General features: G+C 73.7%; 36 protein-coding genes (2 of these 36 running past the window's edge). 13 read left to right on the top strand and 23 right to left on the bottom strand.

What is annotated here, in order from left to right; translation table 11 throughout:
- Positions 1 to 1148 carry the 3' portion of a condensation domain-containing protein gene (locus ACLQ20_RS13650; protein ID WP_425855768.1) on the top strand. The gene continues 1135 nt to the left of window position 1, outside the view, so 1148 of the gene's 2283 nt are visible here — the last part of the coding sequence; its start codon lies beyond the left edge, outside the window; its stop codon occupies positions 1146 to 1148.
- Positions 1149 to 1206: 58 nt separating this feature from the next.
- Here the strand turns inward: ACLQ20_RS13650 and ACLQ20_RS13645 are convergent, their stop codons facing one another.
- The 9 genes from ACLQ20_RS13645 to ACLQ20_RS13605 form a co-directional block, all read right to left on the bottom strand.
- Positions 1207 to 2517: a condensation domain-containing protein gene (locus tag ACLQ20_RS13645; protein WP_425855767.1), complete on the bottom strand. Its 1311-nt coding sequence runs from the start codon at positions 2515 to 2517 to the stop codon at positions 1207 to 1209.
- A 446-nt stretch (positions 2518 to 2963) separates the two neighbouring features.
- Positions 2964 to 3176, bottom strand: coding sequence for an MbtH family protein (locus tag ACLQ20_RS13640; protein ID WP_370519008.1), 213 nt, complete (start codon positions 3174 to 3176; stop codon positions 2964 to 2966).
- A gap of 16 nt (positions 3177 to 3192) precedes the next feature.
- Positions 3193 to 4494, bottom strand: coding sequence for an aspartate aminotransferase family protein (locus tag ACLQ20_RS13635; RefSeq protein ID WP_151457308.1), 1302 nt, complete (start codon positions 4492 to 4494; stop codon positions 3193 to 3195).
- Complete coding sequence (locus ACLQ20_RS13630) at positions 4491 to 8081, bottom strand: CocE/NonD family hydrolase (protein WP_425855766.1); 3591 nt, start codon at positions 8079 to 8081, stop codon at positions 4491 to 4493. Before ACLQ20_RS13630 ends, ACLQ20_RS13635 begins: the two co-directional genes overlap by 4 nt.
- Positions 8078 to 9673 (bottom strand): MBL fold metallo-hydrolase, encoded by a 1596-nt coding sequence (locus ACLQ20_RS13625; RefSeq protein ID WP_132239868.1) that lies wholly within the window; start codon positions 9671 to 9673, stop codon positions 8078 to 8080. The genes ACLQ20_RS13630 and ACLQ20_RS13625 overlap by 4 nt, the downstream gene beginning before the upstream one ends.
- On the bottom strand, positions 9670 to 10689 hold the full coding sequence (locus ACLQ20_RS13620; RefSeq protein WP_425855763.1) for an LLM class flavin-dependent oxidoreductase: 1020 nt from the start codon (positions 10687 to 10689) through the stop codon (positions 9670 to 9672). Before ACLQ20_RS13620 ends, ACLQ20_RS13625 begins: the two co-directional genes overlap by 4 nt.
- Before the next feature lie 4 nt (positions 10690 to 10693).
- Positions 10694 to 13159, bottom strand: coding sequence for a beta-ketoacyl synthase N-terminal-like domain-containing protein (locus ACLQ20_RS13615; protein ID WP_425855762.1), 2466 nt, complete (start codon positions 13157 to 13159; stop codon positions 10694 to 10696).
- On the bottom strand, positions 13156 to 19695 hold the full coding sequence (locus tag ACLQ20_RS13610; RefSeq protein ID WP_425855760.1) for an amino acid adenylation domain-containing protein: 6540 nt from the start codon (positions 19693 to 19695) through the stop codon (positions 13156 to 13158). Before ACLQ20_RS13610 ends, ACLQ20_RS13615 begins: the two co-directional genes overlap by 4 nt.
- 38 nt (positions 19696 to 19733) lie before the next feature.
- A complete protein-coding gene (locus tag ACLQ20_RS13605) occupies positions 19734 to 23021 on the bottom strand; it encodes a non-ribosomal peptide synthetase (RefSeq protein WP_425855758.1) in 3288 nt (1095 codons plus the stop codon).
- A gap of 284 nt (positions 23022 to 23305) precedes the next feature.
- Between ACLQ20_RS13605 and ACLQ20_RS13600 the strand changes: the two genes are divergently transcribed.
- From ACLQ20_RS13600 to ACLQ20_RS13580, 5 genes are all read left to right on the top strand, one after another.
- Complete coding sequence (locus ACLQ20_RS13600) at positions 23306 to 24538, top strand: MFS transporter (protein ID WP_327028483.1); 1233 nt, start codon at positions 23306 to 23308, stop codon at positions 24536 to 24538.
- 71 nt (positions 24539 to 24609) lie between these two features.
- The gene (locus ACLQ20_RS13595) at positions 24610 to 25791 is read left to right on the top strand and encodes an aminotransferase class I/II-fold pyridoxal phosphate-dependent enzyme (protein ID WP_192581361.1); all 1182 of its coding nucleotides are present in this window, start codon (positions 24610 to 24612) and stop codon (positions 25789 to 25791) included.
- Positions 25778 to 27289: an aldehyde dehydrogenase family protein gene (locus ACLQ20_RS13590; protein WP_425855756.1), complete on the top strand. Its 1512-nt coding sequence runs from the start codon at positions 25778 to 25780 to the stop codon at positions 27287 to 27289. Before ACLQ20_RS13595 ends, ACLQ20_RS13590 begins: the two co-directional genes overlap by 14 nt.
- Positions 27290 to 27303: 14 nt before the next feature.
- Positions 27304 to 28206 carry a phytanoyl-CoA dioxygenase family protein gene (locus ACLQ20_RS13585; RefSeq protein WP_151454066.1) on the top strand — a complete coding sequence of 301 codons (903 nt, stop codon included), beginning with the start codon at positions 27304 to 27306 and terminating at the stop codon, positions 28204 to 28206.
- Complete coding sequence (locus ACLQ20_RS13580; RefSeq protein ID WP_358120078.1) at positions 28207 to 29451, top strand: acyl-CoA dehydrogenase family protein; 1245 nt, start codon at positions 28207 to 28209, stop codon at positions 29449 to 29451.
- Between the two features lie 80 nt (positions 29452 to 29531).
- Here ACLQ20_RS13580 and ACLQ20_RS13575 read toward each other — a convergent pair whose 3' ends face one another.
- Together ACLQ20_RS13575 and ACLQ20_RS13570 are read right to left on the bottom strand one after the other, a co-directional pair.
- The gene (locus tag ACLQ20_RS13575; RefSeq protein ID WP_425855753.1) at positions 29532 to 31112 is read right to left on the bottom strand and encodes an amino acid adenylation domain-containing protein; all 1581 of its coding nucleotides are present in this window, start codon (positions 31110 to 31112) and stop codon (positions 29532 to 29534) included.
- Between the two features lie 183 nt (positions 31113 to 31295).
- Positions 31296 to 32660, bottom strand: coding sequence for a hypothetical protein (locus ACLQ20_RS13570; RefSeq protein ID WP_327028487.1), 1365 nt, complete (start codon positions 32658 to 32660; stop codon positions 31296 to 31298).
- A 149-nt stretch (positions 32661 to 32809) separates the two neighbouring features.
- Between ACLQ20_RS13570 and ACLQ20_RS13565 the strand changes: the two genes are divergently transcribed.
- On the top strand, positions 32810 to 33304 hold the full coding sequence (locus ACLQ20_RS13565; protein WP_151454062.1) for a MaoC family dehydratase: 495 nt from the start codon (positions 32810 to 32812) through the stop codon (positions 33302 to 33304).
- A gap of 1 nt (position 33305) precedes the next feature.
- Here the strand turns inward: ACLQ20_RS13565 and ACLQ20_RS13560 are convergent, their stop codons facing one another.
- The 6 genes from ACLQ20_RS13560 to ACLQ20_RS13535 all read right to left on the bottom strand — a co-directional run bounded on the left by ACLQ20_RS13560 (position 33306) and on the right by ACLQ20_RS13535 (position 39234).
- The gene (locus tag ACLQ20_RS13560) at positions 33306 to 34268 is read right to left on the bottom strand and encodes an ornithine cyclodeaminase family protein (RefSeq protein WP_358120085.1); all 963 of its coding nucleotides are present in this window, start codon (positions 34266 to 34268) and stop codon (positions 33306 to 33308) included.
- Positions 34265 to 35134, bottom strand: a complete 870-nt coding sequence (locus ACLQ20_RS13555; RefSeq protein WP_151454060.1) for an HpcH/HpaI aldolase/citrate lyase family protein — start codon at positions 35132 to 35134, stop codon at positions 34265 to 34267. The genes ACLQ20_RS13560 and ACLQ20_RS13555 overlap by 4 nt, the downstream gene beginning before the upstream one ends.
- Positions 35131 to 36384 (bottom strand): aminotransferase class I/II-fold pyridoxal phosphate-dependent enzyme, encoded by a 1254-nt coding sequence (locus ACLQ20_RS13550; RefSeq protein ID WP_151454059.1) that lies wholly within the window; start codon positions 36382 to 36384, stop codon positions 35131 to 35133. The genes ACLQ20_RS13555 and ACLQ20_RS13550 overlap by 4 nt, the downstream gene beginning before the upstream one ends.
- Entirely contained in the window at positions 36384 to 37190 is an 807-nt protein-coding gene (locus ACLQ20_RS13545) for a cupin-like domain-containing protein (RefSeq protein WP_151454074.1), read from the bottom strand. Before ACLQ20_RS13545 ends, ACLQ20_RS13550 begins: the two co-directional genes overlap by 1 nt.
- A 101-nt stretch (positions 37191 to 37291) precedes the next feature.
- Positions 37292 to 38302 carry a 4-hydroxy-2-oxovalerate aldolase gene (gene dmpG, locus ACLQ20_RS13540; RefSeq protein WP_132239853.1) on the bottom strand — a complete coding sequence of 337 codons (1011 nt, stop codon included), beginning with the start codon at positions 38300 to 38302 and terminating at the stop codon, positions 37292 to 37294.
- Complete coding sequence (locus ACLQ20_RS13535) at positions 38299 to 39234, bottom strand: acetaldehyde dehydrogenase (acetylating) (protein WP_425855748.1); 936 nt, start codon at positions 39232 to 39234, stop codon at positions 38299 to 38301. The genes dmpG and ACLQ20_RS13535 overlap by 4 nt, the downstream gene beginning before the upstream one ends.
- A gap of 984 nt (positions 39235 to 40218) precedes the next feature.
- Here ACLQ20_RS13535 and ACLQ20_RS13530 point away from each other — a divergent pair.
- A complete protein-coding gene (locus tag ACLQ20_RS13530) occupies positions 40219 to 41601 on the top strand; it encodes a hypothetical protein (protein WP_425855746.1) in 1383 nt (460 codons plus the stop codon).
- Between the two features lie 160 nt (positions 41602 to 41761).
- Here the strand turns inward: ACLQ20_RS13530 and ACLQ20_RS13525 are convergent, their stop codons facing one another.
- The gene (locus ACLQ20_RS13525) at positions 41762 to 43267 is read right to left on the bottom strand and encodes an aminopeptidase P family protein (protein WP_151457514.1); all 1506 of its coding nucleotides are present in this window, start codon (positions 43265 to 43267) and stop codon (positions 41762 to 41764) included.
- Between the two features lie 352 nt (positions 43268 to 43619).
- Between ACLQ20_RS13525 and ACLQ20_RS13520 the strand changes: the two genes are divergently transcribed.
- On the top strand, positions 43620 to 44645 hold the full coding sequence (locus tag ACLQ20_RS13520) for an alpha/beta fold hydrolase (RefSeq protein ID WP_327028492.1): 1026 nt from the start codon (positions 43620 to 43622) through the stop codon (positions 44643 to 44645).
- A 208-nt stretch (positions 44646 to 44853) separates the two neighbouring features.
- On the opposite strand, the gene ACLQ20_RS13515 is transcribed toward ACLQ20_RS13520, so the two are convergent.
- The 3 genes from ACLQ20_RS13515 to ACLQ20_RS13505 all read right to left on the bottom strand — a co-directional run bounded on the left by ACLQ20_RS13515 (position 44854) and on the right by ACLQ20_RS13505 (position 46835).
- Positions 44854 to 45282 (bottom strand): hypothetical protein, encoded by a 429-nt coding sequence (locus ACLQ20_RS13515; protein WP_358120099.1) that lies wholly within the window; start codon positions 45280 to 45282, stop codon positions 44854 to 44856.
- A gap of 265 nt (positions 45283 to 45547) precedes the next feature.
- Positions 45548 to 46267 (bottom strand): hypothetical protein, encoded by a 720-nt coding sequence (locus ACLQ20_RS13510; RefSeq protein WP_151457373.1) that lies wholly within the window; start codon positions 46265 to 46267, stop codon positions 45548 to 45550.
- Complete coding sequence (locus tag ACLQ20_RS13505) at positions 46260 to 46835, bottom strand: RNA polymerase sigma factor (protein WP_225852509.1); 576 nt, start codon at positions 46833 to 46835, stop codon at positions 46260 to 46262. Before ACLQ20_RS13505 ends, ACLQ20_RS13510 begins: the two co-directional genes overlap by 8 nt.
- A gap of 176 nt (positions 46836 to 47011) precedes the next feature.
- Between ACLQ20_RS13505 and ACLQ20_RS13500 the strand changes: the two genes are divergently transcribed.
- From ACLQ20_RS13500 to ACLQ20_RS13490, 3 genes are all read left to right on the top strand, one after another.
- Positions 47012 to 48832: a glycoside hydrolase family 3 protein gene (locus ACLQ20_RS13500; protein WP_425855744.1), complete on the top strand. Its 1821-nt coding sequence runs from the start codon at positions 47012 to 47014 to the stop codon at positions 48830 to 48832.
- A gap of 13 nt (positions 48833 to 48845) precedes the next feature.
- The gene (locus ACLQ20_RS13495; RefSeq protein ID WP_151457370.1) at positions 48846 to 50651 is read left to right on the top strand and encodes a serine hydrolase domain-containing protein; all 1806 of its coding nucleotides are present in this window, start codon (positions 48846 to 48848) and stop codon (positions 50649 to 50651) included.
- A 399-nt stretch (positions 50652 to 51050) separates the two neighbouring features.
- Positions 51051 to 51719 (top strand): winged helix-turn-helix domain-containing protein, encoded by a 669-nt coding sequence (locus ACLQ20_RS13490; RefSeq protein WP_425855743.1) that lies wholly within the window; start codon positions 51051 to 51053, stop codon positions 51717 to 51719.
- An 88-nt stretch (positions 51720 to 51807) separates the two neighbouring features.
- On the opposite strand, the gene ACLQ20_RS13485 is transcribed toward ACLQ20_RS13490, so the two are convergent.
- Positions 51808 to 56190: a S8 family serine peptidase gene (locus ACLQ20_RS13485; RefSeq protein ID WP_425855742.1), complete on the bottom strand. Its 4383-nt coding sequence runs from the start codon at positions 56188 to 56190 to the stop codon at positions 51808 to 51810.
- 357 nt (positions 56191 to 56547) lie between these two features.
- Between ACLQ20_RS13485 and ACLQ20_RS13480 the strand changes: the two genes are divergently transcribed.
- On the top strand, positions 56548 to 57027 hold the full coding sequence (locus ACLQ20_RS13480; RefSeq protein WP_358120114.1) for a winged helix-turn-helix domain-containing protein: 480 nt from the start codon (positions 56548 to 56550) through the stop codon (positions 57025 to 57027).
- Here the strand turns inward: ACLQ20_RS13480 and ACLQ20_RS13475 are convergent.
- Positions 57019 to 57671, bottom strand: partial view of a YqjF family protein gene (locus tag ACLQ20_RS13475; RefSeq protein WP_358120117.1) — the 3' portion only. 115 nt of this gene lie beyond the right edge of the window; 653 of the gene's 768 nt are visible here — the last part of the coding sequence; its start codon lies beyond the right edge, outside the window; the stop codon is at positions 57019 to 57021. The genes ACLQ20_RS13480 and ACLQ20_RS13475 overlap by 9 nt on opposite strands.

Raw genomic sequence — 57671 nt, 5'->3', positions numbered from 1 at the left:
GCCGGATGCCGTTCTCACAGTTCGCGTTCAGCGTGGAGGGCCGGCCCGCGCCCCCGCCCCGGCTCGCCGGCCTGAGCACCGCCTGGGTCGACGTCGACACCGGCACGGCAAAGTTCGACGTGCAGTTGGACGTCCTGACCGACGCCTCGGGCGGGCTCGTGGCGGCCTGGACCTGGCGCGACGGGCTGTTCGACCCGGCGGACATGGCCGCCGTCGCCGACGACTTCGTGGCGCTGCTGGACACGGTCGTCGCCGACCCGCACGCCACCGTCGACGCGCTGCCGGTGCGCCGGCCCGTGCCGGGCGTCCGGGCGGCGACCCCGTCGCCCGCGGCGCGTACCCGGCCGGGCGGGACGGGGTCCGGCACGCTGGTGCACCTCGGCGGGCCGACCGACCGACCGCCGCTGATCCTGCCGCACCCCGTCAGCGGCACGGTCGGCGCGTACGCCGAACTCGCCCGGCTGCTGCCCGCGTACCACCTGGTCGGCATCGAGTCGGCCGCCGACGCCACCGGCGACTCCATCGACGCGCTCGCCGAGGCGTACCTGGACGACGTCGTCGCCCGCTGGCCGGCCGGCCCGTACCGGTTGTGCGGCTGGTCGATGGGCGGCCTGCTCGCGTACGAGATGTCCCGCCGGCTGGTGCGGGCCGGACGCGCCGTCGACCTGCTGGTGGTGCTGGACACCGCGCCCGGGCAGGCACGCCCGGCCGGCGAGGGGACCGACGACGCCGCGACGGCGGCCCGGTTCGCCGCGGACCTCGCCGCGTCCCTCGGCCGGGACCACCCGGCGCCGACGGCGGCGACGCTCGCCGCGCTGCCGGTCGAGGAACAGACGATGCTGCTGCGCCGCTGGCTGGTGGACGCCGGGGTGACCCCGGTGGCGCTGCCGGTGCGCGAGGTGCGCCGCCGGGTGGAGACCTTCGCCCGGCACGTCACCGCCGTGGCCGGGTACCGGCCGGAGGGCGCGGAGCTGCCGCTGACCGTCGTGCAGGCCGCCGCGTCGCCGCGCTGGCAGCCGCGCTGGGAGCGCTACGTCGGCGCCCGGACCACCGTCCACGAGTACGAGGGCGACCACTACTCGCTGCTGCGCCGGCCCACGGTGCAACGGATCGCCGGTTGGCTGGCCCGGGCGCTGGACGACCGGTGAGCGACGGCGCCCGGCCCTCGGGGGGAATTCCGGGCGGCCCTGCGGAGGGTGGGCGCCGTCAGGCGGTGGGGGTGCCGGCCGCGAGGGGCTGGTCCGGCGACGCCAGCCCGATCTCCAGGCACCGGCGGGTCTCCGCGAGCAGTTCGTCGGTGCGTCGGGCACTGTAGGAGGAGGCAGCGGCGTACAGCTTGATGCGTAGCTGCTCCTGGCCGTCGAGCTGGTCGAAGTAGCCGCCCAGACCGGCGGTGTCGTCCAGCGCCGAGGTGCTGTCCAGCTCGATCGCCTCGGCGGTGGCGCCGGGCCAGTCGATCGCCCGCAGCAGGGAGTAGTTGACCGAGACCGGGGCCAGCAGGTGCACCGGCACCCCACGCCGCTTCAGCTCCACGACGACCCGCTCGAAGGGGACGGCCTGGTGGCCGAGCGACTCGGCGGCCTGGTGGGCGACCCGGCGGCTGAGGTCGGCGAAGCCGATCCCCGGCGGTACGTCGACCCGCAGGACCGCGGCCTGGCTCAGCTGGCCGACGACGCGTTCGCAGTCGAGGAACGACCGCATGTCCACGACGAAGGCCACCCGGAACGACCGGGTGGCGGCGGGCCCGCCCAGCGCGCCCAGCAGGGCCGCGGTGTACGCGGCGAACGGGGAGACCCGCAGGCGGCGCACGGCCGGCACGATCCCGCCGGAGGGGACGTGCGCCTGGGCGAGGTGGCCACCGGGAGCCGGGGGTGGCCCGTCCGGTGCCGCGTCGAACGGGTCGGTCAGGTCGGCCCCGGTCTCCACCGGGCCGAGCCGGCCGAACGTGTCGAGCCACCAGTCGAGGTCCTCCTCCGCCTGTTCCTCGCCCAGCTCGAAGAGCCGGTCGAGGACGTCGTCGATCGGCTCGGCGGCGGGTGGCTGGCCCGTGCCGGCGCCCAGCTCGGCCCCGTAGAGGACGGCCAGGTCGTCGACCAGCAGGTCGAGGGAGTGGTGGTCGAGAAGCGCCATGTGCGCGCGCAGCAGCAGGTAGGAACTCCCCGTGCCGGTCCGGGCCAGCGACACCGTCCAGCACGGTCCGGCCCACAGGTCCACCGGCCGCCGCAGGGCGGCCTGGCACCAGTCGAGGGCGGCCCGGTCGTCGGGCACCTCGACGACCTCCAGGTCGGCCCGATCGCGGCCGTCGCGCAGGACCACGTAGCCGTCGTGCTCGGCGAACGCCCGGCGCAGCAACGGATGCGCCTCGGCCAGCCGCCCGACGGCGCGACGCAACGCCTCGACGTCGACGTCGCCGTCCAGGCGGTGGCACACCTGGGTCATCAGGGTCGCGGGACCGACCCGGCCGTCGAGACGGCACAGGTATTCCTGGTGTTCGCTCGTCTCGAAATGGTCCCGCACCCTGAATCCCCCGAAATAATAGATGGCCCCGGCGGACCAAATATCAACTGATCTGCGAACTGACGAGATCGCCTACCGACGTTCCGGAAGACGCATTTCAGAGGGTCGTACCAGAATTGCCTCGGAGACCGCGGTCTCCTGTTTTCCAGCTGTCAGGCGAGCCGGCTCTTGCGGGGCCGAACCACGAGGTCGATGTCCACCAGAGTCGTTGCCGTGTAGCAGTGAGCACGCATCTTGACTCCCATCCGGAACCGCCGGGGTCCACTGTGGATAGACGTTAATATCTCTGTCCCGGCTCCGCAACCCGAAGTTCTTCCTGCGATAAGCAGGACCCACGCACACAATTACCGCCCGCCGCTTTCCGCTCGCGGGAAGTAATCGTGGTACGGACGGGAGGCGGGCCCGACCGGACGACGCGCGCCGCGCGGCCGGGACCCTGACGTCTCCTACCCTGCCTCGCCCGCCATCGCCCGGCGCAGGCTCAGCGGGCGCATGTCCGTCCACACCGAGTCGATGTGCTCCAGGCACCGGGCGCGCGGCCCGACGAAGCCCTCCTCCCGCCAGCCCGCCGGGATCTCCCGCCCGTCCGGCCAGATCGAGTACTGCTCCTCGTCGTTGACCACGACCCGGCAGATGTCGGCCGTCTCCGTCTGCTCCACCGTCATCTTCTTCTCCTCACAGCTCGGACACCTCGGTCAGGGCCCGGTCGATCCCGGCGATCCCGGCGGTCAACTCCTCCGCCGTGATGGTCAACGGAGGGAACAGGTGCAGCCGGTTGCCCGCCGCCAGCGGCCAGACGCCGTGGCGCTTGCACGCCGCCAGGACGGCGGCCATCTCGGGCGCCAGCGTCCCCGGGGCCGCGTACGGCGCCAGCGGCTCGCGGGTCGCGCGGTCCCGGACCAGCTCGACGGCCCAGGCCAGGCCGACGCCGCGGACGTCGCCGACGATCGGGTGGCGCTCGGCCAGCTCGGCCAGCGCCGGGCCCACCACGTCGCGGCCGAGTGCGGCCGCCCGGTCGACCAGGTTCTCCTCCCGCAGCACCCGCAGCGCCGCCACGATGGAGGCGCAGGCCAGCGGGTGCCCGGAGTAGGTGAGCCCGCCGGGGTAGCGGCGGTGCGCGAAGTGGGCCGCCACCGCGCGGGACAGCAGCACCCCGCCCACCGGCACGTAGCCGGAGTTGACCCCCTTGGCGAAGGTCATCAGGTCGGGCACCACGTCCCAGAGGTCGCCGGCGAACCACCTGCCGCACCGGCCGAAGCCGGTCATCACCTCGTCGGCGATCAGCAGGATGCCGTGCTCGTCGCAGAGCCGGCGGACGCCGGCCAGGTAGCCGTCCGGCGGCACCAGCACGCCGTTGCTGCCGACCACCGGCTCGACGAGGATCGCGGCGATCGTGTCCGGGCCCTCGTACCCGACGAGCCGGCGCAGGTGCTCCAGCGCCCGTTCGCCCTCCTGCGCGGCGTTCTCGGCGTGGAACTCGCTGCGGTACGGGTACGGGCCCGTGAAGTGCACGGCGCCGCCGCTGGCCGTGTCCACCGGCCAGCGCCGGGGGTCACCGGTCAACGCCAGCGCCCCCGCCGTCGCCCCGTGGTAGGACCGGTAGGCGGCGAGCACCTTCGGCCGCCCCGTCACCACCCGCGCCATCCGCACCGCGTGCTCCACGGCCTCCGCGCCGCCGGTGGTGAACAGGACCGTCTCCAGGTCCCCCGGTGCCACCTCGACGATCGCCCGGGCCGCCTCGTCGCGGACGTCGACGGCGAACGACGGCGCGATCGTGCACATCCGTCCGGCCTGCTCGCGCAGCGCCGCCACCAGGGCCGGGTGCTGGTGGCCCAGGTGCAGGTTGCCCATCTGGGCGTGCAGGTCGAGCCACCGGTTGCCCTGCTCGTCCCAGAACCAGCTGCCCGCGCCGCCGGCCACGCGGACCGGATCGATCTCCTCCTGCGCGGACCAGGGGTAGAAGACCGGCCCGGTCACGACGCCTGCCGTTCGCGGACCAGGTCGACCTGCTCGGCCAGCGTCGGCGCCGCGAACACGTCCTGCAGGGAGAGCCGGACCTGGTACGCCTTGCGGATCCGGCTGATCAGGCGGATCGCGAAGAGCGAGTCGCCGCCCAGGTCGAAGAAGTCGTCCCCGGGCTCGACGCCGTCGACCTTGAGCAGGGCGGCCCAGATCTGCCCGAGCTGGTCCAGCACCTCGGAGCGGCCGTCGTCGGTCGCCGGGCCGGACGGCGCGGCGGTCGGCTGCGCCGGGTCCGGGGCGGCCTCCGGCGGGGCGGTCGGCCGCCCGGGGGCGGCGGGCACCAGTTCCAACCGTCCAGCCGTGGTCCACCGCACGGTGGCCCCGGTGTCCCGCATCCGCGCGCCCGGCGTGCCGGCGTACGGGTCGTCGACCTCGCCGGCGCCGCTGACCCACAGCCGCCCCGGGGTGTTCACCGGCACGGGCCGCGCGCGGTCGTCGAGGACGTAGCAGCGGGCCACGGCCGGCAGGTCGTCCTGGCCGACCAGCGCGTCCGGCAGCCGCGCCGGGTTCCAGCCGTCGAGCACGGCCCGCAGCTCCCGGCGGGGCATGGCGGACAGCTCCCCCACAGGCCGCTCCTGGTCGGCGACGAGCTGGTCGAGCACGGTCAGCATCGAGTCCAGGATCCGCTGGACGGTGGCCCGGTCGAACAGGGCGAGCCGGAAGTCGAGGCTGCCCACCATCCGGTCCTCGCCGACCTGGTTCACCGCCAGCGCCAGGTCGTACTTCGCCGAGGTCCACTCCGGCGGTTCCAACCGCAGCGCCTCGACCGCGCCGAGCCGGAACCGGTCCGGCACCGCCCGGCCGTACCGGACGCAGACCTGCACCAGCGCGGAGACCGCCGGGTCCCGGCGCGGGCGCAGCTCGCCGACCAGCGTGTCGAAGGGCACCCGGCGCAACTCCAGCGCGGTCAGCACGCTGCCGCGTACGTCGTGCAGGAACTGGGCCACGGTGGCGTCCCGGTCGACCCGGATCCGCAGCGGCAGCAGGTTGACCAGGCAGCCGATCAGGTCGCGGGTCGACTCGTCGTCGCGTTGCAGGCTCGGCGTGCCGATGAGCAGGTCGTCGCCCGCGCCGTACGCGTTCAGGGTGCGGGCGAACGCGGCGGTGAGCAGGGTGAACGGGCTGGTCCGCGCGGCGGCGGCCGCCGCCACCAGCCGGGCGGCGAGGTCGTCGTCGACGGTGAAGCGCACCGACCCGCCCCGGTGGTCCAGGACCGGCGGTCGGGGCCGGTCCGTCGGCAGGGTGATCACCTGCGGAGCGCCGTCCAGGTAGCGCCGCCACCGGGCGAGCTGGTCGGCCGCGCCCGGCCCGGCGAGTTCGGCCTGCTGGCGGCGGGCCACGTCCGCGTACCGGCACGGCACGTCCGGCAGCCGGAGCGGCTCCCCCCGCGCGTACGAGGGGTAGAGCCGGGCCAGCTCCGCGAAGAAGATCTCCGCCGCCGTCGGGTCGGCGGCGACGTGGTGCACCACCAGCAGCAACGCCGTCCGGCCGGCGGGCAGCTGCACGGTCGCGACCCGGATCGGCCACTCCCGGGCGAGGTCCCACCGGCGGTCGCGGAACCCGGTCACCCGCTCGTCGCCCGCCCAGCCGTCGGCCGGCGCGTCGCTGAGGTCGAGGCGGGCGATCGTGAGCGGCGCCGCCGGGTGGATGCGCTGGACCGGTTCCTCGTCGACCTCGACGATGGTGGTCCGCAGCGCCTCGTGCCGGCGAACGATCTCGTCGACCGCCGCGTGCAGCGCGGCGGCGTCCACCGGTCCGGTCAGCTCGACCGCCGCGTCGAGGTGGTACGCCGCTCCGCTCGTGCCGGCCTGCTCGGCCAGCCAGATCGCCCGCTGCGCCACGGAGAGCGGGGCCGTGACGTCGTCGGCGTCGGGCCGTTCGAGGGTTGCCGCGCGGGGCAGCTCCAGCGTCGGGGCGGCGTCGGCGTCGTGGCGCACCGTCAGCACCGGCGCGACGTCCCGGGGCACGGTCAGCGCGTTGTCCGCGTCCGCCCCGGTGACCGCCAGCCGGACCCGGTCGCCCGCCGCGAACCGGTACGCGATCGGGTGCAGCTCGATCTCCAGGCGGGAGTCGCCGGGAGCGCCGTCGACCTGGCCGCAGCCCTCGGTGACGTACAGGGAGGTGCCGTCGGGGGCGACCGACTCCAGGTAGGCGAAGACGTCCGCCGGGCCGTCGGTGACCCGGGCCGCCAGGCGCAGCACCGGGGCGCCGACCAGCTCGACCGCCTCGGTCAGCGGGTCGGAGGTCCAGCACAGCGCCCGGGTGTCGTTGTCGGTCAGGTCCGGCCGCTGGAAGGGCGAGCCGTAGCCGCTGGCCCACCGGCTGGTCTTGCCGGACGTGGTGGCGTAGTCGACCTCGTACCGCCGGGCCTCGCCGGCCCGGGGTTCCGGTCCCAGCTCGCCGGCCGGGCCAAGGTGCCAGGTGCCGGTCGTCGCCGGCTCCGGCGGCCAGGACCGGGCGGTACGCCACGCGTCGGCGCCCAGCACGTGGTACCGGACGGCTGGGCCGTCCATGATCCCGGTGTCCCGGCCCCGCAGCCAGTGGTCGAACCATCGCACGTGCTCGTCGGCCAGGTTGTAGCCGGCGCCGCCCAGCACCCCGCCGGTGTGCGGCCACGGGCCGATGACGACCCGGTGCGGCACGGTCAGCCGGCGGGCCCACTCGGTCGCGTCGCGCGCCCAGACGTCGTGCCAGCCGCCCAGGTGGTAGACGGCGACCCCGGAGGCGTTGATCGCCTCCAGCAGCGCCGACGGGCTGCGGGTCAGGTACGCCGCCTCGCCGGTGTCGGCCAGCCGTGACTCGCGCCCGGGCAGGCCGGCGAACATCGTCCGGACGTCCCGGTTCGCCACGTGCTGCTCGCGGGCGGCGGTCAGCAGGAGGCCGTCGGGGTCGTCGTCGAGGGGCGCGACGGGGCCACGCAGGTCGAGTTCGCGCACGTCCTCGCCCCAGGCGCGGGCGAAGTCGTCCCGGAACACCCCGCCGTCCCAGGCGAAGCGGTGCAGGTCGAACAGCGCCATCTGCGGGAAGATCGCCGCCAGGTGCGGCGGGGCGGTGCTCGCCGCGAGGTACTGCGAGACCCCGAGGTAGGAGCGGCCGAACATGCCCACCCGGCCGTCGCACCAGGGCTGGGCGGCGATCCACTCGGTGACGTCGTACGTGTCGGTCGCCTCGACCGTGGAGAACGGGCCGTCGCTGGTGCCGAACGACGCGCCGCTGCCCCGGCTGTCCACCACCACCACGACGTAGCCGCGGGCCAGCAGGCGCTGCGCGACCGGGAAGGCCCGCAGCGTCACCTCCCCGGGGGCCACCTCGGCCACGCCGAGGTCGTCGATGTCGGTGAGGTCGACGTCCGCCAGTTCGGCGCGTACCACCGCCAGGAAGTCGTCGCGCCCGGGGCGCGGCGACACCTGGTGGTAGCGGTCGTGGGCCCAGACGGCGGGCGCGGGGTCGCGCTGGCCGACCGGCCGGAAGACGTACGCCGCCAGCCGGGTCCCGTCGCGGGTGGCCACGTACTGCGAACGGCAGGTCCAGGTGGGGCTCATGCCAGGTCGGCCCGTCCGTAGAGTTCCCGCGCCGGCACCCCGACGTCGGCGCAGCGCTGGAAGAACTCCGCCATCTGCTTGAGCTGGTACGACTCGTCGGTGTAGTTCGTCGCCATGACGAACACCAGCCACGGCTCGCGGCCCATCGCGTACACGTACGCCTGCCGGGCCCGCAGCCGCCGCACGATGCCCATCGCCTCGACGGCGTCGGAGCCGTTGAGCTTGCGGCTGCGGCTCATCTTCTGGTCGATGCGGCGGGAGAAGAGCGGACCGTACATCCAGGACAGCGGGGCGCCGTCGCACTCCATGCCGAGGAACGCCATGTCGACGTCGCCGATCATGTCGTGGATGTGGCCGAACAGGGCCGGGTCGACGCAGCGGTTGTCCGCGCCGAAGTAGAGGTTCTTCCCGCCGGTACGCACCGAGTAGGTGACCTTCGCGGCGATGTCGAGGTCGCAGTGTTCGCCGACGAACGGGCACACCACGATCTGCCCGTCGGGCAGCTCGATGGTCTCGCCCGGCTCCACGTCGACCACGTTGGGGAAGCCGAGCGCCTCCAGGCACAGCCGCAGCGACGGGTCCTGCAACGCCCCGGCGGCGGTCTTCGGCACCACCACCGTGCCGATGCGGTGCCGCAGCTTCAGCAGGGAGGCCAGTTCGAGGTGGTCCTGGTGCCCGTGCGTGATCAGCACGTAGTCGATGACGTCGGGCAGGTCGGCGTAGGCGTACCGGTCGCCGTCGCCGAGGGCGTCGGACAGGAACGGGTCGGTCATCACGGTGACCGGGCCGGACTGCACCACCACGCAGGCGTGCCCGAAGTAGCGCACCCGCAGCCCCGGGCCGTCCAGGTTGCGGTCCGGGCTCCCGCCCGGCTCGGCGGAGAACAACCCGCTGAAGGTCGCCAGGTCGGCGTCGGAGACGTCGAACGCCTCCCGCAGCTCGCCGAAGGGCCGGGCCGTGGTCATGGTGGAGAAGAGCAGGTCGATGCGGGGGTCCCGCAGCGGCATGGTGGCCTGCACGTGCCCGTTGCCGGGGAACCGCGGGGTGGTCATCGCGAAGGGCCGCTCGTCGCCGGTGGCCAGCGACAGGTCCACCGAGTGGGCGGTCTCGTCGAAGTGCCGCGACCGGTAGAGCATCCGCTCGGCGAGCCGGATCCGGGCGTGGTCGTTGAGGTCGTAGACCAGCTCGACGTAGCCGCGCAGGGCCGGCGGGATCTCGCCGTAGCGGGGCGTCAGGTCGAACCCGTCGGCGAGCTTCTCCAGGTTGACCGTCAGCTCGTCCATCGCCGCCGACAGCTCCGGCATGGGTCCGTCGGCGAGCCGGGCCGCCAGGTCGGACACCCCGTCGAGCTGGTCGTCCTCGAGGTCGACGAACATGCCGCCGCGCAGCTTCGGGTCCCGGGCGGAGCGGCGGTGCAGCGCGGGCGCGTCGAGGAACGAGCGCAGCAGCGGCACGTGCAGCTTGGCGAAGTTCATCGCCGCCGGCACCGGCGACACCAGGTTCAGCCAGGCGTAGTACCGGTGGATGAGCGGTTCCAGCGCCAGGTTGGGGCGGGCGTGCACCAGGTCGTGGCTGGCGAAGGGCTGGTTCATCGCGCTCCCTCGGTGGAGTCCGTACGCAGTCGGTCCCGGACGGTCCGGACGACCTGTGCGAGGTGGTGGAAGTCTTCGTCGTCGGTGGGGGTGTCCAGCACGAAGGTGCGTACGCCGGCCCGGATCATCGCCAGCAGTCGCTCGACGGCGCCGGCGTGGTCGGCCACCAGGTACGGCCCGTCCGCCTGGCCGGAGCGGAACGGCGCGAGCCGGTACGCCGGGTCGACGGTGACGGCGCCGTGGCCGGCCTCCGCCTCGGCGAAGAGCCGCTGCTTCCAGACGGAGTCGGTGTTGGCCATGGTGATCGCGGTGATCTTCGCACCGTCCGGATCCTCCGGGAAGCGTGCCTCGGCGACCCGCTCGGTCTCCTCCGCCGTCGCCCGGGTCAGCAGCCCGAAGTTCAGCGCGCCCGGTGCCCCGTCGGCGTCGGGCCGGGCCGCCGTGAGCATCTGGATGCTGGTGGCGCCCACCCGCTCGGCCACCTGCCGGGCGGCCGGGGACTGCCCGGCGACGAACAGCCGCGGCAGCAGGTGCGCGGGAAGGCCGGGGGTGAGCTGCAACCGGGACACCTGGTAGAACCGCCCGTCGAAGCTGAACGGACGGCGGCTGCCCAGCACCCCCATCATGATCTCGACGTACTCGGCGAGGCGCGCGTACCGGTCGTCGTGGTCCAGCCGGTCGCCGAGCGCGTCCAGGTCGCTCACGGCGGTGCCGGTGATCAGGTTGAGGTCGATCCGCCGCTGGTAGAGCAGGCCGAGCGAGGCGACCATCCGGGCCGCGGTGAACGGGTGCTGGTAGACGGGGTTCACCGCGACCAGCGGGCTGAGCCGGGTGGTGCCGGCCGCCGCGGCGGTCGCCAGGACCCAGGGGTCGAGCACCGCGCCGCTGCCGGTGAAGATGAGCACCCCGTCGAGGTCCGCCGCGTCGGTGCGGCGGATGACGGACATCGCCGTGTCCGCGTACGCGGTCAGGTCCCGGACCCGGGGCACCACGGTGATGAAGCTGACGTCGGGCACGGCCTCACGCTCCCTCTTCGGAGACCGCGGCGAGCGCGGCCCGGATCTCCTGCGCCTCGCGCAGCTTGCCGTCGATCACCTCGGCGAGCGCGGCGACGGTGGGGGTCTGCAGGAACACGCCGAGTTGCAGGTCGACGTGGAAGGCCTGGGCGAGGTCCCGCAGCGTCCGGGCGGCGCTGAGCGAGTCCGCGCCGAGCATCAGCAGCGAGTCGTGCAACCCGATCCGGTCCACCCCGAGCCGGCGGCGCCACACGGCGGCCACCGCCTCCTCCAGGACCGAGCCGGCGGCCGGCTGGGCGTCGGCGGCGGGCTGGGCGTCGGCGGCCGGGGCCGTCGGCGTCGGGCCGGTCACGGGCGCCACGGCCACCGGGTCGACCCAGTGCCGCGTCCGCTGGAACGGGTACGTCGGCAGGCCGACGCGACGCCGCGACGCGCCCTCGTGCAGGGCGGCCCAGTCCACCTCGACGCCCCGGCGCCACAGCTCGCCGAGCGCGTCGAGCAGCCCACGGAGGCTCCCGGCCTCGTCGGTCAGGGCCAGCGTCGACGCCTCGGCCGGGCCGACGGCCAGCGTCAGGTCGGCCTCGGCCGGCGTCCCGGCCGGCGCCGGCGGGTGGCTGCCGGCGCGCAGGGCGCGCCCGGCCTCCGCCACCGTCCAGCGGCCGTCGACGACGGCGGCCGTCACGGCGCCCGGACCCTCGCCGTGGGCGGCGACCGGGGACACGCCGCAGGCGCCCAGCAGCCGGGCGAGCGCGAGCTGCCCGGTGACGGTGGCCGCGTCGGAGCCCGGCCCGCCGGCAGCCGGGTCGACGCCCAGCTCACCGGCCACCCGGTCGACCTCCGCCCGCAGCCGGGGCAGGGCGTCGCACAGCGCGGTCAGGTCGGGGCAGGTGGCGGGGAACGCGTACGCCACCGTGGCGGTCTCCGGCGACGCCTCGCCCGCGCCGACGGCGGACAGCGCGCGGGCCGCCTGCCCGGCGTCGGTCGCCACCACGAAGGCCCGGTGGCGCAACGCGCGACGGCCGACCTGGCTGGTGTAGGCGACGTCGGCGAGGGCCTGCTCCGGGTGACGCCCGAGGTGCTCGGCGAGCCGGTTGGCGGCGGCGGCCAGCGCCTCGCCGCCGGCCGCGGAGACGGCGAGCAGCACGGCCGGCGGGTTCGGCCCCGGCGGCGCGGGCGGCGGCGCCTGTTCGAGGATGACGTGCGCGTTGGTGCCGCCGACGCCGAACGAGCTGACCGCCGCCCGGCGCGGCCCGGTGACCTCGGGCCAGTCCCGCAGCATGTCGTTGACGCGGAACGGTCCCCGGTCGAGCGAGGTCTGCGGGTTGGGCTTGCGGAAGTGGATCGACGGCGGCAGCTCACCGTGGTGGACGGCGAGGACCGCCTTGATCAGCGAGGTCACGCCGGAGGCGGTGTCGAGGTTGCCGACGTTCGGCTTGACCGAGCCGATCGCCCAACCGGCGCCCGAAGCGCCGGCGGCGCCGTACGCCTCCTCCAGGGCGGACACCTCGATCGAGTCGCCCATCAGGGTGCCGCTGCCGTTGGCCTCGACGTACTGGATGGAGTCCGCCTCGACGTCGGCGACCCGCAGCGCCCGGCGGATCACCCGCACCTGGCCCGACCGGCCGGGCGCCACGAAGCTGACCTTGCCGGCGCCGTCGTTGTTCACCGCCGAGCCCTTGACCAGGGCGTAGATCCGGTCGCCGGCGTCCTCGGCGTCCTCCCGGCGGCGCAGCACCACCACGCCGGCGCCGTCGCCCAGGTGGTAGCCGGCGGCCTCGGCGTCGAAGGCCCGGCAGCGGCCGTCGGGCGAGTTGATGCCGTCGGCCTCGTGCCGGTAGCCGCGGGGCACCGGGTTCTTGACGCTGACCGCGCCCACGATCGCCATGTCGCACTGGTAGTCGAGCAGGCTGCTGATGGCATGGTGCAGCCCGACCAGGGCCGAGGAGCAGTTGGTCTGCACCGTCATGCTGGGCCCGGTCAGGTCGAGCTTGTACGAGATGCGGGTGGCCAGGTTGTCCTTGTCGCTGGCGACGGCCATGCCCAGCCGGCCGGCGGAGTCGACCAGCTCCTGCTGGGGCAGCAGGTGGTAGAGCAGGTACTGGTTCAGGCCGCAGCCGGCGTACACGGCGATGTCGCCGGGGAAGCGGCGGCTGTCGTAGCCGGCGTCCTCCAGCGCCTCCCAGGCGCACTCCAGCAGGATCCGGTGCTGCGGGTCGATCAGCGTCGCGTCCGTCGGCGAATAGCCGAAGAACTGGGCGTCGAACCGGTCGGCGCCCTCGATGCCCGACCACACCGGCACGTACGCCGGGTCGGCGCGTTCCTCGGCCGGGACGGCGTCCAGCTCGGCGGCGGTCAGCTCGCGGCCGGCGTCGACGCCGTCGCGGAGCAGCTCCCAGAACTCGGCGACGTTCGCCGCGCCCGGAAACCGTCCGCTCATCCCCACGACGGCGATGTCCATCTCGCTGCTCATCGACTTCCCACTTCCTGAATACGCTGGCGCATCAACCGGCGGCGGTTCGCCACCTGCTCGTTGCGGTCGGGCCCCGGGTCGACGGGCGGGTCCGTCGCCGGGCGCGCGGGCTCGCCGAGGTGCTCGGCGAGCTTGCGCACGGTGGTGTGCTCGTACAGGTCGACAAGCGGGAACTGCCGGCCGAGGAGTTCCTGGATCCGGATGTGCACCTGGACCAGGCTCAGCGAGTTGCCGCCGACGTCGAAGAAGTTGTCGTCGAGCCCGACGGCGCCGACGCCGAGGACGTCCAGCCAGATCTCGGTGACCTGGGCCTGGAGCCCGCCGGCCGCCGGGGCGAGCGGCCGGGCCGTGGCGCCCGCGCCCAGCCGGGCCAGCGCCTCGGTGGCCTCGGCCGCGACGGCGCGCCGGCTCACCTTGCCGGTCGCCGTGGTGGGCAGCTCGTCGACCAGGTGCAGCAGCGGCACCATGAACTCCGGCAGCCGCTGCCGCAGGTGGGTGCGCAGGTCGTGCAGCAGGTCCCGCCGCGCGGTGGCGCCCAGCGGGTCGTTGGCCAGCTCCGGCCAGTCGGCGCGCCGGGCCCGCGGCGGGGTCCAGCCGACCGTGTCGTCCGGTCGGGCGGCGGGCCAGAACCGCAGGTCCATCGTGTACGGGTCGCGCGCGGTCGACGGCACCACGGCGGTCCGTCGGCCCAGCGCCTCGCCGATGCTCCAGCAGTCCTCCGGGTCGACCCCGGGCGGCAGCTCGCCGGTCGGGCGGGTCACCGGGTCGGCGTCGGCGAGACCGGCCAGCCGGCGTACGGGGCCGGCGACCGTGACGAGCCGCGCGTTCGGCACGTCGCGCACCTCCACCGGCCGGTTGCGGTTGCCGCGCAGCAGGCTCCGCAGCCGGGCGACGTCCAGCCCGTCGCGCGTCCAGTCCAGCCGCACCGGCTCGACCGGCTCGGCGGCGTCGCCGTCGGGGGCGGCGCCCACGTGCAGGACGACGTCATAGCGGAACGCGCTCAACTCGTTGGCCTGCCGGCCGCGCTTGAGGTGCAGCTCCACCCCGGTCACCCCCGGCAGCCAGTCCGGCGCGGTGAGGAACAGGTCGGGGGCCAGCACCAGCTCGTCGTCGGCGAGCACCCGGGCGGCGACGCGGCGGCGCAGCTCGGCGACGGTCAGGCCGGCTTCCGGCTCGGCGCCCAGCTCCACCGAGGCGTGGAACACCTCCAGCAGGTCGAGGTCGCGTACGTCGCCGAGGTAGATCCGCCCGCCGGGCGAGGCCGCGGTGACCGCCGCGCGCAGCACCCCGCGCAGGTAGTCGTGGTGGGGGAAGTACTGGGTCACCGAGTGCAGCACCACGGTGTCGAAGCTGCCGGCCTCGATGCCGGTGACGTCGTCGGCCTCCCGCAGCAGCAGCGTGACCGTGTCCCGGTCCACCCCCTCGGCGTCGAGCCGCTGTTCGAGCACCTTCAGGCCGGCGGCGGAGAAGTCGGTGCCGACGTACGCCTCGCAGTCCGGCGCCAACGCCAGGGTCAGGTTGCCCGTGCCGCAGCCGAGTTCCAGCAGCCGGCGGGGACGCAGCTCCCGGATCCGCCGGACCGCCTGGTCGATCCACTCGCCCATCTCGACGTCGGTGAACGGCGCGCCCGTGTAGCTACTGGTCCAGATCGCCTGCTGGGCCTCCTCGGCGGGACCGGCCTCGGTGTACATCCGGTCGTAGAGCAGCCGCCAGTCCGACACCCGGGTGGTGGCCGGCGCCCCGCCCGGGTCGGCTCCGGCCGGCGCGGACGACCCGCTGCGCTGCCGGGGCACGACCGCCGCGACGATCCGCTGCTCGCCGCCGCCCGGCGCCTGGGCGAGCGCGGCCACGGCGGCGGCCACCCCGGGGTGGGCCCGCAGCGTCGCCTCGATCTCGCCCAGCTCGATCCGGAAGCCGCGGACCTTCACCTGGTGGTCGGCCCGGCCCAGGAACTCCAGCCGCCCGTCGTGGCTGAACCGGCCCCGGTCACCGGTGCGGAACAGCCGCCCGCCGTCGCCGTACGGGTCGGGAACGAACCGCGTCGCGGTCAACGCCGGTTGGTCGAGGTAGCCACGGGCCAGGCCGGCCCCGCCGACGTAGACCTCACCGGCGAAGCGGGGCGGCACCGGCCGCATGGCCTCGTCCAGGACGTAGATCCGGGTGTTGCCGACGGGCCGCCCGACGCTGCCGACCCGCTCCGGTCCGGTGACCACGTCCAGGGTCACGTCGGCGGAGATCTCCGACGAGCCGTAGAGGTCGACCAGGACGCAGCCGGGCAGGGCCGCCAGCCACCGCGCGGCCAGGTCGGCGGTGAGCGCCTCCCCGCTGGAGTGGCAGTAGCGCAGCGCCGACAGGCGTCCGCCGACGTCGGCGACGCCGTCGAGGATGGCCCGCAGCAACGACGGTACGGCCACCAGGCGGGTGACCCGGTGCCGGGCGAGCAGGTCGACCAGGCGTACCGGGTCGCGTCCGACGTCCTCGGGCACCACGACGACCGGGGCGCCGGCGAAGAGCGGCAGGAACATCTCGCCGCCGGAGTCGAAGAAGCTCAGCGAGGTCTTGTGGCTGCCCACCTCGTCCGGCCCCATCGGGAAGCGGTCCATGATCCACCGTTGCCGGTTGACGATGCCCCGGTGCAGGCCGAGTACGCCCTGCGGGGTGCCGGTGGAGCCGGAGGTGTAGACGACGTAGGCCACGTCGTCGGGGTGGGCCGTCGGCAGCGGATCGCGGTCGTCCTCGGCCGCGAGGGACTCCTCGGCCGGGTCGACCACCTCGACGTCCGGGAGTCCGACGGCCGCGCCGGGGGCGGCGACGAGCAGCCGGGCCCCGGAGTCGGCGAGCATGAACCGCAGCCGCTCCACCGGGTACGACGGGTCGAGCGGCACGTAGGCGGCGCCGGTCTTGAGGATCGCCAGCACGGCGGTGAGGCTGACCGTGGAGCGGGGCACCAGCAGGCCGACCCGGGTGCCCCGGCCGGCGCCCAGCCCGATCAGCCGGTGGGCCAGCCGGTTCGCCGCCGCGTTGAGCTCGGCGTAGGTGAGCCGGGTGGTGCCGTCGATGGCGGCCGGCGCGTCCGGGGTCCGGCGGGCCTGCTCGGCCACGATCTCCGGCGCGCACCGGTCGGTGTCGTAGTCGGCCGTGGTGTCGTTCCACTCCACCAGCACCTGCCGGTGGCGCTCGGCGCCGAGCAGCGGCAGGGCGCCGACGGGGGTCGCCGGCGCCGCGACGGCCGCGGACAGCAGCGCGGTCAGCGCCTCGGCCAGCACGCCCATGGTGTCGGCGTCGAACAGGTCGGTGCTGTAGTCGAAGGTGCCCAGCAGTTCGCCGTCGTGCTCGCCCAGGTAGAGGGAGAGGTCGTAGTAGGTGGCCCGCTGCCGTACCGGCCGGCTGCGCACCCGCAGCCCGGCCCAGTCACCCAGTGCCCCCTCGTGGTTCAGCACCATCGGCGTGAGGCCGAGCCGGTCGGTGCCGCGCCCGTGCTGGTAGGCGAAGGCCGCGCTGAGCAGCGCGCCGCGGCTGGCGTCGGCGGCCTGCCCGAGCCCCTCGACGATCCGCCCGAACGGCACCTCGGCGCGATCGGAGGCGGCCAGCACCGCGTCGTGGGCCGCCCGGGCCAGGGCGCCGAACTCCGGGTCGGCGGACAGGTCCACCGACACCGGCAGCGGGTTGACCAGGTAGGCGACCAGGTCGGCGAAGCGGCCGCGGACCCGGCCGGCGTGCACGAAGCCGAGCGGGAACGTCGCCTGGCCGGCGTAGCGCGACAGCACCGCCGCGTAGCCGGCGAAGAGCACGGCGGTGCGGCTGATCCCTTGCGCGGCGGCGAGCGCGTCGATCCCGGCGCACAGGTCGGCGTCGAGCCGGAACGCGTGGGCGGCGCCCCGGAAGGTGCGCACCGACGGGCGGGGCCGGTCGGTCGGCAGGTCCAACGGCACGAGGTCGGCGACCTGGGCCTGGCACGTCGCGGTCAGCTCCCGGCCGGCCGGGCCGTCCAGGAAGGACCGCTGCCAGGCCACGAACTCGGCCGGGTGGGCGGCGGGTGCGGGCGGCGCCGCGTCGTCCCCGGCGGCGCGCCGGCCGTAGCCGGTCGCCAGGTCCTCGACCAGCACCGCCAACGACCACACGTCCATGACGCTGTGGTGGGTGCAGAGCAGCAGCGTGTGGCGGTCCGCCGCGTGCCGGAACAGCACGGCCCGCAGCAGGGGCGGGCCGGCGAAGCCGACCCCGAGTTCCGCCTCGATCTCCTCGTCGAGCCGGCCCGCCGGCCAGCCCGCCGCGTCGCGCACCTCCAGCGTGACCTCGGCGTCGTCGGCCACCCGCTGGGTCACCTCGGCGCCGGCGTCGTCGTAGCGGGTGAGCAGGGCCGGGTGCCGCACGCCGAGGTCGCGCACGGCGCGGGCCAGCGCCGCGGCGTCCAGTTCGCCGTCGACGGTCACCGCGCGGCACAGGTTGAGGTTGGCCGGGTCCTCGGCGAGGGCGCCCTGGAACCAGATCGCCCGCTGGCCGTACGACAGCGGGTAGGGCCCGTCGGCGGCGGCCGGGGTGGCCGGCGGGTCGGCCGGCGCGGGCGCGGACGGCAGCGCGGCGGCCAGTTCGGCCACCGTGCTGTCGCCCAGCAGGTCGGTCAGGGCCGGGCGGACGCCCCACTCCCCCTCGATCAGGTGTTGCAGCTCCACGGCCCGCAGCGAGTCGAACCCGAGCTCCGGCAGGGAACGGTCCGGGTCGATCCGCTCCGGGTCGACGTCGAGCAGCCCGCCGGCCAGGGCGCGCAGTCGCTGCGCCTGCGCCGGCGCGGCGGCCGGGGCGGGGCGCGCCGCCGGGCGCAGGGGGTCGTCCGCGACGATCGTGGCGCTGCCCGCCGCGTACGCCCGCGCGCAGTCGCCGCGACGGGTCTTGCCGCTGGTGGTGACGGGGATGGTGCCGGGCGGTACGGCCAGTACCCGGTGCAGGTCCAGGCCGTGGACGGTCACCACGGCCCGGCGGGCCGCCTCGGCGATGGCCGGTGCCTCGTCCGACGCCCGGTCGGAGCGGGTCTCGTACCACAGGACCACGGCCTCGCCGACGCCGTGGCCGTCGTCGGCGACGTCCACACCGAACGCGGCGATCCGCCCGCCGAGGCGGGGGCAGGCGGCGCGGACGGTCTGCTCGATGTCGTCCGGATAGTGGTTCTGGCCGCGGATGACCACGGTCTCCTTGATCCGGCCGCGGACGTACAGGTGGCCGTCCTGGCGGAAGCCGAGGTCGCCGGTGCGCAGGTAGGGGCCGTCGTCGCCGCCGAGGGTGGCGTGCAGGGTCCGCGCGGACTCCTCCGGCCGGTTCCAGTACCCGTCGACGACGCTGCCGCCCCGGACCCAGATCTCGCCGGCCGTGCCGTCGGGGACGGGGTGGCCGGTCGGGTCGACGATCCGGACCTCCGCCTCGGGCAGGATCTCGCAGCCGACCACCTCCGTGCCGGGGCGGTGGGCGGGTCCGGCGGGGTCCGGGTCGGCCACCGTGGTCACGACGGGCCGCTGCGCCCGCGCCCGCCCGGCGACCAGCAGCGTCGCCTCGGCCAGTCCGTAGCAGGGCAGGAAGGCCCGCTCGTCGAAACCGTGCGGGGCGAACGCCGCGGCGAAGGCGCGCAGGGTCGCCGCGCGTACGGGCTCGGCGCCGTTGAACGCCACCCGCCAGGAGCTGAGGTCCAGGGCGGCACGGTCGGCCTCGGCGACCTTGCGCACGCACAGGTCGTAGGCGAAGTTGGGCCCGCCGCTGATGGTGGCCCGGTACCGGCTGATCGCCTGGAGCCACCGCACCGGGGTGCGGATGAACGTCGCCGGGTCCATCAGCACCGTCGGCACCCCGAGGTAGACGGGGGTGAGCAGGGTGCCGATCAGCCCCATGTCGTGGTGCGGCGGCAGCCAGGAGGCCATCACCGTCGCGTCGTCGAAGGCGAAGGAGCGGCGGATGGCCCGCAGGTTCTCCAGCAGGTTCGCGTGGCTGACCATCACGCCCTTGGGGGTGCTGGTGGTGCCCGAGGTGTACTGGAGGAACGCCAGCCCGCCCTCGGCCACCGCCGGCTGCCAGCCGGCGGGCGCGGCGTCGAGGGACTCCAGCTCCAGCACCGGCAGCCGGCGACCGGGCATGAGCGTGGTCAGGTCCACGGCGCTCGTGACCGCGCGGGCCGCCAGCACCGCGGTGGCCTGCGCGTCGTCGAGGATCCGCCCGACGACCGGGGCGCTGGCCCGGTTGAGCCGGGCGGCCAGCGGCACCGGCACGGTGCCGGCGTAGAGGCAGCCGAAGAAGCCGGCGAGGAAGTCGACACCCGCCCCGACGAGCATCAGCACCCGGTCACCGGGACGGCAGTGCCCGGCCAGGGCCGCGCCGACCCGGCGGGCCCGGGCGTCGAGCGTCGCGTAGTCCACCGTCTCGGTGGAGCCGTCCTCCGCCACCAGGTGCAGGGCGGGGCTGTCGGGCTGGACCCGCGCCTGGTGCGACAGGGCGGCGCCCAGGTTGACGACGTCGGTCGCCTCGTGGATCAGGGCGCCGGTGTGCTCGGTCATCTGGCTCTCCACTCGATGCACAGGGGTCGGACCGGGGGTCACGGCTGCCCGGGGGCGAGCCGGGCGGCCAGCTCCGCGACCGTCGGCGCGTCGAAGATGACCGCCACCTCGACGTCCGCCCCCAGCTTCGCGCTGGCCAGGGCCACGATCCGGGTGGCCGTGAGGGAGTCCCCGCCGAGGTCGAAGAAGTCGTCGTGGATGCCGATGCCCTCGCGTCCGAGCACGTCGCACCAGATCTCCAGGAGCACCCGCTCGCGCTCGTCACGCGGCCCGTCGGCCCCGGCGGCGCCGGGCTCGTCCTGCCCCGGCGGTGGCAGCGCCGCGACGTCGAGCTTCCCGTGGTTGGTCAGCGGCAGCCGGGGCAGGCTGACGAAGGCGGCCGGCACCAGGTAGTCCGGCAGCCGCCGGCGCAGGTGGGCGCGCAGGTCCGCGTTGCCCGGCAGGTCGTCGCCGACGACGTAGCCGACCAGCCGGGCGTCCCTGCCGGGCGGGTCCCGGCGTACGACGACGGCGGCCTCGCGCACCGCCGGGTGGCGGCGCAGCGCGGACTCCACCTCGCCCGGCTCGATGCGGTAGCCGCGCAGGTTCAGCTGCCCGTCGCCCCGGCCGAGGAACTCCAGGACGCCGTCCGGCCCGAACCGGGCCAGGTCGCCGGTGCGGTAGACGCGGGCGCCGGGCGCCTCGGCGAACGGGTCGGGCAGGAACCGCTCCGCGGTCAGGGCGGAGTTGTCGAGGTAGCCCCGGGCCAGCCCGGCGCCGCCGACGTACACCTCCCCCGCCACGCCCGGCGGTACGGGCTGCATCGCCTCGTCCAGCACGTACACCCGCACGTTGGCCATCGGCCGGCCGATCGGGACGAAGGGCCGCTCGTCGTCGGGGTCGCACGGCCAGGCGGTGCAGGAGACCGACACCTCGGTCGGGCCGTACAGGTTGAACATGGTGACGTCGAGCCGGTCGAAGACCAGCCGTTGCGTCTCGGGGGTGAGTTCCTCCACGCCCGACACGATCCGCCGCAGCGACTTCAGGTCCGCGGCGTCGGCGGTGAGCAGCACCTCGCGCAGGGCGGTCGGCGCGAAGTCGGCGTCGGTCACCCCGTGCTGGGCGATCACCGCCGCCAGCCGGCGCGGGTCGAAGGTCGCCGTCTCGGGCATCAGCACGCTGGCCGCGCCGTTGAACAGGGCCCGGAACAGCTCGTCCAGGGAGACGTCGAAGGTGCAGGCCGCCTTGCGCAGCACCCGGTCGTGCGGGTCGAGCGGGAAGTTGCGCTGTGCCCACAGCATCCGGTTGGTGAACCCGCGGTGGGTGACCTGCACGCCCTTGGGCTGCCCGGTGGAGCCGGAGGTGAACAGCGTGTAGGCCAGGTTGTCCGGGTGCAGCGGCACGGCGGGGTCGGTGGCGGGACACGTGGCGGTCAACGACGACTCGCCGTCCAGGTCGATGATCCGCCGGCCGGGGCTCCACACCTCGTCGCACAGGTCCCCGGCGGAGATCGCGACCGCCGGGCGGACCTGCCCGAGCAGCGCGTCCCGGCGGGCCTGCGGGTCGCGCGGGTTGACCGGCAGGTGGTAGCCGCCGGCCTTCAGCACCGCCAGGATCGCCACCACCTCGGCGGCGCAGCGGGGCAGGCACACCGCCACCGGGTCCTCCACGCCGACGCCGAGGTCGCGCAGGTGGTGCGCCAGGCGGTTGGCCCGTTCGTCGAGTTCGCGGTACGTCGTGCGGACGTTGCCCTCGACGACCGCCACCGCGTCCGGCGTACGCCGCGCCTGCGCCTCGACGAGGCGGTGGACGAGCGCCTCGGGGCCGAGGTCGACGGCGGTGTCGTTCCACTCGTGCAGGATCCGGTGGCGCTGCCCGGCGTCGAGCATCGGCAGCCGCCACACGCTCGTGTCGGGCTCCCGCACCGCCTCGACGAGCAGGAGCTCGAACTGCCGGGCCATGTCGCGTACGGACTCGCCGGTGAAGAGGCTGGTGTCGTACTCGAACTCGCCCACCAGTCCGTCAGCCGTCTCGGTGATCTTCACCGTCAGGTCCATCCGGGACCGGCCGGTCTCCATCTGGTGCACGTCGACCCGCAGCTCGGGCAGGTCCAGCCGGCTGGTGGGCACGTTCTGGAGCACGAAGGCGACCTGCGCGAGCGGCTGGTGGCTGCGGCTGCGCTCCGGCTGCAACGCGCCGACGAGCCGCTCGAACGGCACGTCGCGGTGCCGGAACGCGTTCAGCGAGGCTGCCTTGACCCGGCCCACCAGCTCGGCGAAGGTCGGTTCGCCGGACAGGTCGGCGCGTACCACGATCATGTTCAGGAAGCAGCCGATGAGGTGCTCCAGCTCGTGCTGTTCCCGCGTCGCGATGGGGCTGGCGACGACCATGTCCCGCTGCCCGCTGTGCCGGGCGAGCAGCACGGTGAAGGCGGCGAGCAGGGTCATGTAGGTGGTGGCCCCCTGACGCTGTCCGAGGGCGCGGATCCGGTCCGCGTCGGCGGCGCCGAGCCGGAACCACTCGGACGCGCCGACGAACTGCTGGACCGCCGGCCGCGGGCCCTTGGTGGGCAGGGCGAGCAGGGGCGGCACGCCGGCCAGCTCGTCGACGCGCTCGCGCAGGTGGGCCGCCATCCGCTCCTCGCCGACCGCGGTGCGCTGCCAGGCGGCGTAGTCGGCGTACTGGATCGGCAGCTCGGGCAGGTCCGGCGTCGCGCCGGCGGCGAACGCGGCGTACGTGGCGGCCAGCTCGCGGCAGAAGATGGTGAACGACCACAGGTCGCAGACGAGGTGGTGCACGGTGACCCCGAGCACGTGCACGTCGGGGGCGATCCGGTAGAGCACCGTCCGCATGCTCTGGCCGGCGGCCAGGTCGAGCGGGACCCGCATCTCCCGCTCGACGGCGGCCCGCAGCACGGCGTCGTCGGGGTGCGCGGTGGCGCCGGGCAGGTCGACCACGTCGATGCTCAGCGGGGCGGGCGGCGTGACGGCCTGTACGACCCGCTCGCCGAGCTGGCGGAAGGCGGTACGCAGGATCTCGTGCCGGCGGACGACCTCCTCGATGCTCCGGCGCAGCGCGACCTGGTCGAGCGAGCCGGTCAGGATCAGCAGCGTGGCGTCGTTGTGGTGGACGGCGTCGTCCTCCAGCCGTTCGATGAACCAGAGCCGCTCCTGCGCGAAGGACAGGGGTGCCTCGGCGGCGTCCAGGCGGGGGATGGCGGCGCTGGCGGGTGCCGGATCGGAGCGGCTGGCGCGCAGCCGCTCGTCGAGCAGCGCCCGCGCCGAACTGGACAGCCGCGCCACGCGTTGCGTGACGTCACTCGCGACCGGATGCTCCTGCCGTCCCACTGGTCCTCCGTTGTCCGTCGGTGATCCGGTCCGCGGTCCGGGGCCTCCACCGGATGCGAGCGTCGCACCGATGCGGGTGCCGATCCTCGATCTCTACCAGGCTCACTGAGCGCTTAGTCAGCAGGAGGAACGGTTATAGGGGTTTGACCTCACAATTCACGACATCTGTTCCGAGTCCTAGGGGTTGGGCAACCCGTTTCCCTGCCACATGATGGGCACGCTTGTGACGCCGCCGGCGCGCCAGCACGCAGCCCGTCCGACAGCCCGACCGGAGGTGATGCCAGGTGCGCGACGACCTCCGGATCCTGGCCGACCGGTCGTACCGGATGCTGTTCCTGGCCCGCACGCTGTCGCTGCTGGGCAGCGCCGTGATCCCGGTGGCGCTCGCCTTCGCCGTCCTCGACGCGCCGGGCGGCTCCGCCACCGACCTCGGCCTCGTGCTCGCCGCCCGGTCGCTGGCGCAGGTCGCGCTGCTGCTGTTCGGCGGCGTCCTCGCCGACCGGATGAACCGCTTCCGCCTGATGGTGGGCTCCGACCTGCTGGCCTTCGCCGCGCAGGCGGTCCTGACCGTGGTGTTCGTCAGCGGCCGGCCCTCGCTGCCGGTCGTGATCGCCCTGTCCGCCGTCAACGGCGCCGCCGCCGCGCTCTTCCTGCCGGCCTCCCGCGGCGTCGTGCCGCAGGTGGTGGCCCAGGAGCAGCTCCAGTCGGCCAACGCGCTGCTGCGGCTGTCGCGCAACAGCACCACCATCGGCGGCGCGGCCCTGGCCGGAGTGCTCGTGGCCGCGCTCGGCGCCGGCTGGGCGCTGGCGGTCCCTGCGGCCACCTTCCTCGGCTCCGCACTGCTGCTGGCCGGTGTCCGGGTGTCGCACCCCGCCCGGGCCGCCGCCAGCACCATCCTCGCCGACCTGCGGGAGGGCTGGCGGGAGTTCAGCTCCCGGTCCTGGGTCTGGCTGGTGGTCGTGCAGTTCGCGTTCGTCAACGGCTGCTTCTCGGCGATCTACGTGCTCGGCCCGCTGACCGCGAAGGAGCAGCTGGGCGGCGTCACCGCCTGGTCGGTGATCGTCACCGCGCAGGCCGTGGGCCTGGTCGGCGGCAGCCTCGTGGCGATGCGGATCCGCCCCCGCCGGCCGATGCGGGTGGCGGTACTGGCGACCTTCGGCTTCCTCCCGCCGTTCGCGCTGATCGCGGCCGGCGCGCCGGTGTGGCTGATCGCGGCCTCGATGCTCGTCAACGGCGTCTGCGTCGACATCTTCGAGGTCCTGTGGGACACCGCCCTGCAGAACCACGTGCCCAACGAGGCGCTGTCGCGGATCAGCTCGTACGACGCCATGGGCTCGTTCGTGCTCGGCCCGCTCTGCCTGGCCGTCGTCGGCCCGGTCGCCGAGCGGATCGGCGTCGCCCAGACGCTGCTCATCGCGGGCGGGGTGCTCGGTCTGGTGACCGTCGCGACCTTCTCCGCGCGGTCGGTGCGTCAGCTGCCCGCAAAAGTCCCCGCCGCACAACCCGCCACGGTGTGAATCCGGCGACCTCGCCGGCCACGGATCAGGGTGGAGATCGGAGCAGGATGGAGCACCGGATAAGTCGGCAGATGACCGACGCGACCGACGCGTACGGGCGGCGCTTGGGGGCCTACCTCGAGCAGTCCTCCTACTCGCGGCTGCGCGGCGGCCCGGGCGTGATCGACCTCGCCTTCGGCGATCCGCACGAGTTTCCCGCGCCGGCCCTGGTCGAGGTCCTGCAGCGGCACCTGAGCCCGCAGCACACCGACTGGTTCGCCTACACCCGGGACCACCCGCCGGCCCAGGAGTCGGTGGCGGCCACCCTCAGCCGGGAACTCGCCCTGCCGTTCACCGCCGACGACGTCGCCCTGACCAACGGGGCGTTCGCGGGCCTGACCATCTGCCTGCGCAGCGTCTGCGACCCGGGCGACGAGGTGGTCTACCTCGACCCCGCCTGGTTCTACTACGAGCCGATCATCGCCTCGGTCGGCGCGGTCCCCCGGCCGGTGGCGTTGACCCCCGGTTCCTGGCGACTCGACGCGGAACTCGTCGCGGCGGCGATCACGCCCCGGACCAGTGCCGTCATCGTCAACAGCCCGAACAACCCGACGGGCGCCGTCTACACCGACGAGGAGTACGCCGCCCTCGCCGAGGTGCTGCGGGAAGCCTCCGCCCGCAACGGTCGGCCCGTGTACCTGCTGTCCGACGAGGCGTACCGGCGCATCGTGTTCGACGGCCGGTCGTGTCCCAGCCCGGCGACGCACTACCCGTTCACGTTCCTGGTGCACACCTACACCAAGACGCTGCTGCTGCCCGGGGAGCGCGTCGGCTACGTGGCGATCCCGCCGACCATGCCCGACCCGGCGGTGCTCCGCCGGGCCCTGACCGTGGCCCGCCTCACCACCGGCTGGGCGTTCCCCAACAACTCGCTGCTGTTCGCCCTGCCCGAGCTGGAACAGCACGCGCTACAGGTCAAGCCGATCGAGCAGCGCCGCGACCTGCTGGTCGACGCCCTGCGCGAGGCCGGGTACGAGGTCCAGCCGAGCGAGGGAACGTTCTACCTGCTGGCCCGGGTGCCGGACGCGGACGACTGGGCACACGCGGCCGTGCTCGAGGAGCGCGGCCTCCTGGTGCTGCCGGCCTCGGTGATGGGCGCGCCGGGCTACCTGCGGCTCTCCCTCACCGTCACCGACGACATGCTGGAGGAGACCATCGGCCGGCTGCGATCGGCGCGGCCCTCGACCCGGGAGCACGCCAGTGTCCAGCGGTGACCTCCGCGAGGCCGACGCGGCCGTGACGCTCACCGCGGCGCCGGACGCGCCGGCCCCGGGACGCCGGGACGCGACGGTGTCCACCGAGGAGGCCCGGCCCGACGTCGAGGCCACCATGGCCCGCGCCCGCCGGGCCCAGGCGGAGGTCGAGTTCTGGCCGCAGGAGCGCGTCGACGACCTGGTCGCGGCCCTCGGCTGGGCGGCCTACCAGGAGGACACCGCCCGGTCGCTGGCCGACCTCGCCTACCGGGAGACCGGCCTCGGCGACCCCGAGCACCTGTTCACGCTCTACCGGCGCCGGGTCCTCGGCACGCTGCGTGACCTGCACGGCGTCGTCACCAGCGGGATCATCGAGGAGCTGCCGGAGCGTGGCCTGCGCAAGCTGGCCAAGCCCATCGGGGTGATCGCGGTGGCCAGCCCCGCCACCGCGCCCTGCTCCGGGGTGGTCGGCAACGCCCTGCCGATGCTGAAGACCCGCAACGCGGTGGTCATCACCCCCAACCCCCGGGCCCGGCACTCCGCGGCCCGCACCGTCGAGCTGCTGCGTCAGGCCCTGGAGACGGTCGGCGCCCCGCCGGACCTCATCCAGTGCCTGCCGGTCACCGACCGGCAGACCACCGAGGCCCTGATGGCCGCCGCCGACCTGGTGATCGCCGCCGGCGGACCCGGCACGGTACGCCGGGCGTACCGCAGCGGCACCCCGGCGATCAGCGCGGGCGTCGGCAACCCGGCGGTGATCGTGGACGACTCGGCCGACGTGGCCGCCGCGGCGGAGCTGATCGTGCTGGGCGGCAGCTTCAACAACGGCACCTCCTGCTCGTCGGAGAGCAACGTGCTGGTGGACGCCGAGATCGCGGCCGCCTTCCTCGACCAGCTGGCCCGGCAGGGCGCCCACCTGTGCGACCCGGCCGAGACGGCACGGCTGCGTACGCTGCTCTGGCCGGACGGGCGGGTGCTCAACCGCGACGCGGTCGGTCGACCCGCCGCGGCGCTCGCCGCCGCCGCCGGGATCGACCTGGCCGAGCCGACCAAGACCACCGCCCTGGTGGCCCAGCTGCCTCCCCTGGCGCCCGGCGGTGTCCCGGCGCTCGACGACCCGATGCTCGGCGAGAAGCTGGCGCCGGTCTTCACCGTGTCGACGTTCAGCGCCTTCGACGACGCGCTGGCCGCGGTGGAGACGCTGCTGGGCCGGATCGGGCAGGGCCACAGCTGCGGCATCCACACCGACCGGCCCGACCGGGTGGTCAGGTTGGCCGAGCGGGCCCGCGCCGGACGGGTGATGGTCAACCAGTCGACCGCCGTGGGCAACAGCGGCAGCTTCGACAACGGGATGCCGTTCACCCAGGTCATCGCCAGCGGCAGCTGGGGCGGTTGCTCCCGGTCGGAGAACGTGACCTGGCGCGACTTCCTCAACTACACCTACGTCTCACATCCCCTGCCGGTCAGCCTGCCGGACGAGGAGACCCTCTTCGGCGCCCACTGGCGACGCCTTCCCTGACGGAGACCCCGCACATGGACATCAGCCCTCCCGAGGCGCCACCGCGCGACCTGACCCAGGCCGAGATCGACGCGTTCCACACCGACGGCGTGGTCCGGCTCTCCGGCATGATCGACGACAAGTGGCTCGGCCGGATCGCCGAAGGCGTCGAGTATCTGCTCGCCAACCCGACCGTGCTGGCGCAGGCGACCGCGTTGCTGGGTGGCGGCGGGTTCGCCGGGGACGCCTTCATGTGGAAGACCCACGACGGCTTCCGCGACTTCATGTTCTTCTCCCCCGCGGCGCGCATCGCCCAGCAGCTGTTCGGTTCCACCGCGATCACCGCCTTCTACGACCAGATCTTCGCCAAGCCGGCCGGGTCGGGTGCCCCGACGCCGTTCCACGAGGACGTCAGCTCCTGGCCGATCGCGGGCGAGCAGGTGTGCGCGATGTGGATCCCCCTCGACCCGTGCACCCCCGACACCGCCGCGCTCCAGGTGGTGCGCGGTTCGCACCGCTGGGGACGGCGCTACGTGCCGATCACCCCGGGGGCCACCCACCTCGGCCGGCGCGAGGAACTCGAGGCGGTGCCGGACGTGTCCGACCACGAGATCCTGAGTTGGGACCTCACGCCCGGCGACATCGTGCTGTTCCACCCGGCCGCGTTGCACGGCGCCACCGGCACCGGCCCCGAGCGGCAGCGTCGGGCGTTCGTCTCCCGGTGGGTGGGCGACGGCGTCACCTTCCAGCCGCAGCACGCCGTCCTGCCGCTGCTGTGGGAACACGGCCTGCGGCCCGGTGATCCCATCGGGGGTCCGCTGTTCCCGAGGGTGCTGCCGACGCCGGTGCCGACGGAGACCGGCGCCCGCTTCGACGGCCCGCAGCAACCCCACGCCGAGCGGGCGGAGGAGTTCCTCACCATCCTGAGGATGCTGTAGGTGTTCGGAGAACTCACCGCCACGACCGCCGCCGGCCGGGAGCTGGTCTCCCTCGCCGAGGGCCACGTCGACACCCTCGCCGAACGGGCCGGCCGGCACGACCGGGACAACACGTTCGTCGCCGACAACTTCGCCGACCTGCGCGACAGCGGGGTGCTCGCCGCGTGCGCCCCGACCCGGCACGGCGGCCTGGGGGTCCGCTCCCTGCACGACATGCTGGTGGCCGTCTCCCGGCTGGCCCGGGGCTGCGGGTCGACGGCCATCTGCGCGAACATGCACATGGCCTCGGTGTGGGGGCAGGTCCGCCGGTGGGAGGGGGCCGAGGCGGACGGCGACCGGGTCCGGGCGGCGCAGCTGGACGCGATCCTGGAGGCGTTGGGCGGCTCCGACCTGATCATGGCCGGGGCCTCCACCGAACCGGGCGCGACGTGGAACGGCGCGCTCACCGAGGCCGTCCGCAAGGACGACGAGTACGTCATCACCGGGCGCAAGACCTTCGTCACCAACTCGGCGGTCGCGGACTCGTTCAACGTCGCGGTCCGGGTCGCCGATCCCGACGGCGGGTGGCGGCACGCCGAGGCCGTCGTCCTGGCCGGCACGCCCGGGCTGACCGTGCTCGGCGACTGGGACGCGTTGGGCATGCGGGGCTCCGGCAGCCACGGGCTCCTGCTGGAGGACTGCGTCGTGCCCGCCGACCGGGTCACGGTCGGGGAGCCGTTCGGCCCGCCGACGCCGGAGGACCTGGCACGTTCCTGCGCGATCAACTTCCCCCTGCTGGGCGCCTCACTGGGGATCGCCGAGGCGGCCTTCCAGATCGCCGTGGAACACGCCACCAGGGTGCCCCGGCAGCCCGGGCGGGCGGCGCCGGCACACCACCCGTCCGTGCAGCGGGAGGTCGCCACCATGGAGCTCGACCTGGCGGCCACCCGGGGGGTGCTGGAGCGCTCCGGACGCCTGGTGGACGCCCTGTTCGCCGCCGACGACCCGGCGCAGCGGTCCGAGGCCGCCGTCCGCGACGTCGTACGGGGGTGGCAGGCCGCGAAGCTGCTGGCGAACCGTACGGCGGTGAGCACGGTCGACCGGGCCATGACGATCTGCGGCGGGGCGTCCTTCAGCAGCCGGCACCCCCTGTCCCGGCTGTACCGCGACGCCCGCGCGGGCGGCTTCATGCAGCCGTTCGGATCGCTCGACGGCTACCCGTACATCGGCCGGGTCGCGCTCGGACTCGACCCGCACGCCGACTGAGGCAGCGGACAGCCGGCCGCCACGCGCGGTGGCGTGCGCCACGGAACCATCCTGCCGACCCGGGGCTGCCGGGTCGGGAGCTACCGTCGCGCGGCGGGCCTGCCGGGTGCCGGCAAGGCGCGCACGTCCAGCTTGCCGCTCGGCGTCCGGGGCAGCTCGTCGAGGCATACCACGGCGCCGGGCAGCAGGTAGTCGGGCAGCGTCTCGCGGAGCTGGTCGCGCAGCTCGCGGGCGGTCGGTCCGGGCGGCTCGCTCGGCACGACGTACGCGACGAGGCGCGGGACGGAGCCGGTCCCGGCGACCGGAACCACCGCCGCCCGGCGCACCCCGGCGCACCGGCGTACCGCCTGCTCCACCTCGCCCAGCTCGACGCGGTGGCCCCGGATCTTGACCTGGCCGTCGCGGCGGCCGTGGAACTCCACCAGTCCGTCGGAGTGGCGGGTCACCAGGTCACCCGTGCGGTAGCACCGGCCTTCGGGATGGTCGGTCGGGAACATCTCGCCGGTCGTTGCGGGGTCGTCGCGGTAGCCGCGGGCGAGCCCCGCGCCGAAGATGAGCAGCTCCCCCTCGACGCCCGCCGCGACCGGGCGCCGGTCGGCGTCGACGACGGCGACCCGCGCGTTGTCGATCGGGCGGCCGATCGGCACGGTGGCGGTGCCCGGGCGCGCCGCCGGGTCGGTCGGCACCTCGAAGGTGAGCGCGCCGACGGTGGTCTCGGTCGGGCCGTAGTGGTTGACCATCCGCACGTCCGACAGCTCGCGGACCTGGTCCACCAGCTCCCACCGGCACACCTCGCCACCGACGATGAGCAGGCGGCGGGGCAGGGCCCGCTCCGCCGCCTCGTCCAGCAGCGCCGCCAGGTGCGACGGGGTGATCTTCAGGACGTCGACGCGGTGCTCGTCCTGGTAGTCGGCGAAGTCGTCGGGGTCCGTCGCGGTCTCGGTGGGCACCAGGTGGACCGTGTCTCCCCCGGTGAGCGCCGGGAAGACCGCGGTGTGCCCGAGGTCCGTCGCGAGGCTGGTCACCGACGCGAAGCGCAGCCGTTCGCCGTCGGCCCGTTCCGGGTCGACCAGCCGGGCGACGAAGGCCGCGTAGTTGGCCAGCGCCGCGTGGGGGATCTCGACGACCTTGGGTACGCCGGTGGAGCCGGACGTGAACACGGTGTAGGCGAGCTGGTCCCCCGCGACCGGCGGCGGACCGCCCAGCGCCCCGGCGCGCTCCGCCGCCGCCCCCGCGCCGATCCAGCCGGCCAGGTCGACGGCGAGCACCACCTGCCCGGACACCGGCGGGTCGTCGCGATCCGTCACCACGACGGCCGCCCCGCAGCCGCGCAGCTGGCTCTCGACGCGGGCCCGGGGCTGGTTGGCGTCCACACAGGCGTAGCCGGCCCCGGCGTGCAGCGCGGCCAGGCACGCCACCAGCTGGGCGGCGCCGCGGTGGGCCAGGACGGCCACCGGGGCGGCTGTCGCACCGTGGCGCCGCAACACGTCGGCGAGACCCGCGACGGCGTGGCGCAGCTCGGCGTAGCTCAGTGTCGCGTCCGCGCCGACGACGGCCGTACGGTGGCCGTGCCGTTGCGCGGCCGCCCAGATCAGCGCGGGCACCGCCCGGTCGGGGTGCCACCCGGTCGGCGGTCCGGTCACCTCGGGATCGGCAGGCATGGCAGGTCCCTTCGGTTCGACGGCGGCGGGCCGACAGGTCGCCGGTCGACCGTGGGGTCGCGCGGCACGGGCTTGCGGTGGCAGCGATCGTGACACGGGGGCCGCACCGCGACAACACCTCATTCGTGCCGCGGACCCCCTATCGTCGGGGCCGCTCGGCGGACGACGAAGCGTCCGGTGTGGTCAGACGGCCACCATGCAGTTGTCGGAGCCGCTGTCGCGCCCCCGGGCGCTGACGATCCCGGCGGAGCCGTCGCCGTAGTAGCGGCAGAACAGGCCCGCCGCGCGGCCGCCGAACAACAGCGGCCCGATCACCGGGGCGACCTCGACGTCGTGTGGTTCGTCGGCGCCGTCGGCGACGAGCGAGACCCGGCACGTGCGTGGCGCCACGAAGTCCTGCACCACGCTGGTGCCGTCGGCGGCGGCCTCGGCGACGGCGGACTCCCACGTCGCCTGGTCGACCTCGCCGCCGATGACCACCTGCTTGCCGCTCTCCCCCAGGCCCGCCTTGAGCACCAGCAGGTCCCGGTTCGCCAGGACGAACGGGAGCAGTTCGACCTCGCGGCCCGCGCGGCTGGTGCGGCGGTCCGCGAGGATCCGCGTCCACGGCACGTACCTGTCGACGAGGCTCCGGTCGGCCGCGCTCATCCACGGCCGGCCCTCCGAGAGCAGGCCCATGGTCAGCTTGCTGTGCATGAAGGTCGACGTCTGGGTGCCCACGAGCAGGCAGCCGTTGTCGAGCGCGTCCTGCACGTAGCTGGTGTCGAGACCGGCGTCGAGCCAGTCCGGGATGGTGAAGTTGCGCAGCCCGATCGGGTAACGCAGGTGGGGCGGGCAGTCCCACGCCTCCGGCAGCTCCTCGGGCTCGAAGAAGCGGGCGGTGAGGCCGTGGTTGTTGAGGTAGTCGGCCTCCAGCTGGAAGTAGCGGCTCTGCACGCCGTAGACCCGGGCGCTGCCGACGATGGCCACCCTGGGCGCCAGCCCCAGCTCGGCGCAGAGCGAGCGGTACATCTCGGCGCGCACGGCGAACGGGTCCGGGGAGCTGAACGGGGTCCTGCCCGTCGCGTCGGCGTGCAGCCTGCGCCACACCTCGAGGCGGCAGCGCGTCTCCACCACGCCGCCGAGCGCGCCGCTGACGTTGAACTCCAGGAACTGGGGCCCGTCCGGCCCGATGACGACGTCCGGCCGCACGACGCAGTCCGGATAGCGCTCCTCGACGAACGGGTCCCGCACGAACAGCTGGTCCTCGCTCTGCGGCATGCGGTAGGCCGCCAGCCGGCCCTGCGTGGTGGGGGCCGTCTCGAGGGCGGTGCGGCGGAGCAGGTCGACCAGCGCGGCGGCCGCCCGGAAGATCTCGGCGTAGGACGCGCGCGGGATGGCGATCGGTGCCGCGGGCAGCAGCCGCTGGTAGGGCCAGCCCGTGTCCCGCAGCTCGTGGCGGAGCATCGCGCGGATCGTCTCCGCCGGCGCGGCCGGCGCCACGCGGTGGGTGCCGAACCACGGATGCCCGGCCGGCCCCGCACTGCCGACATGCTCGCGCACGGTCATCTGACGCTCCCCGGAATCGCACGTCGGGCCGGCGCCGGTGCGTGCTCGCGCGGGGCCGGTGTCTCCGAAACGATGATCGACATAGACTAACATTCACGTCCGACGGGGACCGCGTCGGTTCGTCCACCTCCGACACGGGAGAACCGCCGATGACCTTGCGTCATGTCCAGGGCAACGAGTACCGCGAAGAGCACGGCGGGGACTACGAGGACTTCGAGCCCGGCATGGTGATCCGGCACTGGCCGGGCCGCACCATCTCCGAGACCGACAACACCTGGCTGACCCTGCTCACCATGAACCAGCACCCGCTGCACTTCGACGAGCACTACGGCGCGGGCAGCGAGTACGGGCGGGTGCTCGTCAACAGCGGGATCACCCTGTGCCTGATCGGCGGCATGACCGTGCAGGCCCTGTCGGCGCGGGCGGTGGCGAACCTCGGCTGGGACAAGGTCCGCCTGCGGGAGCCGGTGTTCGTCGGGGACACGTTGTACGCCACCAGCCGCATCCTCGACAAGCGCCTGAGCCGGTCCCGGCCCGGCCAGGGCATCGTCACGGTGGAGACGACGGGCACGAAGTCCACCGGTGAGACGGTCATCGTCTTCGAGCGTTCCTTCATGGTCCGCTGCCGGGAGAGCGCCGCCTGACCTACGCCACGGACGCCGCCCCCTCGTGCAGCGCCACGGCGGCGGCGGTGTCCTCGATGGCCATCCCGACCGTACGCAGGACGGACGTCCGCCCGCCGACGCGCACCTCGCCGGTGACCAGCCTGCCCAGCTCGTGCAGGTCGTCCACGCCGACCAGGCCGGCGGCCAGGGCGGCGCGCACCTCACCGGCGCCGTCCAGCGCGGCGGTGCGGTCCTCGACGACCGCCACGGCGTCGGCCAGCAGTGCGGGGTCGAGTTCGATCGCGTCCGGGTGGGTGCCGCCGATGACGTTGACGTGCGCCCCGGGCGCCACCCAGTCCGCCTCCACCAGCGGCGTGTTGTCGCTGGTGGAGGTCGCCGTGCAGATGATCGCCGCGTCGGCGACGGCGGCCTTGGCGCTGTCGCAGACGCTCGCGTGCACGGGGTGGGGCACGGCGTCGCGCACCCAGTCGGCGAACTGCTCCGCCCGGTCCCGGGTCCGCGAGAACACCCGTACGCTGCGGATCCGGCGCACCGCCGCGACTGCCCGCACCAGCGACCGCGCCTGCACCCCCGCCCCGATGACCGCGAGGTCCTCGGCGTCCTCGGCGGCGCACCAGCGGGTCGCCAGGGCGGCGACCGCACCGGTGCGCACGGCGGTCAGCTCCGCGCCGTCGAGCAGGGCCGTGATCTGCCCGGTGGTCAGGTCCGTCAGCGCGACGACCCCGTGGATCAGCGGCAGGCCGCGCCCGGGGTTGTCGGGGGTGAGCGTGGTGATCTTGACGCTGCCCACCCCGCGCCGCTCCCAGACCGCGGGGCTGACCAGCAGGACCCGCTGGGGGCCGTGCTCGATGACGGTGCGCGCCGGGGAGTCGGTCCGGCCGGCGACCAGGTCCGCGAACATCTCGCCCAGCGCGTCGATCACCCGCACCAGCTGGGGCGTGCCCGCCATCTGGGCGGCGTCGACCGTCACCGGCCCGGTCATCCGGCAGCTCCGTCGGTGCCGAACCGGGCGGCCCAGGCGTCCTCGCGCGACACGGTGGCGCGGGCCATCCGGGCGAACGGCGGGCCGACCATGTTGCCGTCCAGCACGGCGATCCCGCCGTTGGCCGCCCGTACGGCGTCGGCCACCCTGCGGGCCAGGCGCAGGTCGTCGGCCTGGGGGCGCAGCACCCGGTTGATCTCGTCGAGCTCGCCCGGGTGCACCGTCGCCTTACCGTGGAAGCCGAGCGCCCGCACCCGGGCGGTCTCCTGCGCCAGGACGGCCGGCTCGGCGAGCCGGAAGTTGGCGGTGTCGATGCAGGCGGTGCCGTGCCGGGCGCAGGCCAGCGCCATCGCCTGCCGGGCGGCGAGCATGGCCTCCCAGGTGATCTCGACCCCGAGCGTGGCGGCCAGATCGGCCGAGCCGAGGACCAGCCCGTCACTCGCCCCGGCGATCGCGTCGATCTCCGTGACCGCCTCCACGGTCTCCACCGTCACGTAGATCTCCGGGTGCGCGTCCGCGCTGGCCAGGATCTGCCGCAGCAGGGCCACCTCGGCCGCCGACGTCACCATCGTCATCATGACGATGCCGGGCCGCACCGAACACTCCGTGAGGGCCACCAGGTCCTGCACCGCCGCGACGCTGCCCAGCTGGTTGATGCGCACCGCGACGTTCTCCGGCCGGGGCGCCTTCTCCAGCGCGGCCCGGCACACGGTGCGCGCGGCCGGCTTCTCGGCCGCCGGTACGGAGTCCTCCAGGTCGATCAGGTGCACGTCCGCGTCGTAGGACCACGCCTTCACGACCCGGTCCAGCGACAGCGCCGGGGTGTAGAGGATGCTGCGCGGGATCGCCCGCGCGGCGCCGGTCATCGGGTCACCGGCTCAGGTCGCGCGTCGGCCGTGCGGGCGCCCGCCTCGACGAGCACGGAGCACAGCCTGGTGATCTGCTCCTCGGTCTGGCCCGCGCGCAGCATGACCCGCAGGCCGGCGGTGCCGCGGGCGACGATCGGGAAGAACACCGGCGAGGTGTAGAACCCGGCCGCGAAGACCCGCTGGGCCGCCTCGACGACGGTCTCGTCGCTCATCGGCACCACCCGGATCGGGTACGTGCTGCCGGACTGCTCGGTGGCCAGCAGCGAGTCGAACAGCGCGATGTTGGCCCGTAGCCGCCCCTGCAACCGGGTCAGCTCCTCGGTGCGGTGGATCTCCGCCGAGGCGAGCGCGGCGCCCACGGCGGCGGCGTTCATCTTCTGCGAGTAGCCCAGGGGCCCCGCGAAGCGTTCGACGATCCGCCGCGTCTCCTTGGGGAAGCCGTCGAGCAGGATCGCCGTGCCGCCCGCCCCGAAGCCCTTGCTCAGGGTCGCGACGGTGATGGTGCGGTCGTCGCGCACCGGGCAGTGCGAGCGGACGTAGCCGATGCCGCGCTCGCCGTACGCCGACAGCGAGTGCGAGTCGTCGTAGAAGACCATCATGTTGTACTTGTCCTGCAGCACGGCCAGTTCCTCGACGGGCGCGTAGCCGCCGAGGCTGTCCGAGCCGTCCACGACGTAGCAGACGCGTTCGTAGGTGCGGCACATGTCCTCGAGGTAGTCGAGGTCGTGGTGGCGGCAGGTGACGACCTCGGTCTCGTCGGCACAGTTCGGCTTGGCGTTGGCCATCGACACGTGGGCGTTCTTGTCGAAGACCATCAGCGGCCGGGTGCCGTTGCCGAGGTGCCCCGACGCGATCAGCGGCAGCAGGCCGGTGCTGGCCGCCGCCGTGGAGATCGCGCTGATCACCATGGCGTCGAACAGCTCGCCCAGCGACTCCTCCAGCTCCAGCAGCACCGACGTCTGGACGCGGGTGCGCGGGATGCAGTGGTCCAGCACGCCGAAGCGGCGCAGCGCCGCGACGGCCCCGTCGATCACCTTGGGGTGGGTGTCGAGGTCCAGGTAGGAGCAGACGGTGAAGTTGACGAACTCGTGGCCGTCGGCCATCCGGAACACGCCGTCGGAGAGGTCGCCGACGATGCCGGCGACCCCGTGCTCCTCGGACATGTTCCAGAAGGTGTTCCCCACACCGATGAGCTTGTCGTTGTTGCGGTAGCGGTGGGTGGGGGTGATGGACTTGCGCTCGCTCATCAGGAGTTCACCTCGGTGGGCTTGTAGCTGTAGACACCCTTGACCCTCCGGTAGGCGTACGTGTACAGCGCGACGCCGAGCGCGTGCGGCCTGCGGAGGATCTTCTTCGACTTCAGCCAGAAATTGACGTTGATGTTCATCTCGTCCAGCGACTCGGCCTGGTGCCACCAGCCGAGCGGCAGGTAGAGCATGTGGCCCGGTTCGAGGACGAAGTCACGGCGCTGGGCCAGCTTGGGCGCCACCCTCGGGAAGCGCGCCAGGTCGACGTTGTCCAGGTCGAAGACCTGGGACTTGTCCCCGAACCCGCGCAGCACCGAGCGCGGATAGTACTCGCGGGAACCGGGCGGGGCGATGATGAACCGCTTGCGGCCCTCCAGCGCGATGTTGAAGTTCTCGAACTCGTCGAAGTGGTTCTTGGTGAACACGCCGCGGTGGCTGATCCACAGGTTCGCCGCGTACAGCGTGTCGCCGTAGCCGAAGAACCTGTCCGCGTCGAAGCCGATGACGGCGTTCACGTCGGCCGGGCTGTTGCGGATGTTCGACACCACCCGGTGCCACGTGCCCGGGGTCGTCAGGTGGCGCTCGTCGGCGAAGAAGTCGCGGAGCTTGATGTCGCGGGTCTCCCAGCGCCCCGGGTGGTTCTTGTCGCCCGGCTCGGTGAACAGGGTGACGGTCATGTCGGCCAGCCGGCTCGCCACGCCGTCGCGGCCGAGCCCCTGCACGTCGGGCGGCAGCGCGATCACCACGGGCACGTCGGCCTTGAAGAGGCCGCCGGGGCCGACGGCCATGAACTCGTCGAAGGTCATGCGGGCCACGGGGACACCCGTCGACCCGTTCGCGTTGGACACTGCGTCCGAAACTCCCATGTCGCCTTTCCTCACTGCTGAGGGCCGCGGTGCGCGGCCGGTCACGCGTTGGCCCTGCGGGCGCTCAACTCCGCCACCACGTCCACGATCAGGTCCTCCTGGCCGGCGATGGCCTGCCGCCTGCCGAGTTCGAAGAACACGTCGCGCGCGTCGACGCCGGCGCGGCCGGACAGCTCGACCACCCGGTGCTTGAACCCGGAGAACACCCCGGCCAGGCCGCTCACGATGGACATCGAGGCGGTGACGGGAGGGGCGGGCATGAGCTCGCGTTCCGCGAGGTCGGCGGCGTCGAGGAGCGCGTACAGGTCGATGCCGGTCGCGAAGCCGCTGCGCTCCAGCACGGGGACGAGCACCTCGAGCTGGGTGTTGCCCGCCCCGGCGCCGAAGCCCCGCGCGCAACCGTCGATGATCAGGGCGCCGGCCTGCGCCGCGGCCACCGAGTTGGCGACGGCCATGCCGAGGTTGTCGTGGCCGTGGAAGATCACCGGCGTGTCGACCGCCGCGGCGATCGCACCGATCCGCGCGGTGACGTCGTCGGGCAGGAAGTGACCCGCCGAGTCCATGATCCCGACCGCCTGCGCGCCGTACGCCACGGCCTGCGCGGCGTGCTCGGCCAGCTCGGCGGGGGACGCCATGTGGCTCATCATCAGCACGCAGTGTGCCTCGGCGCCGGCCTCGCGCAGGACGTCGAGGTGGCGCTCGGCCAACGACGTCTCGGTGGCGTGCACACCGATGCGGACGACGTCGGCGCCGTGGCCGATCGCGCGCCGCAGGTCGTCGGAGGTGCCCCAGCCCGGCAGCATGAACACGCCCATCCGGCTGTGCCGCAGCGCCTCCCGGACCGTCGACAGCATCTCGTCGTCGCTGACCGCGGCCTGACCGACCTGTAGGGACGACGCGCCGAGGCCGTTGCCGTGGCCGACCTCGACCACCGGGATCCGCGCCGCGTCCGCCGCCTCCGCGTACCGCCGCAGGGCGACGGCCCCGAGCTGGTGGCGGACCGCGTGCTGGCCGTCGCGCAGCGTCGGGTCGTGGATCACGACGTTCCTCATCGGGCCGCCTCCGTCCGGGCGCTCCGGCCCAGCCGGGCCGCGTGCTGCTCGGCGACCAGGATGGCGGCCGAGTTGATGATGTCGAGGTTGCCGGCGTACCGGGGCAGCACGTCGCTGTGGGCGGTGACCTGGAGGGTGACCGTCACCCGGTCGTCGACCACGGTGCAGGCGGTCACCGCGTAGCCGGGGGCGAACGACCGTACCTGCTCGGCCACCGGGTCGACTACCGCGCGCACCGCGGCGACGTCGGCGCCCGGGATCCGCGCGTGCACGGCCGTCCGGAACGTCGCCGGCGGCACCGCCGGGCTGATGTTGAGGATGGCCTTGACGTCGCGTACGCCGGAGAACGTCGTGACGGCGTGCCGGGTCGTCGCCACGTACTCGTCGAGGTTCAGCCGGGTGCCACGGCCCGCGACGTCGCTGGCCACCGTCGAGACGACCTCGATGTAGCTCACCGGGAAGCGGGCGGCGAGCGCGTGCGCGACCGGGATGGACGCCTGGCCGCCGCAGCTGATCAGGTTGATGTTGCGCCCGGTCGTCGCCTCCACCCCGGTCACGGTCGGCACCACCATCCGGCCCACCCTGCTGGGCGTCATGTCGACCACCAGCGGGCCGAGCGGCTCCAACAGCGACCAGTGGCGTAGGTGCGACGCCGCGTTGGTGGCGTCGAACACGACGTCGAACGCGTCCCCCGCCGCCAGCACGGCGTCGATCCCTGCGGCGCTGACGGGGTAGCCGAACCGCTCGGCGTGCCGCAGGCCCGCCGAGTCCGGATTGCGCCCGGCCACCAGGCGGCAGTCCAGCAGGGCGGATCGGTGGATCTTGCTGATCAGGTCCTGGCCGATCGCCCCGGTGCCGATGACGGCGACGGTGGCGGTGGCGGGTTCGACGACGCGGACCTCGGCGTCGGTCACGTCCGCGGTGAGACTCAAGGCGTGCCTCCAGGGCGCCGGAGCCGGCCGGTCCACGACCGCCGGGCGAGGGATCGGCGGGTACGGGTCGCGCGGCTCACGGATTCCGGGTCGTAGGTTCTCAAGTACGTCGTCCTCACCATTCGAAGTGCGCGGCGTCCCGGGCGGAACCTCGGGCGACACGACAGGGGTCGGTCGCGCGGGGTCGGCGTGCCGGGCGTCGCCGCCCCGCGGTGCCGCTCCGGGCTGCGGGTGCCCGGACGGCCCGCGCGACGCCCACGGCGGCGCGGCCGCCCTCGGGCGTCGCGGTCGGTGGACAGTCGGGAGACGGGTGCGCCGGGCGGATGTCGGGACACGTCGTGACCGGGAGTCGTTCGGCGGAATCCGTTCGGCCGGAATTGCCGAGTCGAACAACAATCGGACATATACCTTGATCTCAGAAGTCTCGACGTATTAACCGAAGAAGCCCCCGTTTACCTGCACGACAACCAATGCGGCCGTTGCGCTCCGTCAGCCGCAGCGTTCCGTCGGCATCGAAGCTATCAGATGGCCACGCCGAGTGGACCCGGCTGTTACGTCACTCTCGCGACAGTCCAGGCTGGAGTGTGAACCGTCACAGAGCCCGCGAACGGGCGACGTGCGGTGGCAGCCACCCGCCCCGCTCGCGGCGCTGCGGAGGGCCTCCGGGCAGGCCGTACGCCCGAGCTGCCCGCGCGGCCCTCCGGCGGGTCACCGATCCGTCGCGCGGCGCCGACGACACTTCACCCTCGACGCCGCCACGACCATTTGCGACTATCCTCGTCAGCTCCACCGTGCCGGCATTTTCGGACGGTCCGGCCGAATTGTCGAAGGCGGTGTATCGGCGGATCGAAAGGGGGAGGGAATGGAACGTCCGCCCACCCGCCCGCGAAGCCCGACCGGCGCCGGACGACGACCGCCGCCGCACCCCCTGCCGGCCCCGCCCGCCCCGAACCGGACGCGCCACCCGCCCCGAGAGGACACACCATGACGACCACCCGGCCGCCCGCAGTGAGCAGGTCGCCACTGGGCCGCGCGTACGCCGAGCACGTCGCCCGGAGCGCGTCGACGGACGACCCGACGGCCGCCGCCCTGGACTCGGTCATCCTCGAGCCGTACCGGGAGCGGTTCATGAGCGCCCCCGCCTTCCTGGCGGAGAGCGAGTGCCGGGCCGTAGCCCGGGACCTCCGCACGGTCTACGACCTGCTGCGCGCCCTGCCGGAGCGGGTGTTCGACGGGGACCTCACCGCACTGGCCGAGGCCGTCGGCATGGATCCCCGGCAGACGGCGCTGATCACGCGCGGCGCCCGCGCCGGGTCGCTCGTCCCGCTGGGCCGCGCCGACCTCTACCACGACGGCGCGGGGTTCCGGCTGCTCGAGTTCAACCTCACCAGCGCCCTCGGCGGCTTCGAGTCCGCCGACATCAACCGGGCGATGCTGGCGTACCCGCCGCTGCGGGAGTTCGTGGACCGGCACGGGCTCCGGTACCCGGACACACTGGGCTGCATCGTGCGGATGATGTACGCCGAGTGCGCCCCGATGGTCCCCACGGACCGGCCGCCCGTCGTCGCCGTGGTGGACACGACGGAGAACTACCCCATCGTGGGCGGCCGGCTCGAGGTGTTCGCCGAGCTGCTCGCCGGGTACGGGATCGAGGGGATCGGCTGCCACCTCGGCCAGTTCACGTACCCGCAGGGCCGGCCGACCGTGGCGGGCCGCGCCGTCGACGTCGTCGTGCGCTACTTCCTGCCCGAGGACCTGGCCGACCCGGTGGCGGCGGCCCAGGTGGAGCCGCTGCTGGTCGCCGCGGAGCAGGAGAAGGTCGGCCTGTTCAGCCGCCTGGACGCCGAGCTCTACGGCAACAAGGGCACCCTGGCCATGCTCTCCGACGACCGGCACCGGCACCTGTTCGACGCCGACGAGCTGGCCTGCGTCGACCGGCTCCTGCCGTGGACCCGGCACGTACGCCCGCGCGGCACCGATCCCGAGGGGGCCGAGGTCGACCTGCTCGCCTACGCCCGGGCCCGGCAGGACGAGCTGATCCTGAAGCCGACGCTGCTGCACGGGGGCAACGGCGTACTGGCCGGGTGGACGGTGGGCGGCGACGAGTGGCAGGCCCGGCTCGACGCCGCGCTGGACGGCCCGTACGTGCTGCAACGCCGGGTCCGGCCCGCCGCCGAGCCGTTCGCCGACGGCGTGGGCGGCGTGCGGGACCTCTACCTCAACTGGGGGGTCTACCTGGCCGACCGCGACGTCGTCGACGAGGACGGCTACGCCGGCTGCCTCGTGCGTGGCAGCACCGACCCGGGGGTCGGGGTGGTCAGCATGGCCGGCGGCGCGAAGATCGGCTGCACCTTCCACGGCGGCTGAGCGCCCGTCGCCGGCCGGGTGAGGTTGTCGCGCCCGTACCGCCGGCCGCCGGGCACCGGATCGCGGTGCCCGGCGGGCTCAGCGGTGCGCGACGGCCGGTGGGGCCGGCACGACCGGGCGCTGCGCGCCCGCACGTGCCGGCCGGTCGGTCGCGGGGCGCTCAGGCACCCGCGCCGGAGCGCACCCGGTCGATCCAGGCCTCGACGTCGTCGGCGGTACGCGGCATGGCCGACGACAGGTTCTCGTGACCGTCCTCGGTGACCAGCACGTTGTCCTCGATCCGGACGCCGATGCCGCGGAACTCCGCCGGCGCCAGCAGGTCGTCGGCCTTGAAGTACAGGCCGGGCTCGACGGTCAGGATCATCCCGGGCTTCAGCTCGCCGTCCATGTACTCCTGGCGCAGCAGCATCTGGCAGTCGTGCACGTCCATGCCGAGGTGGTGGGACGTGCCGTGGACCATCCACCGCCGGTGCCAGCCGCCGCTCTCCCGGTCCAGGGTCTGCTCGAGGGTCACGCCCTCGGGCAGCAGTCCCCACTCGTGCAGCCGGCGGGCGATGACCACGTTCGCGGCGGCGTGGATGTCGCTGAACTTGTTGCCCGGCTTCACCGCCGCCAGGCCGGCCTCCTGCGCCTCCAGGACCGCCTCGTAGATCTTGCGCTGCACGTCGGTGAAGCGACCGGTCACCGGGAGGGTGCGCGTGATGTCGGCGGTGTAGAGGGAGTCGACCTCGACACCGGCGTCCACCAGGATGAGGTCGCCCTCGCGGACCGGACCGGTGTTCTTCGTCCAGTGGATGGTGTTGGCGTGGTCGCCGGACGCGCAGATGGTCTCGTAGCCGATGCCGTTGCCGTCGTGGCGGGCGTACAGGCCGAAGAGACCCTCGACCCACCGCTCGCCGCGCTCCTTGCCGACGGCCTCGGGCAGCCCGGCGATGATGGCATCGAAGCCCCGGTGGGTGGCGGCGATCGCCTTGCGCATCTCGCCCACCTCCCACTCGTCCTTGCACAGTCGCATGCCCGACAGGTGGCGGGCCAGTTCCTCGTCCGCCTCGTGCTGCTGCGTGACCGACGCGGGCGTCTCCGCCTGGGCCCGGGTCTCGTCGACGAGCCGGGCGAGCTCGCCGTCGGCCCCCCGCACCACGCGCACCACGGTCGCGCCGGCGTCCTTGGCCAGGACGTCCGGGAGCGAGTCGATGTGCCGGGTGCCGATGCCCAGCCGCTGCTCGATGTCGCGCATCGTCGGGCGGGGTCCGACCCAGAACTCGCCGAACCGGGAGTCCGCGAAGAACTCCTCGCTGTCGCGCGGCGCGAGCGGCCGGAAGAACAGGATCGCCTCGTGGCCGTCGGGCCTGGGGTCCAGCACCAGGACGCTGTCGGGCTCGGTGTCGAACCCGAGACCGGTCAGCCAGGCGAAGGCCGTGTGCGGGCGGAAGGTGTAGTCGGTGTCGTTGCTGCGCACCTTGAGGCCGCCGGCGGGGATGATGAGGCGCTCGCCCGGGAACCGGCGTGACAAGGCCGCCCGGCGGCGGGCCGCGTGCTCGGCGACCTCCGCGCGCGGGACAGGTGCCGCATCCGTACTGGCCCAGCCGGAGGCGATGAAAGCGCGGAATGCGTCGCTCGTCGGGGTGTTACGGTGGCTGGCTTTCACCTGCTCGTCGCTTGTCATGGCCGATATCCTGCCACGCGCTGCGGAGCCACGGCAAAGCTGCCGCGACCCTCGACTGTGGCCCCTGGAGCGCCCCGGCGGCAGGCGTGGTCGCGGTCGTCACCGCCGGGCGTCCGGCGCGTAAGCGGGTATCGACGTTTGTGTCCACGGCACGGGCCGGAGAGTTTTGCCGAAACGCCACAATCGATCGACGTCTTGACATCCGTTGTAACATTTCCGAAGCCGCTCGATCGGCATCCGTGGCGCGCTTGTGAACGCCGCCGTTTCCGCTTTGTTTGATCCGACCGTCCGATGCGGTCGCCAACTCACGGAAAGCGAAGTGTCCATGCAATTGTCTGCGTTGAGTTCTGCGGTGAAGACAGCTTTCGGCAGTGATTCGCGTCGTCGGGGCAGGCGGATCGCCGTCGCGGCCGCGCTCGGGGTGGCGCTCGTGGGCGGGGCGGGCGCGGGTGCCGCGGCCGTGGCCCCCGCGCCGCCGCCGGAGCCGGCCGCGGCGCCCGTCGGCGGCCACGCCGTACGCCAGGGCAACGTCACGGTCGACGGCGCGACCCTGCGTTACACCACCAGCGGGAGCGGCTCGCCGCTGGTGCTGCTGCACGGCTGGCCGCAGACGTCGTGGGTGTGGCACAAGGTGCTGCCCAGCCTCGCCCAGCAGCACACCGTGATCACGTTCGACCTGCCCGGCCTGGGCGCCTCCACCGCCCCCGCCGGCGGCTACGACAAGGCCACCACGGCACGCCGGATCCGGCAGGCGGTCAACCAGCTCGGCTTCACCCAGGTGGCCCTGATCGGCCACGACCTCGGCGCCATGGTCGCCTACAACTACGCCCGCGACTTCCCCACCGAGGTCACCCGGATCGGCGTCGTCGAAAGCCCGCTGTCGGGATTCGGACTGGAGAACTTCTACGGGATCAGCTGGCACTTCCTCTTCAACGCCTCACCCGCGCCCATCCCGGAACGCATCATGGACAACGAGGACGTCCCCACCTATCTGGGAATGCTCTTCGACCGCGCGCAACATCCGGCGGCGATCGACCGCAACGTCTACTACCGCGCGTATTCCGACCCGGCGAAGCGGACGGCGGGATACGAGTACTACCGGGCGTTCAAGGCCGACGCCGCCGACAACCAGGCCCACGCGCAGTCGAAGCGCCTGACCATTCCCGTGATGGCCATGGGCGCCCAGTCCGTGTTCGGACCCGCCGTCGCCGCCTCCTACCAGCAGGTGGCCGACGACGTCCGCACCGTCGTGGCCCCCGACACCGGCCACTGGATCGCCGAGGAGAACCCGACCTTCTTCAGCGCCTGCGCGTTGCTCTTCTTCGGCCCCTCCACCGGCACCCCGTCCAGCCCTGAACTCACCGGCTGCGCCCCCTGACGGGAGCCCCTCCCGCACGCACCACGCCACGGCGAGGGCGACCTGCGTCGACCCGGGCCGGCGGTGGCGACGCCACCGCCCTTCCGGTCGACCCGGCTGCCCTCGCCGTGGCGTCGGCGTATCTCACCGGCCCTGACCCTGGAACTGGTCGCGGACGAGTGGGAGCGGCGGGGTCCGACGCCCCCGGCACGGTCGGCGGCCCGCGGGCCTAGCTGTCCGCGTAGACGAGGTCCAGCACGTCGGTGCGCCCGGACCAGCGCAGTTCGAGGTGCCAGCAGCCGGCCTGCGGCAGGTCGACGATCGACGGCCCCGGACCGCCGGCGGCCTCCCGCGTCACCCGGGTTCCGGTGCCGTCCAGGGTCGCGGTGATCCGCAGGGCGTCCGGGGTGGTCGCGGCGGGGGGCGTCGCGGCGGGACGGGCGACCCAGAGGATCTTGTTGTTCGTCCCGTGCTTCCTGGACCGGCTCAGCGGGTGTCCGAACAGCACCGCGACGATCTCGCCGCGCGCGCCGAGGACGTGCGGCATCCGGGTGCTCCCGCTGAACCCGGCGTCCGCCCAGTCGGGCAGCGGCCCCGTCTCGACCCGGGAACCGCAGCCGGTGGCGGCGCCCGAAGCCGCGCCCGTCGACGCCGTCACGGCCGGAGAGGCGGCCGGCTTGGCGGCCGAAGAGGCAGTCTTCGGGGCGGGCGGAGAGGCGGCCTGCGGGGCGGGCGGAGAGGCGGTCTGCGGGGCGGGTCGTCCCGCTGTCGTACACCCCGCCAACAGGACCACTGCCCCCAGCAACACCCTGCGCGCTGAACCCATCTCACGCCTCCCGACGACCTGCTCGTGCTTCCTCACTGTCGGGACACCGGCCGGCTCTCCCGGGTTCCCGACCCGGGCCCCGGGTCGGCACGACCGCCTAACCCAGCGACCTGGCGATCTCGATCGCCTCGTACCTGGTGAGGTCGCCCTCGATGCGGTAGCTGACGTCGGCCCCCTGCCAGATCAGGGTGGCGGCGGCGAGCCGCGCGGTCTCCACCCGGACGGCGCCGGTGCGATCCACGTAGGAGACCGGGTGCGGGGCGCCGATCCAGACGGCGAAGTCGCCGTCGACCTGGACCCAGCTGGCACCCGCCGCGCTGCTCTGCTTGTGGAAGGCCAGGTCGAGACGGCCGTCGAAGGCGTCGATGCGCAGCGCTCCCCCGCGGTAGAGCAGCGTCGCCACCCGGCAGAAGCCCGCGCCGTCGGGGTCGGCGACCAGCACCTGCTCGGGCGGGCCCAGCTTCGTCGGGGTGCGGACGGGGAAGCGCACCTTCCGCTGCGCCTCGGCCACGGTGGCGGGCCGCTGCGTCGGCAGTGGCGAGGCGACGCCGGTGGGACGCGCCGGGTCGGGCGTCGTGGCGACCGTGATGCCGGCGAAGCGCAGCAGCCCGGCGGCGGCGTCGGCGAGGGCCGCGCGACCCGGCGGCAGCGCCGCCACGACCAGGGCGGCGAGTGCCGCGGCCACGAGGTGGCGCCACCGGCGTCGCCTCGGCGGGGGCGCGGCGAGGCGTGCGCGTACCCGGGCGGTCACGTCGGGCGGGTCGGGCGTCTCCAGCCAGGCGGCGAGGTCGCGCAGTTCGCGTTCGAGGTCATCCACGGCGCACCTCCGCGACGTCGAGCAGGCCGCGGAGCTTCGCCAGTGCCCGGGAGGTCCGCGACTTCACCGTGCCGCGCGGCCAGCCCAGCATGGTCACGGTCTCGTCCTCGCTGAGGTCGAGGAAGAACCGGCACACGATCACCTCACGGTCCTTCACCGGCAGCGAGCGCAGGGCCCGCACCAGGGTGGCCCGGCGTTCCCCGGCGAGGACGGCCTCGACGGCGGCGTCCTCACCGATCTCCGCGGGCGGGTTCGCCACGGCCGCGCGCAGGGCGAGCCCGTCGCGCCGGCCGCGCGACCGGTGCAGGTTGCGGGTCTCGTTGGCCACGATCGCCAGCAGCCACGACCGGAACGACGACTCTCCCCGGTAGCGGGAGATCTTGCGATGTCCCTTCACGAACGCCTCCTGGATGACGTCCTCCGCGTCCGGACCCGCGCCGAGCAGCACCGCCGTCCGGTACGCGGACGCGGTGTGCCGGGCGACCAGGAGTTCGTACGCCTCCAGGTCGCCCGCCCGGGCGCGGGTGACCAGGTCTTCGTCGTTCAGGGGTACCTCCGATGGGGACACGTTGATGACACCACCGGCGCCCTGCGGGTTCCGCCGCAGCGCGAAAAGCTCTCCGGTCGCATCCTCCGCCGTCCCGCCGGCCACGCCGGGGTTCGGCCCGGCCTGTAGCAATCCTTCTTGACGATTCATCGATGCGTAGCTAAGTTTCAGCCATCCGGACTGAGAGGTCGTCGTCGATGAAGGCCCGACTCGTTACCGCGACCGTCCTGGTGGTCACCCTGTCGACCACCCTCGCACCGCTGCCCGTCCAGGCCTCCGCCGCGCCCGCGCGCCCACCGGGCGGCGAGCACGGCTGGGTCACCTCGACACTGCGGCACATGAGCCTGGCGCAGAAGGTCGGCCAACTCTTCGCCACCTACGTCTACGGCGCCGACGCCACCGAACCCTCGGCCGCCGACCGCGCCGCCAACCGCGCGGCGTTCGGCGTCGAGACGCCCGCCGAGGTCGTCGACGAGTTCCACCTCGGCGGCGTCTGCTACTTCTCGTGGTCTCACAACCTCGACAGCCCGCGCCAGATCGCCACCCTCTCCAACGGGTTGCAGCGGGCCGCCGTCGGCGACGGCACGAAGGGGCGGGTGCCCCTGCTCGTCTCCACCGACCAGGAGCAGGGCGTGGTGCTGCGCATGCCCGCCCCCGCCGCGCAGTTCCCCGGGTCGATGGCCCTGGGCGCCGGGCGGTCGCCCCGGGCCGCCCACGAGGCCGCGAAGATCACCGGACGCGAGCTGCGCGCGGTCGGCATCCACCAGCCGTACGCGCCGATCGCCGACGTCAACGTCGACCCCGGCAACCCGGTGATCGGCGTACGGTCCTTCGGCGCCGCCCCCCACCTGGTGTCCGAGCTGACCGCCGCCCAGGTCGCCGGGTTCCAGGACGGCGCCGGCGTGACCGCGGTGGCGAAGCACTTCCCCGGCCACGGCGACACGGCCACGGACAGCCACACCGACCTGCCCGTCATCGACCACACCCGACAGGAGTGGGACCGGATCGACGCGCCGCCGTTCCGGCGGGCGATCAGCGCGGGTGTCGAATCGATCATGACGGCGCACATCGTGGTACCCGCGCTCGACCCCTCCGGCGACCCGGCCACGCTGTCGCCGACGATCCTCACCGGCGTGCTGCGCGGCGAGCTCGGTTTCCGGGGCGTCATCGTCACCGACGCGCTGAACATGGCCGGCGTGCGGCGCAAGTACGGCGACGACCGGGTGCCCGTGCTGGCGCTCAAGGCCGGCGCCGACCAGCTCCTGATGCCGCCGGACCTGCGGCTGGCCCGGGACGCGGTGCTGCGGGCCGTCGCCAGCGGCGAGCTGACCGAGCGGCGCGTCGACGAGTCGGTCCGGCGCATCCTCGCCATGAAGTACCGGCAGGGCCTCGCCCGGTCGCCGCTGGTCGACGTCGAGCAGGCCGTACGCACGGTCGGGGCGCCCGAGCACCTCGCCGCCGTGGCGCGGGTCACCGACCCCACCCTCACCGCCGTCCGCAACGACGCGGGGCTGCTGCCGCTGGGCCCCGGGCAGCGCTCGGTGCTGGTCACCGGCTGGAACAGCGCCGCCTTCGCGCCGGTCGAGACCGTCGCCGACGGGTTCACCGCCCGCGGCGCCCGGGCCACCGCCCGGCCCGCGACCCTGCCCTCGGATCAGACGATCACCGCGACGGCCGCGCTGGCGGCCGAGCACGACCTCACCGTCGTGCTGACCAACAAGGCGTGGGACACGACCGTCACCGATCCGCGCGGCACCCAGCGGCGTCTCGTCGCCGCGCTGCTCGGCACGGGGAAGCCCGTGGTGGTGGCGGCGGTCCGGGACCCCTACGACGTCGCGTACCTGCCGGGCGTGACCACCTACCTGGCGACCTACTCGTACACGCGGGCGGCGATGGACGCCCTCGTCCGCGCGCTGCACGGCGAGTTGTCCCCCCGTGGGCGGCTTCCCGTCACGATCCCCACGGCCGAGGGCGCGGGCACCGTGCTCTACCCCTACGGCCACGGCATGAGCTGGTAGGAGGCAACCCACCATGTCGTCGCTCCGCCCACCCGCGCTCCGACCACTCGCGATCGGCCTGACCGTGGCCGTCCTGGGCGCGGCCCTGCCGGCCACGGCGGCCGGGGCCACGCCGCCGCCGGCCGGCTCGGCGCCGCCGGTCGTCACGCCCGCCGACATCCACTTCCGGCACGACACGCTGCGGCCCGGCCACGCCCGCCAGGTCGGTCTGCTCCCCGAGCACGTGGACCGCATGCCCGCCGACCTGGCGGCGTACCTCGAGCCGACGCCGGACCACCCCGGCCATCCCGCGTACGCGGGCGCCGTGGTCCTGGCGGCCAAGGACGGCGTGGTCGTGCAGCACGCCGCGGTGGGCGCCGCGGTGAAGTACGCCGCCGTCGGTCCGCCGCCCGGGCTGGCAGGGGTGGAACTCCCCGCCGACGAGCAGATCCCGATGCGGCCCGACACCATCTTCGACCTGGCGTCGGTGTCGAAGTTGTTCACCACCATCGTGGTCATGCAGCAGGTCGAGCGGGGACGGGTGGACCTCGACGCGCCGGTCGCCCGCTACGTCCCGGAGTTCGCCGCCGGCGGCAAGGCGACGGTCACCGTACGGATGCTGCTCACCCACACCTCGGGCCTGCCCGCCTTCGTCCCCCTGTGGAGCAGGTACCCGACGCCGGCGGAGCGGTTCGCCGCCGCGCTCGCCACGCCGCTCGCGCCCGGTGCGGAGCCCGGTACCCGGTACGTGTACTCCGACCTGGGGCTGATCGCGCTGGGCGTGCTGGTGGAGCGGGTGACCGGCCGCCCGCTGGCCGCGCTCGTCGCCGACGGCGTCACCGCCCCGCTGGGCATGACCGACACCGGCTACAACCCGGGGCCGCAGCGGCGGTCGCGGATCGCCGCCACCGAGTACCAGCCGTACGCCGGACGGGGCATGGTCTGGGGTGAGGTGCACGACGAGAACGCGTGGTCGCTCGGCGGCGTCGCCGGGCACGCGGGGGTGTTCTCCACCGCGGCGGACCTGGCCGTGCTCTGCCAGTCCCTGCTCAACGGCGGCGAGTACCGGGGGCGACGCATCCTGCGCGCGGACACGGTGCGCGCGATGCTGGTCAACTACAACGCCCCGCTGGAGCAGGCCTACCCCGAGAGCGATCGCGGGCTGGGCTTCGAGCTCGACAAGCACTGGTACATGATGGGGCTCTCCTCCCCGGTGGCGTTCGGGCACACCGGCTTCACCGGGACGTCGATCGTCGTCGACCCGCTCTCCCACTCGTTCGTCATCCTGCTCAGCAACCGCGTGCACCCCGACCGCGGCTGGGGCAGCAACAACGTCGCCCGGCGTGCCGTCGCGCGCGATCTCGCCGAGGCGATGCCGGTGCGACCCCGGTCCCGCGAGGCGTGGCGGGCCGACCCGCGCGACCTCGCGACGGTCACCCTCACGGCCCCGCTGCGCCGGCCGGCGCGGGGCGGCACGGCGAGCTTCCTGCTCTGGTACGACACCGAGCCCCGCTTCGACAGCGCCCGCTTCGAGGTCTCCACCGACGGCGGAGCGACGTGGGCCCCGGGACGACTGCTGCTGCGCCACGCCGACCGGCGGTGGAGCAGTGACGGCACGGTCACCGGCCACGGCGGCCGGGTCTGGTGGCAGGTCTCGGTCGAGTTGCCCGACCGGGCGACCCACCTGCGCTTCAGCAGCACCACCGACGCCTCCAGCCAGGGTCGGGGCGTCTACGTCGACCGGATCGTGGCGGCGGACCGGGACGGGTTGCTCTTCCAGGGCGAGGGCGCCGACGCCGCCCGGCTCGTTCCCGTCGGCTGGTCGCCTGCCCGCACCTGACCGGACCACGGCGCGCGCCGGCCCGCGCCGCCCGTGCCACCACCGCTCGGCCGGGCGCCGCAGCGTGACAGGAGTTTCGAAAACGCCGGCGGCGCCGGCCGAGGTGTGACGATTCGCCGGACCCGACGCGGGGTTTCCGGTCGCACCTGCCGAGCCATTGTCGGTCGCCGAACCCGCGCGTCCGGAGAACACATCGCGTCGAACAGGGTCAAGCCGCCATGAAGGGCCATGACCCGACTCGGCCCGCCGAATGCAGTCAATTTATCGACGCCTACGCGTCACCGTTTTTAACCGAAGCGAGACGAGCCACCACTAGGGTCAGTGAACCGATTGATCGGCGTCGTGGCTGGATCTGTCCCCGGGGTGGGTGGGGAACCGGAAGGGGTGGGAATGAGGGGGGTGGCTCCGCTGGTCATCGGCATTGCCTCCTCGCCGGCCGAACGCAGGCAGCTCGCGCGTCTGCTCGGTGGGACCGAGGCGCTTCTGATCGTCTCGAGCGTCGACCAGGCGCGCACGTTCCTCGGCGTGCCCGGCACACCGGTGCTTCCGCCCGGGCCCGTCGTGACGGCCCAACGCGTCGTGACGGCCGAACCGGTCGTGACAGCCGGACCGGTCGTGACAGCCGAGCCCGTCGTGACAGCCGGACCCGTCGTGACAGCGGAACCCGTCGTGGCAGCCGAACCTGTCGTGGCAGCCGAACCTGTCGTGGCAGCCGAACCTGTCGTGGCAGCCGAACCTGTCGGGACGGCCGAGCCCGGGCAGGGCGTCGGGACACCGCCGCCGCCCGACCTGTGCGTCGACTCCGACCGACGGGTGCTGCGCTGGCTGGACCGCGAGGTCGAGTTGACCCGCCTGGAGCACGACTTCCTGCGGTGCCTGGTCGGCGCGCCCGGGCAGGTCTGGACCTACGAGCGGCTGCACCTCGAGGTCTGGGGCAACGTGCACCTCGGGCGGGGCTCCGACATGCACTCGGTGGTGCGCAGGGTGCGACACAAGCTCGCCCGGCTGGGCGCCTCGGCGTCGATCCACGCGGTCCGCGGGGTCGGCTTCCGTCTCGCGTCGCTCTGACCCGTCCGGCCTCTTCGAGGTCCTCCGACGCGGTCCGGCCCGCCTGGTCGGAACCAGGCGGGCCGGATCTGTCAGCTGACGGTCGGTGTCAGCAGCGGACGGGTGACAACCCGAAGTCCTCCACCGTGGGGGTGGTGGTGTTGATCCTCGTCTGCCGGGTCTGGGGCTTCCAGTTGTCCTTGGCGACGATCATCGTCAACGGGTTGTTCCGACGGTCCAGCCAGTAGGCGTACTTGCCCTCGGCGTCCGTGGCGAACGTCCAGGACATCGCCCACGAGTCGACCTGCACGGTGGCACCGGGGAGCGGCGAGCTGGCACCCTGGCAGCTCGTCCCGGTGACCGTGCCCGTCAGCTTGCCCCAGGTGGTCGGCTGCAGCACGTTCATCGTGACCGCCACCGGCTCCACCGTGTACGGGGTGTTCTCCTTGATGGCGACCGAGGCGGTGTAGGTGCCGGGCTGGTCCACGTTCGCCGTCATGCCGACGTTGACCGTGACGGCCTCGCCCGGCGCCAGGGTGGCCGCCGTCTTGTCGATCGTCATCCAGCTGACGTCGGCGGTGCTGACGGCGCACTCCTCGAACCCGGGCAGCGCCTCGCTGTCCCGCGTCGCGGTGAAGCCGCCGGAGGAGCCACCGACCTTGTAGAAGCCGCACGCCGCGCCGCCGCGGTAGCGCGCCGTGTTGGCGTTCGGCAGGCTCGACCACGAGGAGGTGGCCGGGTCGTACGCGAAGCCCACGTTGGTGATGGCGCCACCCTGCGAGCCGCCGACGACCAGGAACTTCCCGTTGGCCACGGCGAACGAGCTGGCCCAGTTGTCGGCCGGCGCGTCGGCGATGGCCGTCCAGGTGTTGGCGCCCGGGTCGTAGGCGTAGCTCGCCTTCTGCGCCACGGAGCCGTCGTTGCCTCCGGTGCAGTAGACGATGCCGTCGATCCCGCCGCAGGAGAGGAAGGCCACCGACTTCGGGTAGTCCGCCAGGGTCTCCCAGCTGTCGCTGGCCGCGTCGTACCGCACGACGTCGTTCGACATCGGCGTGCAGGACGCCGTGGTGCAGCCACCGATGGCGTACAGCTTGCCGCCCGCGACCGCCTGGCCCGCGGCGGAGCGCGGCGCCGGGTTGTCGGCCTTCTCCGTCCAGGTGTTGGCCGCCGGGTCGTACGACCAGGTGGTGCCGTCCGGGCCGGCCGCCGCCCAGCCGCCGGTCGCGATGATCTTGCCGTCCAGGACGCCCACCGTCATGGCGGTACGCGCGCCGGGCAGATCGGCGATCGCGGTCCAGGTCTGCGCGACCGGGTCGTAGGCGTAGTTCTTCGCCGAGGACGCCGAGCCGGTGCCGCCAGCGATGGAGTACACCTTGCCGCCCAGGTTGACCACCCGGTTGTCCATCACCACGGCCGGGTAGTTGGCGATGTCGGTCCAGGGCGCGGCCTGCGGGCCGGCCTCGGGCGACGCCGCCGCCGTCGACTTGCCGGACGTCTTCGCCGCGAACGAGGTCGGGACCTCGAGCCGCTGCACCGGCGCGCCCTGGGAGCCGAGCACCTCCTGCTTGCTCATCCGGGAACCGTCGGCCCGCAGCAGCTCGAACCCGCCGGCGCGCTCACTGAACTCGACGGAGACCGGGGCCCCGCCGGTGTTCGTCACCGTGAACGCCTTGGTGACCTTGCCGCTGGGCATCCGGGCCGTGCCGGTGACCTGGGCCGGCTTGACCGACAGGCGGCCGGCCGCGAGCTGGAAGTTCGCCGCCGTGGCCCAGTCGGCCTGGACGTCGACCTGCTTGCTCTGGCTGACGTAGTTGCCGGCCCGGGCGGTGAACTTGTGGGTGTCCGTCAGCGTCGAGAACAGCCAGTAGAAGCCGTCCGCCAGCCCGGTGTCGTCCGGGGTCGCCACGGTGGTGGCCTTCTCCGCCGGCCGGTCGTCGCTGGTGACGGTGGCGCCGTTGACGTAGCCGTTGTCGTTCTTGTCGCGGACGTGGCCGAGCACCAGGCCGCCATCGACCGGCGTGCAGGTGAGCTGGCTGCCGATCAGGACGTTGTCGATCGACCACCACCACTCGTACGAGGCGTCGTAGTAGCGGAACCGGACCCGCGCCTGAGCCTGGCCAGCGGCCTGCGGGATGGCGACCTCGGTCACCTTCGGGCCACGGACGTCGGCCGCCTGCCGGAGCACGTTGGTCCAGGTGGTCCCGCCGTCGAGGCTGAGGTCGACGTCGGCGCGGTCGCTGCCCAGCCAGTTGTAGTCCTGGTTGAACCGGATGACCGGTGCGGTGACGCCGGTCAGGTCGACGACCGGGCTGACGAGCGAGGTGTCCTGCTTGCCGCCGGAGCCGTACTCGTCGCTGTCGACGATCGCGAAGTTGCCGGTGCCGCCGGTCAGGTTGCCCCGGGCACCGTCGTCCGTGAACTTCCAGACCTGGCCGCTGGCGGCGTGGTCCACCACGGACCAGCCGGCCGGCACGGTGCTGCCGTCGAAGGTCTCGTACTCGCCGTCGGAGCCGAAGCGGTAGCCGGGTGCGGTCGTGCAGGCGTTGGTCTGCACCGGCACCGCCACGTTGGCCGTGGCGTTACCCGTGCCGACCACGACCTGCTTGGTCACCGTCTGGTAGCCCGGGTACTGCGACTCGACCTTCAGGTCGTAGGTGGCGCCGGCCGGCAGCTTGAGGCTGTAGCGGCCGTTGACGGGGGTGGTGTAGTCGGACACGCCCGACTGACCCTGCACGGTCACCTTCGCGTAGAGCGGCCAGCCGTGCCCGGAGCCGTCGGTGACGGTTCCGCTGACGGTGACGCTCGGCACCGCCGTCAGCGCCACGTCGACGGTCGTGGTCGCGTTGCGGGCGACCGTGGCCGGCGTGGTCTTCGCCTGGTAGCCGAACGCCGCCACGGCGACCTGGTAGTCGCCGGCCGGAAGCAGGGACGAGTACGTCCCGTCGGCCCCGGTGGTCAGCTCGCGGTCCGCCGCGCCGGTCAGGGTCACCGTGGCGCCGGCGATCGGGGCGCCGGTGGTCGCGTCCGTGACCTTGCCGGCCAGGGTGCCGGTGTCGCCGATCGGGGCGGCGCTGAGCAGCGCGAGCGCGTCCAGGCGGCCCTCGCCGAACACGTTGTTGTCGTCGGTGGTGCCACCGCACTGGGTGTCGGCCTTGTCGGTCGCCGAGTTGTCCAGCAGCGCGCGGGTGGCGTTGACGTCGCCGACGAGCGCCGGAGCGGCGGACCACAGCAGCGCGATCGCGCCCGCGAGGTGCGGGGCGGCCATCGAGGTGCCGTTGTAGCTGGCGTACCCGCCGCCCGGAATGCTCGACCGGACGTTCACGCCGGGCGCCGCGATGTTGGGCTTGATCTCGCCGTTCTGGCCGGCGCCGCGGGAGGAGAAGCTGGCGATGTTGTTGTTGACGTCGTAGGCGCCGGCGGAGTAGTTGCTGACCAGGCTGCCCGGTGAGCCGCTGGTCTGGCAGGCCGATCCGCTGTTGCCGTTGGACCAGACGCCGAAGATGCCCGACGCGGTCCAGGCCAGCGTCACGTCCTCCATGAACGGGTCGTTGGAGGGCAGCGTGGTTCCCCACGAGTTGTTGATGATGTTCGGGCGCTTGCTCGCGTCCGGGTTCTGGCCGTTGAGGTCCGTCGGCTCGAGCATCCACTGGCCGGAGGTGACCAGCGCCGCGTCGCTCGGGCAGCATCCGTTGGCCGCGATCCACTTCACGTCGGGTGCGACGCCGATCTGGTTCGCACCGGCGGAGCCGGCCATCGTGCCCATCGTGTGCGTGCCGTGGCCGTTGGTGTCACAGGGCGCGGCGCAGGAGCCGGTGGCGCGGTACCAGTTGTAGTTGTGGTCGAACGTGCCGTCGCCGTTGTTGCCCCGGTAGGAGTTGACCAGCGCGGGGTGGTCGAACTGGACCCCGGTGTCGATGTTGGCCACCGTGATGCCGGCGCCCTTCGCACCGTACTGGGACCAGACGTCGTCGGCGTTGATGTTCGCGATGCCCCACTCGAGGGCGTTCACCGTCTTCTCGTCGGTGCCCTCGGAGACCTCCGGCACCTTGTAGGCGACCGGGGCGTACAGGCCCTCGACCTCGGCGTGCGCGGCGAAGCTCTGCGCCATCGTCAGGGAGCCGCCGCTGACCTTGATCGCGTTGGTCGCCCAGAAGGTCTCGTACTTCGTGCCCGTGCCGTCGAGCTCGGCCCGGATCTTGGACTGGCTGCCGGCGGCGGTCTTCTTCAGGGCGTCGGCGACGGCGGTACCGCGCTTGGCCCAGTCCTTGATGGCGGCGGCCTGGCTGAGGTCCGCCTTGTCCTTGAAGCGGATCCAGAAGTCGCCCTCCGTCTTGCCCTGGAGTGCCTTCGTGAGCTCTGGCCGGATCTTGTCGGACGGGGAGGCCTGTGCGCCTGACCCTGTCGCGGCCAGGCTTGTCGCGGCGAGGATCATCGCCGCACCGGCGCTGACCAGTGATCTGGCCCAGCGCCTGGTGGGTGGACGTGTGAACATTCGGTGGTGCCTCCTCCAGAACGACCCAGAGTGGAACGAGCCATGGTGGAGGGTGCAGGGGCTCGTCTCCGTTCGGATGAGCGGGATCCGACCCCTCCATGCCCCCCAGGGCACCGCGCGGGTCACGCCGGCTGCCCGTCTGGACACTATGATCGACAAGAATGGGCGATCAAGAACTTGCCGTAAGCAATTTGTCACTAGCCGTTGGCCGGCGAATGGGGAGCTTGCCAATGATTGTCACGGTCATGACGAAGATGGGCAGAGGCTGCCCGTAGTTTCCGGGTGGGTGCTGTGGGGGCACGCGACGAAAGCACTGCGCCGGGCGGACCAGATCCGGCCGACGAACCATTTCCGCTGGTGATCGCGGTGACGCCGTCGGCGGCCGAGCGGATACGACTCGCGGAACGGCTCGACGGGGTCGCGCCGCTGCTGCTGGTCGCCGACCTCGACGAGCTGCGCCGGCTGATCGCGGCGCCGCCGGGGCCCGCCCCGGCGGCGTCCGCGCGCCCGCCGACCGCCGACGACGACGCGCTGCTGATCGACTCGGCCCGGTCGACGGCCCGCAGCCGGGGCCGCGAGATCGGCCTGACGCGCCTCGAGCACGACCTGCTGGCCTGCCTGACCACCGAGCCGATCCGGGTGTGGAGCTACGCCGAGCTGCACCGCTCGGTCTGGCGTGACGAGGGCCGGGAACGCAGGGCGGACGTGCAGTCCCTGGTGAAGCGGCTGCGTCGCAAGCTCCACGAACTCGGCACCGGGGTGGCCATCGACGCGGTGCGCGGCGTCGGGTTCCGGCTGACCGACCATCAGCAGCCGAAGGTCAGCGGTTCAGGATGACTGCCTGACTTGGGCAGCCCGGGTCCGGCCCCGCGCGACCGGCGGGCCGAACCGGACCGGGACGCCGGGGGAATACAGCACGCTCACCGGCGCCCCGGCGGGCGGCGGCAGCCCGGCGGCGGCGACCAGTTCGTCGTCCAGGTGCAACAGCTCCGCCCGGTGCAGCGGCCAGCGGGGATGCCAGTTCGGCAGGTGCAGCGTCCGCCCGTACGCCCGGGTGTGCAGCCCCCAGCGGGCGGTGACGAAGTGCTCCAGCGGGGTCGGGTCGGCGACCGGCTCCCCCACCCGCACCACCATGCGGCTCGTCGCGCCCACCGGGCCGGGCCAGCGGCGCCGGCACCGGTAGGTGCGGCGGTCGCCGTCCCGGACCAACCGCATCGCCGACCACATGTACGGCAGCCCCAGGGTCACCCGGGCGACCAGCACCGGGACCAGCCGCGACGCGTCGAGCGATCGGAACACCACCGCGCGCCGGCCGGCGTCGTCCACCGAGTAGAGCCGGACGTTGGTCTCCCAGAAGCTGCCGAAGTACGGGATCCCCGGCCCTCGGCCGAGGCCCAGCCCCACCATCCGGAAGCCGATCAGACCCACGTGGCTGACCCCGTCGAGGGTGTCGGGGTGGGTTCCCTCGGGCAGCAGCGGCG

Origin of the sequence: Micromonospora sp. DT46 (assembly GCF_049841735.1) — a bacterium.
In the GTDB taxonomy this organism is placed as follows: domain Bacteria; phylum Actinomycetota; class Actinomycetes; order Mycobacteriales; family Micromonosporaceae; genus Micromonospora; species Micromonospora reichwaldensis.
This window is presented reverse-complemented; position numbering and strand designations above follow the sequence as displayed.

Coding starts and splice junctions, on each gene's coding strand:
- ACLQ20_RS13570 (WP_327028487.1), bottom strand. CDS start 32,660: ATGACCGTGCGCGAGCATGTCGGCAGTGCGGGGCCGGCCGGGCATCCG.
- ACLQ20_RS13585 (WP_151454066.1), top strand. CDS start 27,304: ATGGACATCAGCCCTCCCGAGGCGCCACCGCGCGACCTGACCCAGGCC.
- ACLQ20_RS13555 (WP_151454060.1), bottom strand. CDS start 35,134: ATGACCGGCGCCGCGCGGGCGATCCCGCGCAGCATCCTCTACACCCCG.
- ACLQ20_RS13545 (WP_151454074.1), bottom strand. CDS start 37,190: ATGACCTTCGACGAGTTCATGGCCGTCGGCCCCGGCGGCCTCTTCAAG.
- ACLQ20_RS13500 (WP_425855744.1), top strand. CDS start 47,012: ATGAAGGCCCGACTCGTTACCGCGACCGTCCTGGTGGTCACCCTGTCG.
- dmpG (WP_132239853.1), bottom strand. CDS start 38,302: ATGAGGAACGTCGTGATCCACGACCCGACGCTGCGCGACGGCCAGCAC.
- ACLQ20_RS13625 (WP_132239868.1), bottom strand. CDS start 9,673: ATGAACCAGCCCTTCGCCAGCCACGACCTGGTGCACGCCCGCCCCAAC.
- ACLQ20_RS13550 (WP_151454059.1), bottom strand. CDS start 36,384: ATGAGCGAGCGCAAGTCCATCACCCCCACCCACCGCTACCGCAACAAC.
- ACLQ20_RS13615 (WP_425855762.1), bottom strand. CDS start 13,159: ATGAGCAGCGAGATGGACATCGCCGTCGTGGGGATGAGCGGACGGTTT.
- ACLQ20_RS13485 (WP_425855742.1), bottom strand. CDS start 56,190: ATGTTCACACGTCCACCCACCAGGCGCTGGGCCAGATCACTGGTCAGC.
- ACLQ20_RS13595 (WP_192581361.1), top strand. CDS start 24,610: ATGACCGACGCGACCGACGCGTACGGGCGGCGCTTGGGGGCCTACCTC.
- ACLQ20_RS13610 (WP_425855760.1), bottom strand. CDS start 19,695: ATGACCGAGCACACCGGCGCCCTGATCCACGAGGCGACCGACGTCGTC.
- ACLQ20_RS13560 (WP_358120085.1), bottom strand. CDS start 34,268: ATGACCGGGCCGGTGACGGTCGACGCCGCCCAGATGGCGGGCACGCCC.
- ACLQ20_RS13630 (WP_425855766.1), bottom strand. CDS start 8,081: ATGAGCCCCACCTGGACCTGCCGTTCGCAGTACGTGGCCACCCGCGAC.
- ACLQ20_RS13575 (WP_425855753.1), bottom strand. CDS start 31,112: ATGCCTGCCGATCCCGAGGTGACCGGACCGCCGACCGGGTGGCACCCC.
- ACLQ20_RS13495 (WP_151457370.1), top strand. CDS start 48,846: ATGTCGTCGCTCCGCCCACCCGCGCTCCGACCACTCGCGATCGGCCTG.
- ACLQ20_RS13525 (WP_151457514.1), bottom strand. CDS start 43,267: ATGACAAGCGACGAGCAGGTGAAAGCCAGCCACCGTAACACCCCGACG.
- ACLQ20_RS13565 (WP_151454062.1), top strand. CDS start 32,810: ATGACCTTGCGTCATGTCCAGGGCAACGAGTACCGCGAAGAGCACGGC.
- ACLQ20_RS13530 (WP_425855746.1), top strand. CDS start 40,219: ATGACGACCACCCGGCCGCCCGCAGTGAGCAGGTCGCCACTGGGCCGC.